The sequence below is a fragment of the Streptomyces sp. RLA012 genome, assembly GCF_056270325.1.
In genome coordinates this window covers 6,064,340-6,122,010 of sequence record NZ_JBWDPA010000002.1, presented here as the reverse complement: position 1 = coordinate 6,122,010, position 57,671 = coordinate 6,064,340, and the positions used below count along the sequence as shown (strand labels likewise).

The window sequence follows — 57,671 nt, the reverse complement described above, 5'->3', positions numbered from 1 at the left end:
CGATGTCGATCTTCGACAACGTGGCGGCGGGCCTGAAGCTCAACGGCTCCTACAAGAAGTCCGAGCTCAGCGACGTCGTCGAGAAGTCCCTCAAGGGCGCGAACCTCTGGAACGAGGTCAAGGACCGCCTCAACAAGCCCGGCTCGGGCCTGTCCGGTGGTCAGCAGCAGCGCCTGTGCATCGCGCGGGCGATCGCGGTGGAGCCGCAGGTCCTCCTCATGGACGAGCCCTGCTCGGCCCTGGACCCGATCTCGACCCTCGCGATCGAGGACCTGATCGGCGAGCTGAAGGAGCGCTTCACGATCGTCATCGTGACGCACAACATGCAGCAGGCCGCGCGCGTCTCGGACCGTACCGCGTTCTTCAACCTGGCCGCGGTGGGCCAGCCCGGCCGACTCATCGAGATCGACGACACGGAGCGCATCTTCTCCAACCCGTCGGTCCAGGCCACCGAGGACTACATCTCCGGCCGCTTCGGCTGAGCCGTCCCGCACAAGAACCCCTCGCGGTGCTGCATGGCGGTGCCACCGCGAGGACGAGAAGGGCCCGCCCCTGGCTCCCGGGGGCGGGCCCGCTCGTCTTCCCCGACACACACAGGGGATACGTCCTTCGCCACCGCCCCACCCCCGACCCGGGGGCGACCCGGCGCCGGAGGCTTTCAGTGGCACGGGGCGATCGGGGCGCAGCCCCACCCCGAGAGGCACGGGGGGATCGGGGCGCAGCCCCACCCCGAGAGGCACGGGGCGATCGGGGCGCAGCCCCACCCCGAGGGGCGCGGGGAACTGCGCGACCAGCCCCCACCGGCCCGCAGCCGAACGAACCACCCGACGACGAGCCACCCGCAGCAAAGGAATCCTCAGACTCAGAGGAGGATCCAAGGCCGGGCGAATCGGTTCCTCAGGCGAATCGGTTCCTCAGAGCATTCAGGCCCACAGGAAGGCCTACAGGAACGCCAGGTTCACGATCCAGAAGCTGGCCGCAGCCACCAACGCCGCCGCCGGCATCGTGATGAACCACCCCAGCACGATGTTCTTGGCAACACCCCAGCGAACCGCGTTCACCCGCTTCGTCGCCCCCACCCCCATGATCGCGGAGGTGATGACATGCGTGGTCGAGATCGGCGCCTTGAAAAGGAACGCCGTGGCGAACATGATCGACGCCCCCGTCGTCTCCGCGGCGAACCCCTGCGGCGGATCAAGCTCGATGATCTTCCGTCCCAGCGTGCGCATGATGCGCCACCCACCGGCGTACGTCCCCAGCGAGAGCATCACCGCACAGACGATCTTCACCCACACCGGAATCGGATCGTCCGCTCCCTGCACATCACCGATGACGAGTGCCATCACCACGATGCCCATGGTCTTCTGGGCGTCCTGAAGACCATGCCCCAGCGCCATCCCCGCCGCGGACACCGTCTGCGCTATACGGAACCCCCGCTTGGCCTTGTGCGGGTTGGCGCGCCGGAACATCCACATGATCGCGCACATCACCAGATAGCCGACGATCAGGCCGACGAGCGGTGACAGGAACATGGGAATGACGACCTTGTCGAGCACTCCGGACCAGAGCACCGTCGTACCGCCCGCGAGCGCCGCGCCCACCAGCCCGCCGAACAACGCGTGCGAGGAGGACGACGGAAGCCCGAAGTACCAGGTGACGAGGTTCCAGACGATCGCCCCGATGAGCGCCGCGAAGAGGATCCCCATCCCCTTGCCGCCCTCGGGCGTCTCGATCAGCCCCGTACTGACGGTGTGCGCGACCCCGCTGCCGAGGAACGCACCCGCGAGGTTCATCACCGCGGCCATGGCGAGCGCGGCCCGCGGAGTCAGTGCCCGGGTGGACACCGACGTGGCGATGGCGTTCGCCGAATCGTGGAAGCCGTTCGTGTACGTGAATCCGAGCGCGACCAGAATGGTCACGACCAGGGCAAAGGTGTCCACGAAGCCTCAGGACTCCTTGACGGCGATGGTCTCCACCGTGTTCGCCACGTGCTCGAACGCGTCGGCCGCTTCCTCCAGCACATCCACGATCTGCTTGAGCTTCAGCACCTCGATGGCGTCGTACTTGCCGCTGAAGAGATGAGCGAGCAGCTTGCGGTGGATCTGGTCGGCCTGGTTCTCCAGCCGGTTGACCTCGATCCAGTACTCGGTGAGGTTGTCCATGGTGCGCAGGTTCGGCATGGCCTCGGCGGTCAGCTCGGCGGCCCGGGCCAGCACCTCGATCTGCTGTTCCACACCCTTGGGGAGTTCCTCGACCTGATACAGCACGACCAGGTCGACGGCCTCCTCCATGAAGTCCATGATGTCGTCGAGGGACGAGGCCAGGTTGTAGATGTCCTCGCGGTCGAACGGCGTGATGAAGGAGGAGTTCAACTGGTGGAAGATCGCGTGAGTGGCGTCGTCACCGGCGTGTTCGGCGGCCCGCATGCGCTCTGCGATCTCGGCCCGGGCGGAGGCGTCCGCCCCGAGCAGTTCCATCAGGAGTTTCGAGCCCGTGACGATGTTGTCCGCGGAGGCGGAAAACATGTCATAGAAGCTCGTCTCCCTGGGGGTCAGACGAAAGCGCACTTGGGGTCCTCGGAGTCCTTTTGTTCGGTCAGGCTGATGCTAGGCGCATCATCCGGCCACAGCTAACCGGCCGTCTTCCAGTGTCGCCCATCAGGCACAGTGATCAGCACAGGGACCGGTCGCGGCATCGGGCAAGGGCCCTATACCCAGCAAAGTTCGTTACCATATACCCACCAGGGGTATATAAACCGTACCAGCGGGAGGACGCGATGACGACCACCGAGGCCGGCGCGACGGCGCCCTCCGGCAAGGCCAAAACAGCCCAGGAGATCCCGGAGATCCAGGACATTCAGAAGATCCCGGAGAACCAGAAGAAGCAGGAGAAGCAGGAGAACCGAGGGGCCTCGAAGGCCGAAGGGACCCAGGGCACCCAGGGCACCCAGGGGGTACAGGGGACCCGGGAGACCCAGGACGTCGTGACCGACCACGACCGCGGCATCCACGGCTACCACAAGCAGAAGGACGAACACCTCAAGCGCCTGCGCCGCATCGAGGGCCAGATCCGCGGTCTGCAGCGGATGGTCGACGAGGACGTCTACTGCATCGACATACTCACCCAGGTCTCCGCCTCCACGAAGGCCCTGCAGTCCTTCGCCCTCCAGCTCCTTGAGGAGCACCTGCGCCACTGCGTCGCGGACGCGGCCCTCAAGGGCGGCGAGGAGATCGACGCGAAGGTCGAGGAGGCGACAAAGGCGATCGGCCGGCTGCTGCGCACCTGACGCGGCACGCGAGCAGGGCCCCTACTTCCCCGTGCCGCTCCCCCGCGCCCCACGCTCTTCGGCCACTTTCAGCACCTCGTCGATGCTCTCAAGGCTGAGCCGGTCCTCGTGGGCGGCCGAGGCCGCGATGATCAGGTCGCCGCACAGTTCGATCTCGGCGAGGGCCACGTGGTCCTGAACTGCCGTACCGCCGACCGGAGCCACGTGCATCACCTCTTCCTGCCGTCACCGGCTTCCTAGAGTAGGGAGCGGCCTACACACGGCGCATGGCACGGAAGGGCCATTTCCAGCCCCCACCTCCTGCCCATACACGGACCGGGCCCGGACCGCCGCACGGACGGACACGCGGACCGCCGCACGGACGAACTACGGCTCCACGATCTTCCCGGCGAAGATCTCACCGGCCTCCGGAAGCCGTACGTGGGCGGGGACCCCGAAGTCGTACAGCAAGGTCGTCGAGGCGACCGCGACGATGCCCTGGTGCTGGCCGTTGACGAAACTGAACCGGTTGCGCAGCTTGCGGACACGCCCCTGGTCGTCGAGGTAGGCGTCGAACGGGACTTCGGCCGTGGCGAACCCCTTCGCCGCCGCCGCGAGCGCCTTCCGGTTCCCCTTCGAGGCGCTCTTCGCGGCGATCTCCAGGTCGGCGGTCCCGCGAAAGTGCCGCACCGGCGTCCCGGCCACCTCCGTCCTGCCCACATACGTGGCCGTCCGCGCCCCCCGCAACAGCTCGGCCGCGGCGAACGGGTCGGTGGCACCACCGGTCACCAGATTCCCGTCCGAGAGGGTGGCCGTGTCGACGCGCACCCACTTGTCGGCGGGGACACCCGCGCCACGGTTCTTCATGAACAGGGCACCCGGAGCGAGGAGTTCGGTGATCGGCCGGTGCTCGACGGCGCCCGCCGGATCCTGCGGCAGCAGCACCTTCAACCGTCCCAGCTGCTTCCTGAAGTCGTAGACGCCCTGGCCTCGGATGGTCACCCGGGTCCCCCCGGTGGCCATCTCCATCGACGTACGGGCCTTCGCGCTGCCGGCCCGCTCCAGCGTGGCGGCGGCCCGGCGCACCACCTCGACCGGGGTGGCGCCGGCCCGCGCGTCCTCGGCGCCGGCCCGGTCGACGGAACACCCGCCGACGCAGACCATGACCCCCGTCACCGCGACCGCGACGACGCCCACACCTCGCTGCCTCCGTTGCTGCGCCACCATCGTCTGCCGACCCCCAGCCGGTCCGTCCCGGGCCTCCTGTCGTTCCGGTTAACGACGGGTAGGGACGCCCGTCACGCGGTGGCGATTCATTTACTTGCCTTGGGTAACGTTCTTGGTGTGGCGCAATCGGAAGACACCCACCGCACCCCGGAACACCGCACGACAACGGTCGAACAGGGGCACTTCTGTGTAGCCCGCTGCACCTGCGGCTGGCGCGGCCCGGCCCGCCGCGCCCGCAGCCTGGCCCGCGCGGACGCGAAAGGTCACACGGTGAGCACGCTCACCTAGGCCGGGGCGAAACGGGAGGGAACGGGATGGGACGGATGGGCGGGTAGGGACGGCCGGGGCGCCATCCGCGTGTGATCACGGTCATGTCCCGGTTCCGTCCCGCAGTCGTACGCTGTGGAACTCCTGGCAACGGACGCCCGTCTCGTCTCACGCACAGGGAAGCAAACGGAGGCGCACATGCAACGGCGTACGTTCATAGGTGGCGGCGCGGCCGCACTCGCGGTGGCGGTCACGTCCGCCTGCAACGGCAAGGCCGGCGCCGACAAGGCCTCGGCCGCCACGGACACGGGCGACACCTCGCTGCGCACGGCCACGGCCACCGCCACAAGCACCGGCACCGCCGTGCGCGCCGCCGCGAACTGGACCGCGCTCGCCAAGGACCTGGACGGTCCCCTGGTCCGCCCGGGTGACCGCAGCTGGTCGACGGCCCACCAGCTCTACAACACCCGCTTCGACTCCCTGAAGCCCACCGCCGTCGCGTACGTCGCCCATGCCGACGACATCCGTACGACCATGGCCTACGCCCGCGCCCACAACATCCCGCTGTCGATCCGCAACGGCGGCCACTCCTACGCGGGCTGGTCCTCCGGAAACGGCCGGCTGATCCTGGACGTGTCCAAGCTGAACACGATCCGGGCGTCCGCGAACGAGGCGGTGGTCGGCGCCGGCTCCAAGCTGATCGACGTCTACCGGGCGCTCGCCGCGAAGGGCGTCACGATCCCGGCCGGGTCCTGCCCGACCGTCGGCGTCTCCGGCCTGACCCTCGGCGGCGGCCACGGCGTCGTGTCACGGGCGTACGGCCTGACCTGCGACAGCCTCACCCAGGCGACGCTGATCACCGCGGACGGCAAGCAGCTCGTCGCCAACGCGAGCGAGAACAAGGACCTCTTCTGGGCGCTGCGCGGCGCCGGCAACGGCAACTTCGGCGTCGTCACCGAGCTCCGCTTCAAGACCCACCCCGCCCCGCAGGCCGTGTCGGCGTACCTGACCTGGCCCTGGACGAAGGCCGCCGCCGTGGTGAAGGCCTGGCAGGAGTGGGGCCCCAGCCAGCCGGACGAGATCTGGTCCTCGCTCCACCTGGAGAACGGCAACGGCACCCCCACCGTCGCCGTCGCCGCCTTCTCCCTGGGCACCTACGGCGAACTCCAGAACGCCGTGGACCGCCTCGCCACCAAGGTCGGCGCCCCCGCGCGCAGTGTCTCACTCAAGAAGCACTCCTACGAGGAGTCGATGGAGGCGTACGCGGGCTGCTCGTCCTTCGCCGCCGACGCCCAGTGCCACCTGCCGGGCTCGACGCCGGGCCGCTCCCCGCAGGGTGCCCTCGGCCGCGAGACGTACGCGGCCCGCTCGGACTTCTTCGACCGCTCGATCTCCGCGGCCGGCATCCAGACCCTGCTGAACCAGGTCTCCTCGGTCCGCGGCGGCGCCGGCAGCATCGCGCTCACCGCGCTGGGCGGCGCCGTCAACCGGGTCTCGCCCACCGCGACGGCCTTCGTGCACCGCCGCTCCCGGATGCTCGCCCAGTACATCGCCTCCTGGGGTGCGGGCGCCTCCGGCACCACGGTCCAGTCCTGGCTGACCTCGGCCCACGCGGCGATGGCCCGCCACGCCTCCGGCGCCGCCTACCAGAACTACACGGACCCGACCCTCACCAACTGGCGCAAGGCGTACTACGGCGACGCCGCCACCCGCCTGACGGCCCTGAAGAAGCAGTACGACCCGAACCGCTTCTTCACCTTCCCCCAGGCGCTGTAGGAACAGGCGCGGCCACAAGGGGAAACGGCGGCGCGCGCCTACGCCGCGAGGTCCGGCTCCTCGGGCCGCTCCGCCCGAGCTCCCGGAATGATCGTCTCCTGCCCCGCAGGCCCCGTACGCCGGGCCTGAATCAGCCGGCCGCCCCGCTGCGACAGCTCCACGGCCTTCATCACCGGGGTCAGCAGCGCCATGGCGAGCGGGGACAGCAGCAGTACGACGGCGGTGCCGAGGGCGAAGCCGCCGACGACGTCCGTCGGGTAATGCACACCCATGTAGACCTGGCAGAACCCTTCGAGCAGCGCGATCCCTATCCCGACCAGCCCGAACTTCCGGTTCGCGACGAACAGCCCGACCCCCATCGCCATGGTGAGCGTCGCGTGGTCGCTCACGAAGGAGAAGCCGGTCTTGTCGGCGGTCAGGACGTCGAGTCCTTGGTGGTCGGCGAAGGGGCGGGGCCGCTCCACGAAGCCTCGTATCGGCATGTTCACCAGCACCGCGATCCCGGCGGCGAGCGGCGCCCAGACCAGCGCGGCCACCGACGAGGCGGCGCTCTCGGCGTTCGCGGCGTTCGCGGCGTTTCCCCCGCCCCGGCGCCGCACGGTCCACCAGCACCACAGCACCAGCAGGACCATGGCGAGCGGCAGTCCGTACTCGCCGACGAACTCCATGCCACGGTCGAACCAGTGCGGTGCGTCCTTGGCGAGGCCATTGATGTCGTACAGCAGATCGACGTCGGGGTTCGAACCGGATTCGGCGAGTCCAGCCATGGTGCTGCGGCCCCTTCGTCGTCTTTCCTACGGGCGCACCCTTTCGTGCGCCGCCCGATCCACCCCCGTGGTCGTAGATCCGCTCTATGCCAACGTTCTACGCCAACAGGAACGCACAGTCCCCGTCAGTACGTTCCACACTCCACCAAATGATCACGCAGACGTTATCGAAGAGAGATACATCGCCGCAGCTCAGGGGTGGGATCAAACCGTCGTCGGCAATGCTTTCGCGCCATCTTCGGTCACGCGCGTGGCACCGAAGTAGTCGGGGGTGTCGATGCGGTCGAAGCGAATGACGGCACCGGTCCGCGGTGCGTCGATCATGTACCCGCCACCCACATAGATACCGACATGCCGGATGGCCCGGGAGTTGGTGAGGTCGTCGGAGAAGAAGACCAGATCGCCCGGGAGCAGTTCCTCGCGCGCGGGGTGCGGGCCGGCGTTGTACTGGTCGTTGGCGACCCGCGGCAGGGTGACCCCCACACTCTCGTACGCGGCCTTCGTGAGCCCCGAGCAGTCGAAGCGTCCACCCTGGTCAGCGGTGCCGTTGCCGCCCCACAGGTAGGGCGTGCCGAGCTTCTTCTGCGCGTAGTAGATCGCCGCGGCGGCCTGCTGCGAGGGATCCACCCGGCTCACCGGACGCGCGAAGCTCTTCTCCAGGGTGGTGATCGTCCTGACGTAGTTCTGGGTCTCCTTGTACGGCGGCACGCCCCCGTACTTGATGACCGCATAGGCCCCCGCGTTGTAAGCGGCGAGCATGTTCTCGGTGATGTTCCCCGGGGCGTCCTTCACATAGGACGCGAGCTTGCAGTCGTACGAGGCAGCCGAAGGAATCGCGTCATTCGGGTCCCATACGTCGCGCTTGCCGTCCCCATTGCCGTCGATTCCGTGCGTGGCCCAGGTCCCCGGGATGAATTGCGCTATCCCTTCCGCCTTCGCCGGACTCTGGGCGTTCGGATTGAATCCACTCTCCTGATAGAGCTGGGCCGCGAGCAGCGCCGGATTGATCGCGCTGCACAGATTGCCCCACTGCTGTACGAGTGTCTGGTACGCGGCCGGCACGGCGCCCTTGGCGAGCCCGACCGATCCTCCGCCGACCCCGTTGGCGAGGTTCCCCGCGACGACGTAGACACCGATGACGAGCACCATCACGAAGGCGAGCCCGGTGCCGGCCACGGCGGTAGCCACGATCCACGCCTTACGCACCGTCAACCGCCCCTCGCCGCCCGGGAGTCCGCCGGACGTCAGTCTAGAGGCGACTCCGGTACGAGGAAACGATCACACACGAGAAGAAACCGGGCGCCAAGTGCGCCCCTCACCAACTCCGCACGCCGTCGCCCCACCCCGCGCGCCGTCAACCCGCCTCACGCGCCGCCAACCCGCCCCGCGCGCCCCAAACCCGCCCCGCGCGCCCCAAATCCGCCCCGCGCGCTCCTAATCCGCCCTGCGCGCCGCCTTGTAGAGCGTCGCGACCTCGCTTCCGAGGACGACGCTGTACGAGATGTCGTCGGTGTCGCCGCCCGCCTCGTGGCCGCCGAGGACTCCGACGACCTCCTTGTCCCCGTTCACCCAGGGGCTCCCGCTCGTGCCGCCGGCGAAGGCGGGGCAGTCGATGCGCTGTTGGGTACGGCTGTGGGCGGTGGGTTTGTTCGTACAGGTGATCGGCGCGTCGAGGGTGGCGGGATACCCGGTGACCGTGACGGCGGTGGCCCCCGTCTCGCGCCCGGTGGCGAGGGCGTTCCCGCCGACGACGTCCTCGACGCCCTTGCCGCCCTGCCTGCCGACCTCGGCGAAGGCGACGTCGCTGTCCTCGTCCTGACCGCCGGCCCACTCGTTGCCGACGTATGTCTTCTTGACGTCCCAGATCCCGTACGGCGCCCTGGCGTCCCGGTAACCGGGCACGAACCGGAACTTCCCGCCCCCGTCCAGGCAGTGCGCGGCGGTCACGATCAGATCCCGCCCCTCGCTGTGCACGACGGAGGCGGTGCAGAAGTGCCCGCTCAGGCTGTCGCCACCGCCGAACAGGGCGCCCACGCGGGCACTCGCCTTCGTCGCGTCGGCCTGCACGGTCACACCGAGCGGCCCGGGGCCGTCATCGGCGGACGCCACCGACGCGGACGTGACGGCGAGCATCACGACCACGACGAACAAAGCGTTCCGCCGGTTGTCAGGGGGACGAGTGGTGCGCTTCATCGGTTCACACTCTGGCTCACGGAATTAAGAAAAATCCTGGAACCACACTGAGAATCTCCTATGAGTCACCGGTGGGAGCCAACAGGGTCACAGCGCCGGGTCCACCGTACGGCCCATCCCCGGACCCCGCACCCGGTCGACTGTCCACAGCCTGTGGACAACAAACGCCTTCACGCGAGGCTTCGTCCACAGGTCGATCCGCGATCTGTGAAAGGGGCCAGAATGTTCCAGCACCCGCCCCGATCCTCACCCTGGAGGAAGACCCCCGTGGCCGACATCCCCCCGGACCTCGACTGGATCCGCGCCGCCCCCGACGACGCGACCGGACCCGGCCCCTGGATCGAACTCGCCTTCGGCGCCGACGACCTGGTCTACATCCGCGAAACCAGCGACCCCACGAACATCGTCACTACCACTCAGAAGAAGTGGGACGCATTCGTCCTGGGCGTACAGGCGGGCGAGTTCGACCACTTCGTGGAAGGACTGGAGGACGAGAGATCTTAGGCACCACGACAACACGCCGCACCCTGCTCACCGCGGCCACCGCTGCCACCGCCGCGGCCACCGCACTCGCGCTCGGCGAGGGACCGGCGTACGCGGACACCCGCCACCGGGACACCCACGCCCGGCTGCGAGAACTTGAGGCGGCACACGGGGCGAGAGTCGGCGCGTTCGCGTACAACCTGAGGACGAAGGCGACCGTGCGCCACCGTGAGGCGGAACGGTTCCCCATGTGCTCGGTGTTCAAGACGCTCGCGGTGGCGGCCGTGCTGCGGGACCTGGACCGGCACGGGGAGACCCTGGCCCGGCGCATCCACTACACGGCGGCGGACGTACGGACCGCGGGCGGCGGCACGGTCACCAGCAAGCCGGAGAACCTGGCCGCCGGCCTGACCGTCGCGGAACTGTCCGACGCGGCGATCCGCTACAGCGACAACACCGCGGGCAACCTGCTGCTCCGCGAACTGGGCGGCCCCACGGCGATCACGCGCTTCTGCCGCTCGCTCGGGGACCCGAAAACCCGCCTGGACCGCTGGGAGCCGCAGCTGAACACGGCGGAGCCCTGGCGGGTGGAGGACACGACCACCCCTCGGGCCATCGCCCGCACCTACGCCCGGCTCGTCCTCGGCGACGCGCTGCACTACCGGGACCGCGACCGGCTGACGACCTGGCTGCTGGGCAACACCACCAGCACGGAGCGTTTCCGCAGGGGCCTGCCCGAGAACTGGACGATCGCCGACAAGACCGGCACCGGCGAACACGGCACCGCCAACGACGTGGGCATCGCCTGGACCCCGGACGGAGCCCCGGTGGTGCTGGCCGTCCTCACCACCAAGCCCGCGCCGGACGCCGCCGCCGACAACCCGCTCGTCGCCGCCACGGCTTCGGTCCTGGCCGCGGCCGTGGGCTGACGCGAGGCACCCGAGGCCCGCCGGGGTGACTCGGCGTCACTCGGCCGGTGCCGCCCCCGTGTACGCCGCGGTCGTCCGATCCGCGGCCGCACGGGCGGCGGCCTGCGGTGTCCCCGCCGCGACGCTCGCCTCGTACCACCCCTCGCTGCTCGGCGTCACGTACCGGCGCCCCTCCTCGGAGCCCAGCCACGCCATGCTCTCCTTCGGGTCGAGGGATCCGCCCGAGGACAGATGACGGGCGAGGCCCATGAGCCCGAGGTCCCGGCCGACGCCCACCGCGCCCGGCCCGAACTCCGCCCAGCGTTCGTCGTCGACGTACGCGATGTGTTCGAGCTCGAAGCGGGTCGTCTCCTCCGTCACCGCCGTCAGCCGGACCTCGATCCAGCTGACCTCGCCGCCGTACTCCCAGGTCGCGGCGAAACTCTCGGGCGGCTCGCAGCGCTCGACCGTGCCGCCCGCGTTGCCCTCCAGCTGGTACCGGCCGCCGAGGCGCAGCTCCCCGGAGACGGGCAGGAACCAGCGCGGGATCCGCTCGGCATGGCCAACCTCGGCACCGCGGTGAACGAGGCGGTCAAGCTCGGCGCGAAGTACGTCTCCAACAGCTACGGCGGCTCGGAGTCCTCCTCCGACACCTCCTACGACAGCTCGTACTTCAACCACCCGGGCGTCGCCATCACGGTCAGCGCGGGCGACGAGGGCTACGGCGCCGAGTACCCGGCCGCCTCCAAGTACGTCACCTCGGTCGGCGGCACCGCCCTGTCCACCGGCTCCACCAGCCGCGGCTGGACCGAGAAGGTGTGGAAGACCAGCAGCACCGAGGGCACCGGCTCCGGCTGCTCCGCCTACGACGCGAAGCCGACCTGGCAGACGGACGCCTCCTGCTCGAAGCGCATGATCGCGGATGTCTCGGCGGTCGCCGACCCGGCCACCGGCGTCTCGGTCTACGACACCTACGGCGACGGCACCGGCTGGGTCACCTACGGCGGCACCAGCGCCTCCTCGCCGATCATCGCGGGTGTGTACGCCCTCGCCGGCACCCCGACCAGCACCTCCTACCCGGCGAAGTTCCCGTACACCGCGGCCGGCACCTCGGCCCTCAACGACGTGACCTCCGGCAACAACGGCACCTGCACCACCAGCTACTACTGCACCGCGAAGGCGGGCTACGACGGCCCGACCGGCTGGGGCACCCCGGAGGGAGTCACGGCCTTCACCGGCTGACCTGCGAAGAAGCGGAAGCGGGGGGAGCTGCCCAGGAGAGGACGTGGGGATTCTCCGGCAGCGCGGGGGAACGGGCCGCGGCAACCAGCCGCGGCCCGTTTCCGCGTGCCCCGGCGACGGGGGATAGCCTTCGGGGGAGCGGCCACGCGTCCACATCGGGCGGACGCGCGGCCCGGAGAACATCGGCTCGACAGCCCGTCAGAAACAGGACAGGCGCGCAGGGATGCTACGAGGAGCGGCAGGGCGACCGCCCCGCACACTTCGTAGAAGGGGTTAACGACGGAACCACACGACAGGTTCCGCTTCAACTTCATTGCCCGGCGTGACCAGCCGTGATACACAGAGTGACCATACGACTCTCTGCATACCGTCGCACGCCTCCCGCAAGAGGCCCGCGTACGCCGGTGACAAGGGATTCGTACGAAAACCGCCAATCAATGACGCCAAGTCGACATACGACAGCGACATTGTCGGCGAGAATGGGCCCGACCTCTGCGCACAGTGGCAGGGGGTGCAGAACTACCCACTAGGGGCGGTGACTTACATGCTTTTCGCAGCCGACAAGGGCGACATCACCACAATCATCGGCGGAATCGCCCCGGACTGGGGTCCCTTCGGCAGCCTGGGCAACGAGGCCAAGACGATGATCCAGGTCGTGATGGCGGTCGCCATCCTGCTCTGCCTCGGGATCGCGATCTGGGGAGCGGCGAAGCAACGCATCGGAGCAACGGCGCTCCGCGACACGTTCAGCGCCGAACAGGGCAAGGGCCTGATCATCGCCGGCCTCACCGGAGTCTTCATCATCGGCTCCCTGGGCACGCTGTTCACGATTGTGTACGGCATGGCCGTCTAGCCCCGGCCGGGCGCCCGGCAGCTCTCCCTTCCCCTCCCCGTCCGACCCACCCGTCCGTCGTGCCCACCGGCTGAGGTTGCGTTTCCCTGATGTCGAGTCACCACACCGCGCCCGCGCGGAAACCAGCACGGCTACCGTCGTACTACGCGGTTCAGCAAGAGGTTGAGGGGGCGTACGCGGCATGAGTCTCGGTGACGAACCCGGGTACGGGGACGGCTCCCGCGGCGACGACGGGGGGTACGGGGGCACGGGCCAGACCCGGACCCGGCTCCCCGACCGCCCCGGCGACGTCTACGGCGGCGCCCGCCGCGGCCGCTCGTCCTCACGGAGCCTGGTCACGGTGGTCGGCGTGGTCGTCCTCCTCATCGCGGCGATCGCCATCGCGAACCGCGGAGGAGACGATTCCTCTTCCACCTCCGGAACCGCCGGCAACGAAGCCGGCAACACCTCCAAAACCTCCCCCACAGCCCCGTCGGGCGAACGCCCGGTCGAGTCGAAGACGGGCGGGATCCCCTCGGGGTTCGCGCACAGCGAGCAGGGGGCGCAGAGCGCGGCGGCGAACTACGCGGTGGCCCTTGGCTCGACGGGCATGTTCCAGAAGGCCGGTCGGCACAGCATGATCGACACTCTCTACACCTCCGCGGCGGCCGGCCGCCTCCAGGGCCCGATGGACGACGCCTACTCGACGAGCTTCCTCAACAAGCTGGGGCTCGACGCGGACGGCAAGGCGCCGCAGGGCAGCACCTTCGTCTCCCGCACGATCCCCGTGGGCAGCAAGGTCGAGCAGTACAGCGCCACCGACGCCAAGGTGTCGGTCTGGTACCTGGGGCTCATCGGCATGTCCGCGCAGAACTCGACCGACCCCGTCACCTCGACATGGAAGACGTGGACCTTCGAGCTGCAATGGGCCGACGGAGACTGGAAGATCGTCACGGACTCGCAGAAGGACGGCCCCGCCCCGGTCCCCGGCGACGACAAGGCCGCCGCCTCGGACGAGATCAGCAAGGTCATCGAGGAGTACGGAGGGTTCACTTATGCCCGGTAGCCCACGCCGTGTACTCAAGCTCACCGGCGCCGTCGCGGCCGTACAGACCGCCGTCGTTCTGCTGGCGTCCCATGCCTACGCGGATCCGTCGCCGAGTACGAGCCCGGCCACGAGCCCGAGTCCCAGCGCGAGTGCGAGCGCCTCCACCGACTCATGCAGGCTCATCGTCGGCGAGGCCAAGAAGTACTGCGAAAAAGGCAACCCGAACAGTGGCACCGGCACCACCGACCCCGGCACCACCTCCACCCTCGACCCCCTCTCCTCCCTGGCCAAGGGCTGCGCCGAAGCCGCTGCCTGGACCATCGACAAGCTCTCCGCCGCGGTCAACGACACGGCGAACGTCGACTTCACCAACGCCAAGTTCCTCCAGCAGTACGCCGTCGTCTTCGCGGCGTCGACCATCCTCACCCTCCTCCTGTGGCTGCTGGCCGTCGCGAAGCGCGCGGTGCGAGGCGTCCCCCTCGGCACCGCGCTCTCCGAGGCGATCGGCTTCCTCTGGCTCACGGTGCTCGCGTCGGCGTTCACCCCGCTGATCCTCTACACCGTCGTATCGGCCGCGGACGGCGTCACCGACGTCCTCGCCAAGACCACCGGCAACCAGACCGACACCTTCTTCGGCACCTTCTCCGGCGCCCTCGCCAAGGGCGAGAACATCGGCGGCGGCCCGATCATGCTGATCGTCGTGTCCCTGGTCTCGATCCTCGCCGCGGGCGTCCTGTGGCTGGAGCTCGTCATCCGCGCCGCCCTGCTGTACGTCGGCGCGCTCCTCGGCACCGTCGTCTACGCCGGGCTCGTCGACAAGAACCTGTGGAGCCACGTCCGCCGCTGGGCCGGCATCATGATCGCCGTCATCCTGGTCAAACCGGTCATCGTGATCGTGCTGGGCCTGGCCGGCGCCCTGTCGACCAAGGACGGCCCGGACTCCTTCTCCGCCGTCGTCTCCGGCCTCGCCATCATCCTGCTCGCCATCTTCGCCAGCGCGATGATCTACCGCTTCGTCCCCGGCTTCGGCGACGAGATCGCCAACGGACGCAACAACCGCATCATGCAGGGCGCCGAAAGCAAGGCCGCGGCCGTGATCAGCTCCCCGGCCACCCTGGTCGCCCAGGGCATCAAGACCCACAGCACCCGCGCCGACAACAACGGCGGAGGCGGTGGCGGTGGCGGCAACAGCCAGGCCCGCCCCGCCAACCCGGTCTCCGGCGGCGTCGCGGCCCACAGCACCCGGACGCCGAACGGAGGCAGCGGATCTGTCCCCTCCGCCGCACCCCCACCGCGTACCGGCGGCAACACCCGCAACAGCAGCAGCTCCAACCGCACGGGAGGTGAAGGGCGTTGACGACCGAGTCCCACGTGTCCCATCCGGTCACGCCCCGCCGTACATATCTGATGGGCCGCGCCCGGCCGAACGCGATCGTCGGCCGGAACCGTGAGTCCGGCGAGATCGCGCTCATCATCGCGGGCGCGTTCCTGGGCATGATGTGCGGCTTGCTCGTCCCGGTCCTCTCCCTGCGCATCGTGCTGCTGATGGGCTTCCCGCTGGTGGCCATCGCCGCGGTGTACGTCCCGTACAAGCGCCGCACGTTCTACAAGTGGTTCGAGATCAACCGCAGTTACAAGCGCAACCTGCGCCGCGGCACCGCGTACCGCAGCACCGTCCAGGAGGCCGGCACACACCTGGACGGCAAGGAGATCGAGATCGGGCCGCCGCCCGGCATCGGCCGGATCTCCTGGCTCGCGGCCCCCTTCGGCCCCGACGAGATCGCCGTACTCCTGCACGCCGACCGCCGCACCGTCACCGCCGCGATCGAGATCGAGGGCCCGGGCGTCGGCCTGCGCGACAGCGAGGACCAGGAGGCCCTCGTCGACCGCTTCGGCACACTGCTCAAGCACGTGGCGAACGGCGACGGCTTCGTCACCCGCCTCCAGATGCTCGCCCGCACCCTCCCCGCCGACCCGGACGCCCACGCCAAGGACGTCGCCCAGCGCGGGGAGGAGAAGGCCCCCGCCTGGCTGCAGCAGTCGTACGACCAGCTCCAGTCCATGGTGTCCACGAGCAGCGAGCAGCACCGGGCCTACCTCGTCGCGTGCATGCACTACACCCGCGAACTCGCCGCCGAGGCCCAGGCCATGGCGCGCGCCGCCCGTCCCCAGGGCGGCAAGAAGCTGGACCGCGACGCCGGACTCGCCGTCGTCATGGCCCGCGAGCTGACCGACATCTGCTCCCGGCTCCAGGAAGCCGACATCCGCGTACGGCAGCCGCTCGGCCAGGGGCGACTGGCCTCCCTCGTGCACTCCATGTACGACCCCGACCACCCGATCGACCACATCCAGGCGATGACGAAACGTAATGCCTGGCCCGCCGAGCTCGACGCCATGGAACCCACCTACCTCCAGGCGAAGACCCGCGAGTCCTCCACCCGTGCCCCCTGGTGCCACGCCACGGCCTGGGTGAAGGAGTGGCCGATGACCCCGGTCGGCGTCAACTTCCTGGCGCCCCTGCTGGTCCACACCCCGGACGTCATCCGTACGGTCGCCGTCACGATGGACCTCGAACCCACCGAGGTCGCCATCGAACGCATGCTCACCGAGAAGACGAACGACGACGCCGAGGCCAGCCGCCAGTTGAAGATGAACCGCACGGTCGACCCCCGCGACGTCGCCTCCCACAACCGCCTCGACCAGCGCGGCGAGGACCTCGCCAGCGGCGCGGCGGGCGTGAACCTCGTCGGCTACATCACGGTCAGCTCCCGCTCACCGGAGGCCCTCGCGCGCGACAAGCGCACGATCCGCGCCTCCGCCGGAAAGTCGTATCTGAAGCTGGAGTGGTGCGACCGCGAGCACCACCGCGCCTTCGTCAACACACTGCCGTTCGCCACCGGAATCCGCAGGTAGGAGCTGATGTTCTGATGCGGGATCCGCTGTCCTCCGCGACAGACGCCTTCACGTCCTTCCTCTTCGGCAAGATCGAGACCACCCGCCTCCCGGTACGCACCTCCACGGGCCAGGCCCAGGCGGTCTACCTCCCGACCGCCGCCCCCGGCCTCGGCGACTCGGGCGTCATCATCGGACGCGAGGTGTACTCCGGCAAGGGCTACATCTACGACCCCTTCCAGCTGTACGGTCAGCAGCTCCCGGCGCCGCACTGGCTGGTCCTCGGCGAGTCCGGCAACGGCAAGTCGGCACTTGAGAAGACGTACGTCCTCAGGCAGTTGCGCTTCCGCGACCGGCAGGTCGTCGTGCTCGACGCACAGGGCGAGGACGGCGTCGGCGAGTGGAACCTCATCGCGGAAGAGCTGGGGATAACCCCTATCCGTCTGGACCCCACAGCGGCCCTGGACATGGGGATCCGGCTCAACCCGCTCGACCCGGCGATCACCACGACCGGCCAGCTGGCCCTGCTGCGCACCATCATCGAGGTCGCGATGGGCCATGGCCTCGACGAGCGGTCCGGCTTCGCCCTCAAGGTCGCGCACGCCTACGTCAACGAGACGATCGTCGAACGCCAGCCCGTCCTGATGGACATCGTCGAGCAGCTGCGCCACCCCGAGCCGGAGTCGGCCGAGGCGATGAACGTCGCCATAGACGACGTACGGGCGTGGGGTCTGGACGTCGCCCTGGTCCTCGACCGCCTGGTCGACGGTGACCTCAGGGGCATGTTCGACGGCCCCACAACGGTGGGCATCGACCTCGACGCACCCCTGATCGTCTTCGACCTGTCCCACATCGACCGCAACTCCATCGCCATGCCGATCCTGATGGCGATCGTCGGCGTGTGGCTGGAGCACACCTGGATCCGCCCCGACCGCAAGAAGCGCATCTTCCTGGTGGAGGAGGCGTGGCACATCATCAACAGCCCCTTCGTGGCCCAGCTCTTCCAGCGCCTGCTGAAGTTCGGCCGACGCCTGGGTCTGTCCTTCGTGGCAGTCGTCCACCACCTGTCCGACGTGGTGGACGGCGCGGCCGCCAAGGAGGCGGCCGCGATCCTGAAAATGGCGTCCACCCGCACCATCTACGCCCAGAAGGCGGACGAGGCACGGGCGACGGGCCGGGTGATCGGTCTGCCCAGGTGGGCGGTCGAGATCATCCCGACCCTCACCCCCGGTATCGCCGTCTGGGACGTCAACGGCAATGTGCAGGTGGTCAAACACCTGATCACCGAGACGGAGCGTCCGCTGGTCTTCACCGACCGCGCCATGACCGAGTCCTCCGCCGACCACCTCGCCGACGACGCACTGCGCGCCGCGGAACTGGAGGCCGAGGAACGCGCGGCGGCCTTCGTGGAGCAGCATCTCGCCGATCTCGACGGTTCGTCCGAGTCCACGGTGGCCTGAGATGAGAACGGTGGCGTGAGATGAGAGGGGACAGGCGGGAGCAGCGCAAGGCGGAGGGCGGCATCCCGGACGGGCTGCTGGTCTCGATCCTGGCCTTCCTGCTCGGCATGACGTTCCTGGTCTGGTCGGCGACCGGGCTCGCCGGCTGGTTCGCCCACGGAGCCTGGCCGCACGCGGTCACCTTCGCCCGTACGCCACTGGCTCTGCGGCACCTGATCGGACAACCGCACGACGTGCCGGGCGCCTGGCCGGACACCCCCGCGGACCAGCTCTCGGGATACGGGCTCTTCTGGGGCCTGTTCATCGGCCAGCTGATGGTCCTCCTCGTGATGACCATCTTCGTGATGGGCACGTGGGCACGGTGGCGTGCGGTACGGGCGAGACGCAGAGCGGGGGTGTACGCGAAGCCGGCACCGGCGCCGATCCCCGCTCCGGTACCTGAACCGACCCCGGCGCAACTTGAGGTTCCGGTGCAGCGCCCAGCGCCGGAACCGACGGAGCTGCTACCCGCAGAGGCGGAAGCAGAGCAGCCCGTGTCGGCCGCCTTGGCGGCGGACGGTAAACGGTTGGGTGGGTGGGAAACAAATCGCGCCGCAGGCGCGCTGATTCTCGCCCCCGCCGAAACCCGCCACCCCACCGCGACCCAGGCCGTACGGGACGCGGAGGGCCCCGCCCTGGTCGTCACCTCCAACCCCACCATCTGGTCGGAGACCAAGGACGCCAGAGCCAAACTCGGCCCCGTCCTCCTCTACGACCCCTCGCACCTCTGCGACACCCCGGCCCGCCTCCACTGGTCCCCCTCCACCGGCTGCGAGGACAAGGCGACGGCGGCGTCAAGAGCCGTCGCCCTGCTGAGCCCCGTACGCCCCACCGCCAAGGTCGACCAGGCCATGGCCGATGTCGCCGAAACGCTCCTGAGGAGCTATCTGCACGCCGCCGCCGTGGAGGGCAAGGCCTTCCGTCACGTCCACCGCTGGGCCCAGGGCAGCCAGGTACAGGACGCCGTACGAGCCCTCCGTACGAACCCCAAGGCCGCGTCCGGCGCGGCGGGCGAACTTGAGGCCGCCCTCACCTCGCACCCGGAACGCCGCGACATAGCGCAGGAGTTGACGGCCCGGGCGCTGTCCTCCCTCTTCACGGTCAACGTCCGCGAATCCTGCACTCCGAACCGAAGTGACGCCCTCACCCTGGATTCCTTCGTGAACGAAGGGGGCACGCTCTATGTGGTCGGTGAACCCATCGAGGACCCCAAGGCGAACCCCGGCGCGATGCCGCTCCTGACGGCCCTCGCCTCAAGCGTGGTCGAGCGCGGCCGGCGCATGGCCGAACGGTCATCCTCCGGTCGCCTCGACCCACCACTTACGCTCGTCCTGGACGACGTCGCCGCGGTGGCCCCGCTCCCCCAGCTCCCGGAACTGCTCGCCACCGGAGCCGACCAGGGCCTGCCCACCCTGGCCCTGCTCCGCTCCCAGGAACAGGCCAGGGCCCGCTGGCCCCAGCACGAACTACCGGTCTGAAGACACCTGGAGCTGAAGACACCTGAGGCTGAAGACACCTGAGGCTGAAGACATCCGGAGCTGACGGCACCCAGGGCGGACGGCGTCTAGGGCCTGGCGATCACGAACTCCAGATCCCTGGCCCCCTCGTTCCCCTCGGATGCCACGGATCCCCCGGTCGGCACGAACCCCGCCTTGCGATAGAAGGCCCCGGCCCGTCCGTTCTTCTCGTGCACGAACAGCCGTACACGCTCAAGCCCTCTCTCCCAGGCCCAGGCGAGCGCCGCGTCGACGAGCCCGTCCGTCACACCGCTCCCCCGGTGCTCTGCCCGTACGAAGACACCCACCAGGTGCCCCTGGTCCTGTTCGATCACGGCATCGAAGAAGTCCCGCCGCCCGGCCTTCTCCACCAGCATGGCCACGGAGCCGCCCCACACACCGTCCGGACCGACCGCGACGAACTGCCGCGCGCCGTCCCCCTCGGCCGCTCCCGCCGCCCGCTCCTGCCAGAACGCGTCGGGCCGGGCCGCCGCCTCCTCGTACGTCTCCAGGAACGCGAGATGCGCGACAGGGTCCCGCAGCGCGGCGAGCCGGAACTCCTTGGCCGCGGGCCACTCGTCGGTGCGTATGGAACGAATTACGTGGTTCATGAAGCCCACCGTAGCCTCCACGTCGGACATCGCTCACCTGAATTCCACCCTGCCGATCACCGCTGTCCAGGGCCCCGTCATGCTCTTCCCTGTACGCACATTGATCCAAGGGGAGAAAGCCGCATGACCAAGGTCCAACTAGAGGAACTCCGCGAGGTCATCCACCCCGCGGGCAAGCTGGAGAGCAGGGCGGAGCACTGGGCCGGCCGCCTCTACATGCGCACGCTCTCCCTGCGCGTGACCCGGCTGATGCTGGGCACGCGCGTCTCGCCGAACCAGATCACGACGGTCATGGTCTTCGCGGGCGTACTCTCCGGAGTCGCCCTGATCGTCCCCGGCCTGGGCGGCGCCGTCCTCTCCGTCCTCTTCATGCAGCTGTATCTGCTGCTGGACTGCGTGGACGGCGAAGTCGCCCGCTGGCGGCGCCAGTTCAGCCCGCTCGGTGTCTACCTGGACCGCCTCGGGGCCTATCTCGCCGACGCCGCCGTCATGGTCGGCATGGGCATCCGTGCCTCCGAACTCGGCCTGGACCCCTATCTGGTGGCCGGCCTGACGGCCGCCATCGGCGTGCTGCTGCTGAAGTCGTCCTCCGACCTCGTGCACGTGGCCCGCTCCGACAGCGGCATGGAGAAGGCGACCGACCAGTCCGTCGTCCCGCGCTCCAGCGGCCTGGCCCGGGTCCGCCGCCTCGCCTCCGCCGTCGGCCTCCACCGCCTGGTCAACGGCATCGAGTGCACCATCCTGCTGCTCGTGACGGCGATCGTCGACCTGGCGCTCGGCGACCTCACGGCGACGAAGATCGCGACCGTGGCCGTGACGGCCATCGTCTGGCTCCTCGTCCCCGCGCACATCGTCTCGATCGTCGCGTCGTCCCGCCTGAAGTAACCGCTCACGTCACTCGCATCATGTCGAGGGCACGCGGGGCCATTGTTCGGCCCCGCGTGCCCTCGACATGATCAGGTCCGTGGACCGCACAACGCAAAAAAGCCCCAACTTCGGGTACCTACCCGAAGTTGGGGCTTTTCTCAAAATTTGTTCGGCGGCGTCCTACTCTCCCACAGGGTCCCCCCTGCAGTACCATCGGCGCTGTAAGGCTTAGCTTCCGGGTTCGGAATGTAACCGGGCGTTTCCCTCACGCTATGACCACCGAAACACTATGAAACTGTAACTACCGCACCATACCCAGTGGCCCCGGGCATGGGGTTGTTCGTGGTTTCAGAACCAACACAGTGGACGCGAGCAACTGAGGACAAGCCCTCGGCCTATTAGTACCAGTCACCTCCACACCTTACGGTGCTTCCAGATCTGGCCTATCAACCCAGTCGTCTACTGGGAGCCTTAACCCCTCAAAGGGGGTGGGAATACTCATCTCGAAGCAGGCTTCCCGCTTAGATGCTTTCAGCGGTTATCCCTCCCGAACGTAGCCAACCAGCCATGCCCTTGGCAGGACAACTGGCACACCAGAGGTTCGTCCGTCCCGGTCCTCTCGTACTAGGGACAGCCCTTCTCAATATTCCTACGCGCACAGCGGATAGGGACCGAACTGTCTCACGACGTTCTAAACCCAGCTCGCGTACCGCTTTAATGGGCGAACAGCCCAACCCTTGGGACCGACTCCAGCCCCAGGATGCGACGAGCCGACATCGAGGTGCCAAACCATCCCGTCGATATGGACTCTTGGGGAAGATCAGCCTGTTATCCCCGGGGTACCTTTTATCCGTTGAGCGACGGCGCTTCCACAAGCCACCGCCGGATCACTAGTCCCGACTTTCGTCCCTGCTCGACCCGTCGGTCTCACAGTCAAGCTCCCTTGTGCACTTACACTCAACACCTGATTACCAACCAGGCTGAGGGAACCTTTGGGCGCCTCCGTTACTCTTTAGGAGGCAACCGCCCCAGTTAAACTACCCATCAGACACTGTCCCTGATCCGGATCACGGACCCAGGTTAGACATCCAGCACGACCAGAGTGGTATTTCAACGACGACTCCCACACGGCTGGCGCCGCGCTTTCAAAGTCTCCCACCTATCCTACACAAGCCGAACCGAACACCAATATCAAACTGTAGTAAAGGTCCCGGGGTCTTTCCGTCCTGCTGCGCGAAACGAGCATCTTTACTCGTAGTGCAATTTCACCGGGCCTATGGTTGAGACAGTCGAGAAGTCGTTACGCCATTCGTGCAGGTCGGAACTTACCCGACAAGGAATTTCGCTACCTTAGGATGGTTATAGTTACCACCGCCGTTTACTGGCGCTTAAGTTCTCAGCTTCGCCAAGACGAATCTTGACTAACCGGTCCCCTTAACGTTCCAGCACCGGGCAGGCGTCAGTCCGTATACATCGCCTTACGGCTTCGCACGGACCTGTGTTTTTAGTAAACAGTCGCTTCTCGCTGGTCTCTGCGGCCACCCCCAGCTCAAGGAGTAAATCCTCTCACCAGTGATGGCCCCCCTTCTCCCGAAGTTACGGGGGCATTTTGCCGAGTTCCTTAACCATAGTTCACCCGAACGCCTCGGTATTCTCTACCTGACCACCTGAGTCGGTTTAGGGTACGGGCCGCCATGAAACTCGCTAGAGGCTTTTCTCGACAGCATAGGATCATCCACTTCACCACAATCGGCTCGGCATCAGGTCTCAGCCTCAATGTGCAACGGATTTACCTATCACACGGCCTACACCCTTACCCCGGGACAACCACCGCCCGGGATGGACTACCTTCCTGCGTCACCCCATCACTCACCTACTACAGGTCTGGACCGTCGGCTCCACCACTTTCCATTCCCCGAAGGGTCCGGAACGGCTTCACGGACTTAGCATCGCCTGGTTCAATGTTTGACGCTTCACAGCGGGTACCGGAATATCAACCGGTTATCCATCGACTACGCCTGTCGGCCTCGCCTTAGGTCCCGACTTACCCTGGGCAGATCAGCTTGACCCAGGAACCCTTAGTCAATCGGCGCACACGTTTCTCACGTGTGTATCGCTACTCATGCCTGCATTCTCACTCGTGAACCGTCCACCACTGCCTTCCGGCGCGGCTTCACCCGGCACACGACGCTCCCCTACCCATCCATACAGGCGTTGGCCCTATTGTATGAATGACACGACTTCGGCGGTACGCTTGAGCCCCGCTACATTGTCGGCGCGGAATCACTAGACCAGTGAGCTATTACGCACTCTTTCAAGGGTGGCTGCTTCTAAGCCAACCTCCTGGTTGTCTCTGCGACTCCACATCCTTTCCCACTTAGCGTACGCTTAGGGGCCTTAGTCGATGCTCTGGGCTGTTTCCCTCTCGACCATGGAGCTTATCCCCCACAGTCTCACTGCCGCGCTCTCACTTACCGGCATTCGGAGTTTGGCTAAGGTCAGTAACCCGGTAGGGCCCATCGCCTATCCAGTGCTCTACCTCCGGCAAGAAACACACGACGCTGCACCTAAATGCATTTCGGGGAGAACCAGCTATCACGGAGTTTGATTGGCCTTTCACCCCTAACCACAGGTCATCCCCCAGGTTTTCAACCCTGGTGGGTTCGGTCCTCCACGACCTCTTACAGCCGCTTCAACCTGCCCATGGCTAGATCACTCCGCTTCGGGTCTTGAGCGCGCTACTAAAACGCCCTATTCGGACTCGCTTTCGCTACGGCTTCCCCACACGGGTTAACCTCGCAACACACCGCAAACTCGCAGGCTCATTCTTCAAAAGGCACGCAGTCACGACGCACCGAGTAAACTCGATGCGCGACGCTCCCACGGCTTGTAGGCACACGGTTTCAGGTACTATTTCACTCCGCTCCCGCGGTACTTTTCACCATTCCCTCACGGTACTATCCGCTATCGGTCACCAGGGAATATTTAGGCTTAGCGGGTGGTCCCGCCAGATTCACACGGGATTTCTCGGGCCCCGTGCTACTTGGGTGTTTCTCAAACGAGCCGTTGACATTTCGACTACGGGGGTCTTACCCTCTACGCCGGACCTTTCGCATGTCCTTCGCCTACATCAACGGTTTCTGACTCGTCTCACGGCCGGCAGACCGTAAAAGAGAAATCCCACAACCCCACATACGCAACCCCTGCCGGGTCTCACACGCATATGGTTTAGCCTCATCCAGTTTCGCTCGCCACTACTCCCGGAATCACGGTTGTTTTCTCTTCCTGCGGGTACTGAGATGTTTCACTTCCCCGCGTTCCCTCCACATACCCTATGTGTTCAGGTATGGGTGACAGCCCATGACGACTGCCGGGTTTCCCCATTCGGAAACCCCCGGATCAAAGCCTGGTTGACGACTCCCCGGGGACTATCGTGGCCTCCCACGTCCTTCATCGGTTCCTGGTACCAAGGCATCCACCGTGCGCCCTTAAAAACTTGGCCACAGATGCTCGCGTCCACTGTGCAGTTCTCAAACAACGACCAACCACCCACCACCCTGCCGCACACGGCAAGTTCACTGGGGCCGCACTGAAGGCAGCCATGATCGGCCGAACCCTCAGACACCCAACAGCGTGCCCGGCACCCCTGCCGCTTCCCTCATTCGTTCCACGCCCCGAAGAGCAGTACTGGAAGGAGAAGACAGTCAAGTGCACCGAATAATCAACGTTCCACCCATGAGCAACCACCGTCGAACATCTGCCGACGTAATGGCCCTGGACCACCGGGCAAGCCCGGCAGCCTAGATGCTCCTTAGAAAGGAGGTGATCCAGCCGCACCTTCCGGTACGGCTACCTTGTTACGACTTCGTCCCAATCGCCAGTCCCACCTTCGACAGCTCCCTCCCACAAGGGGTTGGGCCACCGGCTTCGGGTGTTACCGACTTTCGTGACGTGACGGGCGGTGTGTACAAGGCCCGGGAACGTATTCACCGCAGCAATGCTGATCTGCGATTACTAGCAACTCCGACTTCATGGGGTCGAGTTGCAGACCCCAATCCGAACTGAGACAGGCTTTTTGAGATTCGCTCCGCCTCACGGCTTCGCAGCTCATTGTACCTGCCATTGTAGCACGTGTGCAGCCCAAGACATAAGGGGCATGATGACTTGACGTCGTCCCCACCTTCCTCCGAGTTGACCCCGGCAGTCTCCTGTGAGTCCCCATCACCCCGAAGGGCATGCTGGCAACACAGAACAAGGGTTGCGCTCGTTGCGGGACTTAACCCAACATCTCACGACACGAGCTGACGACAGCCATGCACCACCTGTACACCGACCACAAGGGGGCGACCATCTCTGGCCGTTTCCGGTGTATGTCAAGCCTTGGTAAGGTTCTTCGCGTTGCGTCGAATTAAGCCACATGCTCCGCTGCTTGTGCGGGCCCCCGTCAATTCCTTTGAGTTTTAGCCTTGCGGCCGTACTCCCCAGGCGGGGAACTTAATGCGTTAGCTGCGGCACCGACGACGTGGAATGTCGCCAACACCTAGTTCCCACCGTTTACGGCGTGGACTACCAGGGTATCTAATCCTGTTCGCTCCCCACGCTTTCGCTCCTCAGCGTCAGTAATGGCCCAGAGATCCGCCTTCGCCACCGGTGTTCCTCCTGATATCTGCGCATTTCACCGCTACACCAGGAATTCCGATCTCCCCTACCACACTCTAGCCTGCCCGTATCGACTGCAGACCCGGGGTTAAGCCCCGGGCTTTCACAACCGACGCGACAAGCCGCCTACGAGCTCTTTACGCCCAATAATTCCGGACAACGCTTGCGCCCTACGTATTACCGCGGCTGCTGGCACGTAGTTAGCCGGCGCTTCTTCTGCAGGTACCGTCACTTGCGCTTCTTCCCTGCTGAAAGAGGTTTACAACCCGAAGGCCGTCATCCCTCACGCGGCGTCGCTGCATCAGGCTTTCGCCCATTGTGCAATATTCCCCACTGCTGCCTCCCGTAGGAGTCTGGGCCGTGTCTCAGTCCCAGTGTGGCCGGTCGCCCTCTCAGGCCGGCTACCCGTCGTCGCCTTGGTGAGCCACTACCTCACCAACAAGCTGATAGGCCGCGGGCTCATCCTTCACCGCCGGAGCTTTCAACCCACCCAGATGCCCAGGCAGGTATTATCCGGTATTAGACCCCGTTTCCAGGGCTTGTCCCAGAGTGAAGGGCAGATTGCCCACGTGTTACTCACCCGTTCGCCACTAATCCACCCCGAAAGGCTTCATCGTTCGACTTGCATGTGTTAAGCACGCCGCCAGCGTTCGTCCTGAGCCAGGATCAAACTCTCCGTGAATGTTTTCCCGTAATCGGGACGACACCACGAGAGCGGAACCCCCCGAGGAATAATCGGAAGGTTCACAGCGTCCTCGCTGTGCGCCTACCGGACAATGCCCGGCAGGACTTTTTCAAAGGAACCACGCCCCAGCCGATCGGCCGGAGACGGGGTATCAACATATCTGGCGTTGATTTTTGGCACGCTGTTGAGTTCTCAAGGAACGGACGCTTCCTTTGTACTCACCCGAGACACTCTCTCAGGCTTTCCTCCGGGCGCTTCCCTTCGGTCTTACTGTCTTGCTTTGTTCTTGCGTTTCCGACTCTATCAGACCGTTTCCCGACCCGATTTCCTCGGTGCTTTCCAGGTTCCCGCTTTCGCGTTTCCCTTTCCGGCGGTTCCGACTCTATCAGATCCTTTCGGACCCGATTCCCTGCCGGTGGGGCTTGTCTTCGCGGCCGTTGGGCCGTTCCGACGTCCAAACTTTAGCGGATCCCCCTCGGCAGTTCCTAATCGGGCCGCCGAGCCCAAATCGAATTGAATTCGGGCACGCCGAATTCACCCGTTTGGGAGATCGTGCTGATGGTTTGGGTGCCGCTTCTGCGGCGGAGGTGCTGCCGAAGAACCGTTACGGCTCCGTGGCAACTCGAAGAACTTTACGGATCCAGCAGGGGCGTGTCAACCACCTCTGTCAAGATCTTTTAATCGAGGTCGCTGAGCCGACCGCCCGCATCCGGCTGCGCGTGCTCCACACGCCGTAGAAGACGCGTCAGGACCTCACCCAGGACGCCGCGCTCGGCGGCGGACAGGTCCTGGAGCAGGTCCTCCTCGAAGACCGTGGCGAGGCGCATGGCCTCCAGCCACTTCTCGCGCCCCTCGTCCGTCAGCTCCACGATCACACGGACACGGTTCGACTCGTCGCGCTCCCGGGTGACCAGACCCTCCGCGACCATCCGGTCGATCCGGTGGGTCATGGCGGCCGGGGTCAGGCCCAATCGCTTGGCGAGCTCACTGGGGCCCAGGCGGTAGGGCGCGCCGGCGAGGACGAGGGCCTTGAGGACCTCCCACTCGGCGTTGCTGATCCCGAGGATGGCGGTCTGCCGGCCGTAGGCGACGTTCATCCGGCGGTTGAGGCGGCCGAGCGCCGACACGATCTTCTCGACCTGGGGGTCCAGGTCCTGGAACTCGCGCTGGTAGGCGGCGATCTGCTCGTCAAGTGTCGGCTCGGTTGTCGGCCTGACCGTCGGCCTCGTTGTCGGCTCGGTGACGCCGGGGGTGTCGCCCATCCCCGAAGTATCGCACGGGCTCGCTTGGTATTGAAGTCCTTCGATGTGTATAGTTCAATATCGAACTTTAGCTTCGAAGTCTTCATGTCTGCATCCATGCAAGGTGAAGCTTCACGACCAAGGCAGGTGAAAAGTGACCAGGGCGATGGGCACAGCGATGCGCCGGATCCACGTGGGCAACGCACTCGGAGCGTTCGGGCTCGGCTTTACCGTCCCCTTCCTCTACGTCTATGTGGCGCAGGTACGGGGACTCGGCTCCATGACGGCGGGTCTCGTGCTCGCCGTCTTCGCCGTGGCCGCGCTCGCAGTGCTGCCGTTCGCCGGGCGGGCCATCGTCCGGCGCGGCCCGCTGCCGGTTCTACTCACCGCCCTGGTCACCGCCGCCGTCGGAGCGCTGAGTCTGGGGCTCGCGAACAACGCCACGACCGTGCTGCTGTCGGCGGCCGCGCTCGGTGCCGGACAGGCGGTCATGCAGCCGGCGCTCGCGACCATGATCGTGGACTGCTCGACGGCGGACACACGGTCGCGTGCCTTCGCGACACAGTTCTTCCTGCAGAACCTGGGGCTCGGCGTGGGTGGGCTGATCGGCGGCCACATCGTCGACACGACCCGCGCGGGCTCCTTCACGCTGCTGTTCGCGATCGAGGCGGCGATGTTCCTGGTGCTGGTCGTGATCATGGCGACCGTACGGGTGCCGCACGCGCCGCGGATCAAGGGTGACGCGCCGCAGGCCGCGGGTGGCAGCTGGAAGCAGTTGCTCGGCAACCGGGCCATGGTGCAGCTGTCCGTGCTGGGCTTCGTCCTGTTCTTCGCGTGCTACGGGCAGTTCGAGTCGGGGCTGTCCGCGTACGGCGTCGAGGCGGCCGGGATCTCCACGTCCGCGCTCGGTACGGCGATGGCGGCGAACACCGCGATGATCGTGGTGGCGCAGTTCGCGGTGCTCAAGTTCGTCGAGCGTCGGAAGCGGTCGCGGGTGATCGCGGCGGTGGGCCTGATCTGGGCCGTGGCATGGCTTACGGCGGGCTACGCCGGGCTCGGGCACGGCAGCCAGACGATGGCCACGGCGGCGTTCGTCTCGACGTACGCGCTGTTCGGGCTCGGCGAGGCGATGCTGTCGCCGACCGTCGCGCCACTGGTCGCGGATCTCGCGCCGACGGGTCTGGCGGGGCAGTACAACTCCGCCTTCGCCCTGGTGAAGCAGCTCGCGCTGGCCGTCGGGCCGGCGGTGGGCGGCCCGATGGGTGCCTCGCTGCACGGGCCGTACGTCGTGACGTTTCTGCTCTTCTCCCTCGGCATCACGTTCCTGGCGCTGCGGCTGGGGCGGCAGCTCAGCCCCGTACAGAACCAGCCGTGGCTGGCGACGAGCCGGGTGGTGGCCCAGGGCGGGGCTTCGGCGGAGCCCGTGCGGGTGAGCGCCTGAGGGACGGCTGTACGGCGGCTGGTGTTTCACCCGTGTTCCTCGCCCCCGCCGCCCCTACCCGTCCCATCCCTGGGGGCTGCGCGCCCAACCCCCACCGGCAGCCAGCCGAACGTCTCCGGGTGGGTGGGGGATCCGGGGCGCAGCCCCGGCCTCAGGGGCGCGGGGAACTGCGCGACCAGCCCCCACGCGCCCGCACCCGGCAAACGCACTCGGGGGTCAGCCGGCGGTCCGTGGTAGGGCGAACTCGCACCACACGGCCTTGCCGCCGCCGGGCGTACGACGCGACCCCCAGCCGGAGGCAATCGTCGCGACGATCGCGATACCGCGCCCGGCCTCATCGGCGGGCTCCGCCCGACGTCGCCGCGGCAGATGGTCGTCGCCGTCGGTGACCTCGATGATGAGGCGGCGGTCGGTACGGCGCAGCCGAAGGCGCATCGGCGGGGTGCCGTGCTGGAGGGAGTTGGCGACGAGTTCGCTGGTGGCGAGGACGCCGAGGTCATGGAGGTCGGACGGGAACCGCCAACTCGTCAGAACGCCGGAGGCGAAGGCACGCGCGCGTGGGGCCGCCTCCACCCCGCCCAGCAGCTCCAGGGCCGCGTTGCGGAAGAGCTCGCCGTCGGGGCCCGTACGGGCGGGGTGCTGCAGGACGAGGACGGCCACGTCGTCGTCGTGGTCGGCGGTGACGCCCGCGGAGCGGACCAGGCGGTCGCAGACGACCTGGGGCGTGCCCGTCGCCCCCGCGAGGGCGCGCTCCAGGGACGCGATGCCCTCGTCGAGGTCCTCGTTGCGGCGCTCGACCAGGCCGTCGGTGTAGAGGACGGCCGTGGAGCCGGGGCCCAGCGGGACCGAGCCCGAGGCGTGCATCCAGCCGCCGGTGCCGAGCGGCGGGCCGGTGGGTTCGTCGGCGCGGACGACGGTGCCGTTCTCGTCGCGGACCAGGATCGGGAGGTGGCCCGCGGAGGCGTACACGAGGCGCCCCTCGTTGGGGTCGTGGACGGCGTACGCGCAGGTGGCGATCTGGTTGGCGTCGATCTCGGTGGCGAGGCCGTCGAGGAGCTGGAGCACCTCGTGCGGGGGCAGGTCGAGGCGGGCGTACGCGCGGACGGCGGTGCGCAGTTGGCCCATGACGGCCGCGGCCCGGACCCCGCGCCCCATGACGTCGCCGATGACGAGCGCCGTACGGCCGCCGCCGAGGGTGATCACGTCGTACCAGTCGCCGCCGACCGCGGCCTCGGTGCCGCCGGGCTGGTAGGTGGCGGCGACACGCAGGTCGTCGGGTTCCTCCAGCTCCTGCGGGAGCAGGGAGCGCTGGAGGGTGACGGCGGTCTCGCGCTGACGGCGCTCGCTGGCGCGCAGCCGCTCGGCGGCCTCGGCGTGGTCGGTGACGTCGGTGGCGAAGACGAGGACGCCACCGTCCCGGCCCTCCGGGGCGGCGTCGACGGGCGTGCAGGTGAACGTGTACGAGCGGCCGCCGGGCGCCTTGCGGGACTTGACCGTGCGCGGCTTGGCGCTGCGCAGCACCTGGTCGAGGAGCGGGAGCAGACCGATCTCCGCGAGCTCGGGCAGGGCCTCGCGCGCGGGTTCGCCGACCGGGCGGGCGCCGAAGGCCGCGACATAGGCCTCGTTGACGTACGCGAGGCGGTGCTCGGGGCCGTGCACGAGGGCGACGAGGGCCGGGACGCGGTCGAGGATCTCGCGCACGGGCAGGTCGTCGACGGCGGGGACGGCCGGCGCGGCGTCGCTCAGCTGCTCGGCGCGGGCCGCGGGCACGGAGCCTTCACCCCGCCGGTCCGGGGAGGCCGTGTGTTCGGTCCGCGCTGCGGCGCGGCGCTGCGTTCCGGGGAGCCGGGCGCTCCAGCGGGTGAAATTCACCGAATCCTTGCCTCGTGATTGTCGTCTCCGGTCGGCTCCGGATCCGGCCGGGGGGCCGGCCCGCGGCCGGAGCCGCTGGGGCGCCGCGTCCCCCCGGAGGAACCCGGAAGGAGTCCCCGAGGAGGAGTCTTGGGAATCCGGTAGGACTCCGATGGGACTCCAGTAGGACTCCGGGGAATGCGGCGCTTGGGAAGAAGCCTGTGGGTGCGAAGAGCGAGCGGTCGGCCCGCCCAAGGTCGGGGACCAGTCTGGCCGACCGGACCGACATCCGTCAGACGTCGGCCCGATCGAGGGAGTTCCTGAGTCTGGTCAGGACGACCCCTTCGGGTCGAGCTTCGGGTCGAGAGGATGCTTTCCACCGGCCGCGAGTTCGAACTCCGCACGGGGGTGTTCGAGCGAACCGAGGGACACGATCTCCCTCTTGAAGAGCCCTGCCAAGGTCCATTCGGCGAGTACGCGGGCCTTGCGGTTGAAGGTCGGGACCCTGCTCAGGTGGTAGACGCGGTGCATGAACCAGGCAGGATAGCCCTTCAGCTTGCGCCCGTAGACGTGTGCGACGCCCTTGTGCAGCCCCAGGGAGGCGACCGAGCCGACGTACTTGTGGGAGTACGTCTCCAGGGGCTCGCCGCGCAAGGAGTGCGCGATGTTGTCACCGAGGACCCTGGCCTGGCGCACCGCGTGCTGGGCGTTGGGCGCGGTCTCCTTGCCGGGCTCCTCGACGCTGACATCGGGAACGGCGGCGGCGTCCCCCGCGGCCCACGCGTGCGTGGCGCCGTCCACGGTGAGCTGGGGGGTGCACTTGAGGCGGCCGCGCTCGTTCAGGGAGAGGTCGGTGGCGGCGAGGACCGGGTGCGGTTTCACGCCGGCGGTCCACACGACCGTACGCGTGGGGAAGCGGGCACCGTCGCTGAGGACGGCGATCCGGTCCGCGCAGGAGTCGAGACGGGTTTCGAGGCGTACGTCGATGTTGCGTCGGCGCAGCTGGGTGACCGTGTACTTGCCCATCTCCTCGCCGACCTCGGGGAGGATCCGGTTCGACGCCTCCACGAGGATCCACTTCATGTCCTCGGGCTTGACGTTGTGGTAGTAGCGGGAGGCGTAGCGGGCCATGTCCTCCAGCTCGCCGAGCGCCTCGACGCCGGCGTAACCGCCTCCTACGAAGACGAAGGTCAGGGCGGCGTCGCGGATCGCGGGGTCGCGGGTGGAGGAGGCGATGTCCATCTGCTCGATGACGTGGTTGCGCAGCCCGATGGCTTCCTCGACGGTCTTGAAGCCGATGGCGTAGTCGGCGAGTCCGGGGATCGGGAGGGCGCGCGAGATCGAGCCGGGGGCGAGGACCAGTTCGTCGTACGTGATCTGTTGTGCGCCCGCGCCCTCCTCGGCGGTGGCGAGCGTGCTGAGCGTCGCGGTGCGTTTGGCGTGGTCGATCGTGTGGGCCTCGCCGATGACGATCCGGCACCGGTCGAGCACCCGGCGCAGCGGGACGACCACGTGGCGCGGCGAGATCGAGCCCGCGGCGGCCTCGGGAAGGAACGGCTGATACGTCATGTAGGGGTCGGGGGAGACGACCGTGATCTCGACCTCGCCCCGATTCAGTTCCGGCTTCAACTTTCGTTGGAGGCGCAGGGCGGTGTACATCCCGACGTATCCGCCGCCGACGATGAGAATGCGCACAGGTTCCTTCACCATCCCATGACGCACCCCGCTCTCGAGTTTGTCCACAGGCCCGACAATTTGTGTGACCGGCCGTCGCGGGCCCGGCGGGTTGCCCGAATTGCCGGAGGGCGAGGAAAGTTCGCAGGTCAGCGAGGGTGAGCGAGGGGTTCGGAGGGGGTGCAATCGGGAGGTAACCGACCCGTACTCCGATCGGGGGGCGCTCCGTGCGGAACCTGCCCCTTCTGAATTGACCCCCACTCAACTATGTTCGTGTGTCGACGGGGTGTAGGGGGATGCGCTCGACGGGTCCGCGCGACGGGCTCGTGAATCATGCTTGTTCCCGCACGCTCCGGCTACCAATGGCGGGGAGAGTCTCCGGGGGGAGACGTCATTACCGGGGGAACGCTTATGCACATTCAGGGCTCTCATTGGTCTTCCGCGTCTGCCATCGCGCCCGGTGGCGCGGTCGGCGCGGCAGCGGGCGGCAATGGCCGCGGTCCGGGGGACGGATCGCGGACGACGCCGTTGCGGGTGGACGCACAGCGCAATCTGGAGCATGTACTGCGCGCGGCGCGCGAGGTCTTCGGCGAGCTGGGGTACGGCGCGCCGATGGAGGACGTGGCGCGGCGCGCCCGGGTCGGTGTCGGCACGGTGTACCGGCGCTTCCCGAGCAAGGACGTCCTGGTCCGGCGGATAGCCGAGGAGGAGACCTCCCGGCTGACCGACCAGGCGCGCGCGGCGCTCGGTCAGGAGGACGAGCCGTGGTCGGCGCTCTCACGCTTCCTGCGTACGTCGGTGGCCTCGGGCGCCGGGCGGCTGCTGCCGCCGCAGGTGCTGCGGGTCGGCGTCGCGGAGGAGAGGTCCGCGGCGGACGAGGCGCGGGTGCCGCAGCAGCGGTCCCAGCTCGCCCCCGAGCTCAGGCTCGTGGAGCAGCGTTCGGCGCCCGCGGAGGAGGCGGTGACCGCGCTGACCGACGACGCCGGTGCGGCCGCGCTGCTCGACGTGGTGGGCCGGCTCGTGGACCGGGCGCGCGCGGCGGGCCAGCTGCGGGCGGACGTGACCGTGGCGGACGTACTGCTGGTGATAGCCACGGCGGCGCCTTCGCTGCCGGATGCCGCCCAGCAGGCCGCGGCCTCGGCCCGGTTGCTGGACATCCTGCTGGAGGGGCTGCGCTCACGTCCGGCGTGACGGTGGTGGGGACGGCGTGGTCGGGACGGCGTCGGCCGGGATGGCGGCAACGTCCGTACGGGGAGCGTTTATTGACTATTCCCCAAACGAGTGACCGATAGTGCTGTCGTGCGGCAGGTCCCCACGGACGAGTGGTTGGTCCGTGGGGTGGAGGCCCGTCCCTCAAGCGTGTGGCACTCTGTCCCGGTATTCGGGTCCGAGTGTGCAGGCGGGGGCTTTCCGCGATGAGCGTTGACGGGCGGGACGAGTCACTCGGTGACGGTGGCGCGGAGGCCGGTGGGCCGTCCTCGCGGCAAGTCCCGAGCCAGGGCGGACCACCGAAAGGCGTTCCCGGCCCCTCGGGCATCCCCGGACTCTCAGGGATCCCTGGGCCCTCAGGGATCCCTGGGCCCTCAGGGATCCCCGGACCCTCAGGTCCTCCGGGAGCCCCGGGCATCCCGGGACCCTCAGGTCCCCCGGGCGTATCGGGTATCCCGGGCGCATCGGGGGAACCCAGCGTTCCGGCGCAGCGCGACCGGTTCGACCGGCGGGACGGCGGCGGTGTCCTGCCACCCCCGATCGAACTGCCGCCCTCCGACGCCGATCTGATCGAGCGGATGCGCGCGGGCGACGACACGGCGTACGAAGTGCTCTACCGCCGCCACGCGGAAGCCGTCCGCCGCTACGCCCGCACCTGCTGCCGGGACGCCCACACCGCGGACGACCTCACCGCCGAGGTGTTCGCCCGGATGCTCCAGGCGGTGCGCCGCGGCCACGGCCCCGAACACGCCGTACGCGCGTATCTGCTCACGACGGTCCGCCGTGTCGCCGCGAGCTGGACGAAATCTGCGAAGCGGGAACAACTGGTCGACGACTTCGCGGTGTTCGCCGCACAGGCCACCCGCACCTCCGAAGTCTCCGACGACGACACACTGGACCTGGGCGCCGACGTACGGGCGATGCACGAGGCCGAGCAGTCGATGGCCATGCAGGCGTTCCGCTCGCTGCCGGAGCGCTGGCAGGCCGTGCTGTGGCACACGGAGATCGAGGACGAGTCGCCGAGCGAAGTCGCCACGCTCTTCGGGCTGGATGCGAACGGCACCCGCGTCCTGGCCAGTCGCGCCCGCGAGGGACTCAAGCAGGCCTACCTCCAGGCACACGTCAGCGCCACCCTCACCATGGACGAGGAGTGCGCGCGCTATGCCGACCGGCTCGGCGCCTACGCCCGCGGTGGTCTGCGCACCCGGGCCGAGCGCGGGCTGCGCAAGCACCTGGAGGAGTGCGCCAAGTGCCGGCTGGCCGCGGGCCAGATCAAGGAAGTCGCCAGCGGGATCCCCGCGGTCGTGCCGGTCGCGGTCATCGGTTGGTTCGGTGCCGCCGGGTACGCGAAGGCCGTCGCGCTCATCGCCGGTGGCGCCGGAGCGGGCGCGGCCGGGGCGGCGGGCGCGACAGCCGCGGCGAGCGGCGGCTCGGGCGGGGCGAGCGCCGGCGGCGGCGCGGCGGCCTCGGAGGGGCTCGGGGCGCCGGTCAAGGCAGGTATCGCGGCGGGAGTCGTCGCGGTGGCCGTCACCGCGGCGGCGCTCGCCCTCGTCGGCAACGGCAGCCCCGCCGAGAAGCCCGAGGCCAGGCCACCGGCCACCTCGCCGGTCGTGGAAGCTCCGCAGCCGGCGCCGCCCGCGTCGAAGAAGCCCGCCCCGCAGCCGGCGGTGGCGGCTCCCGCGTCCGTCCCCACCCCGGCCCCGACACCCAGGCCCAGTCCGAAGCCCACGCCCGAACCGTCCCCCACCCCCACGAAGGCGCAGCCGAAGCCCGCCCCCAGGCCGACCCCTGCCCCCACCCCGCCCCCGACTCCCACTCCCGCGCCCACTCCCACTCCGACTCCCGCGCCGACGCCACCGCCGCCCGCGCCGGTCGTCTACCAGTGGAACGAGCTGAAGTACGGCGTCACCGGCGACCACACCAAGCCCGAGATGCGGCTGCGCGAGAGCAGTTGGGTCTGGCAGCGGTGGGGGATGTCGATCGCGGACCAGCAGTACGCGAACGGCGTGACCGTGCACGGCCAGTCCTCCGTCACCATCGACCTCAACCGCAGTTGCTCGGCGTACGACGCACTGGTCGGGGTCGACGACCTGACCATGGGCCTCGGCCAGGTGGTCTTCTCCGTGTACGCCGACGGATCGCGCCTGTGGCAGTCACCGCTGGTCAAGGGCGGCGAGCAGGCGATCCCCGTCCATGTGAACCTCACCGGCCACAAAACGATTCGCCTCGTCGTCGAACCGCACACGACATTCGACGCGGCGGCGCTGTCGGACTGGGCGGACTCGAAGTTCCGATGCCAGTGAGCTCCCTGGCGTCCCGGTCCCTGGCGTCCCGGCCCTATGCCGTCCCCGCCCTATGCCGCCCCCGCCCTGACATGTGCCGCCGCTAGTCGGTGCTAGTCAGTGCTGGTCGGTGGCAGTGGGGTGCGGGCGTGGGCGTTCCTTCAGTGCCTCCCCAGTGCCTCCCCAGTGCCTCCGCCAGGTCGCGCAGGGCGTCGTCCTGGGTGAAGGCCGTCCCCGCCGTCCGCTCGGACTCGTAACGGCGCGGGCCGAGGGCCGCGAGTGCGGCGGCCTGTGTGCGCTCGGCGTCGCCGCGCTCAGGAGCAGGCCGGGGGTACCCCCCGCGCCACCCCGTACCCGCGGCGACCAGACGGGCCGCCCGGGGGTGGTCGCCGAGCTCGGACAGCAGCCGCGCCGCGCTCTCGACGAGGCCCGCCGTCACCACGTCGGCGCACCGCCCCGTCACCGCCGCCGCCAGGGCGGCGGCCATCTCCTCCAGGCCGGGCCCCGGGCCGGACTCGGCGGCCGTGACGAGCGCCCCGACCCAGTTGAGCGCCGCCAGGAACTGCGGGGGTGGGGTGGCTTGGGCAGTCATCTCGCATGCCTGCTCCCACAGTTCGCGCGCGTAGGCGACCTCGCGGTCGTCCAGGGCCAGCTGGGCGCGCAGCAGCCGGACGAACGCGCGCGAGTCCGTCACCCCGTACCGGTCGGCCGCGGCGCTCGCCTCGTCCAGGGCGGTCAGCGCCCGCGCACGCTCGCCCTCGCGGTAGGCGAGCTCGGCCAGCCGTGCCATGAGGAAGGGCGTCTCGGCGTACGCCCCCACTTCGAAGGCGAGCCGCAACGCCTCCTCATACTCGCCCTTCGCCTCGATGTAGAGACCGCGCGCCATGGCCGCCTCGCCGGCCGCGCTGCACACCTGGGCCCGCATCCAGCGGTCGCCCACCCGTCGGCTGAGCACCCGCAGCTCCGCCAGGTCGTCGTCCACGCCGGGCATGCCGCCCGGGGCGTCGACGACCACGTGCGTACGGAACATCAGGGTGACACCGATCTCCCACTCGCCGCCGTACCTACGGCAGTTGGCGACCGCCGCGTCCATCGCCGGACGCACGTCGTGGGAACCGCTCAGGAAGAAGGCGGTCAGCGGCCAGATGATGCCCGGCATGGTCGCCGCGTTCGGGCCGCCCTTCCCGAAGACGTCCCGTACCCGCGCGATGTACTCGCGGAACCGCGGATGCTCCCCTCCGCCCAGCGGCTCCGTCTCCACCAGCATGAACAGGTGCGACATGCGCAGCCGCATCCGCATGTCGTGCAGCGGATGGGAATCCTTCTGGTCGGGGGCGTCGAGGTAGGCCGTGAGCGGGTCGAAGCGGTCCAGGTCCGTGAACGGGGCGCCGCCCTCGGCGCCGTGCGGCACGTTCGCCCCGGAGACGGCACCCGTCGCGTCGAGCGCCACGCCCAGCCGCAGCACGAGACCCGTCCATTCCGCGCCCTCGCGGCGGAAGTTGCGCAGCCACCAGAACCAGCCCATGGCGAGGGCGAGGGCACCGGCCTCCTCTTCGTCCCCGGCGACGACCGCACGGTGGAGGGCCGCCCGGATGTTGTCGAACTCGGTCTCCAGACGGCGGATCCAGGGCAGTTGCGCGGCGGAGCGCAGCAGCGGCTCGGCCTCCTCGACGAGGTCGCGCACCCACGCGCGGTGGCGCCGCTCGGCCGCGGCGCGCAGCCCGGGGACCTCGGCGGCGCGCTCGGTGGCGTATTCGTGGATCGTCTCCAGCATGCGGTACCGCATGCCCCCGCTGCCGCCCTCGGCGTACGGGGCATCCGGGCCATCCGGGACGTACGGCATATCCGGCGTGTACGGCGTGTCCGGGGCGTACGGGTTCGCGACGATCAGGGACTTGTCGACGAGCGCGCCGACGAGGTCGGCGACCTGGCCCGCGGAAAGACCGGTGCCGGGGCCGGTGCAGACGGCCTCCGCGGCCGCGAGGTCCCAGCCGCCGGCGAAGACGGACACCTCGCGCAGCACGGTCCGCTCCCGCTCGTCGAGCAGGTCCCAGGACCAGTCGACGACGGCGCGCAGGGTCTGCTGGCGGGGCAGCGCCGTGCGGCTTCCGGAGGTGAGCAGCCGGAAGCGGTCGTCGAGCCGGTCGGCGATCTGGCGGGGCGTCAGCAGCCGTAGGCGGGCGGCTGCCAGCTCGATGGCCAGGGGCAGACCGTCGAGCCGCCGGCAGATCTCGTCCACCGCCGCCGAGTCGCGGAACACGGCGTCGGCGCCGGCGTGGGCGTTGGTTTCGGGACGCACGGCCGCCGCCCGCTCCGTGAACAGCCGGCGCGCCGGATCGGGCGGCAGGGGCTCGACCGGGCGCACCAACTCGCCCGGAACGCCGAGCGGTTCGCGGCTGGTGGCGAGGATCGTGAGGCCCGGGCAGCGGGTGAGCAGGGTCTCGGCGAGCTCGGCCGCCGCGCCGATGACATGTTCGCAATTGTCAAGGATCAAAAGCTGGCTGCGCGGGGCGCAGTACTCGATGAGCAGCGCGAGCGGGTCGTCCTGGCCGACCATCGCCATCTCGCTGCTGATCAGCACGGTCTCGCGCAGACCGAGGGCACTGATCACCGCACCCGGGACCGCCTCGGGCCGGTCGAGCGGGGCCAGCTCGACCAGCCACGCCTGCGGAAGCCCGGCGGCGGCTTCCTCGGCGAGGCGGGTCTTTCCCGAACCGCCCGGTCCGGTCAGGGTGACCAGGCGTGCCCTCCGCATATCCGAACGGATCGCGTCGAGCTCGGGTTCCCGGCCGACGAAGGAGTTCAGCCGGGGGCGGAGGTTGCCGATGCGTTCACGAGGACCGGGGCCGTCGGTCTCACCGCCACCGGGTTCGGCCGTGGCACCGTGGGGGCCGGTGCGTACGGGGACGAGTCGTGGGTCGGCGCCGGGCCGAAGGGATCCGTGCCCACTCGGGCGCGGAATCGGTTCACCGCCGGAAGCCCCACTGCCGACACGCCGACCGCCGCGAGAAGACACCGCCGCCCCATCCACCACCCGCCGTACACGACGACTGTCATCACGTGAGGATGCAGACATGGCTATGGCTATGGATGTGGATGTGGATGTGGATGTGGATCCCGGCCCGCCGTCCGCCGCCGGGGTCAGCAACTCCGCGTGCAGACTCCGCAGCTCCCGGCCGGGATCCGCGCCCAGGCGCTCCTGAAGGGCGCGACGCACGCCCTCGTACGCGGCCAGGGCGTCCGCGCCGCGGCCCGCGTCGCGCAGGGCGCGGATGAACAGGGCATGCAGCGCCTCGTCGTACGGGTGGTCCCTCGTCAGCTCCTGCAACTCCGGTACGACGTCGGCGGCGCGGCCCAGTCGCAGGTCCGCCTCGATACGGGTGCGGGTCGCCTCCAGGCGGAGGGCGTCCGGGCGGGTCGCGGCGCTGCGGTCGGGGAGGTCGGCGAGGGCGGGGCCGCGCCACAGCGCGAGGGCTGCGCGCAGGCTGTGAGCGGCGGTTGTGGCGTCGCCGTGTTCGAGGGCCTCCTTGCCCTCGCGTACCAGGCGCTCGAAGACGAACAGGTCCACGTCGTCCCTGGTGGCCCGCAGACGGTAGCCGCCCGTCTCCGAGGAGACCGCGTCCTTGCCGATCGCCCGGCGCAGGCGGCCCACCAGGGCCTGGAGTGCCGCCAGGGCGTCCAGTGGGGGGTCGTCCGCCCATACGTCGTCGATCAGGGTCTGGGGGGTGGTGGTGCGGTCTGCCCGTTGGGCGAGGGCTGTGAGCAGGGCGCGTACGCGGGGGCCGCCCACCGTGACCGGGGTCCCTCGCGCATCCTCCGCCTGGGCGACCCCCAGGATCCTGTACCGCACCCACCCATTCTCACCTGGGCCGGTGGGTGGGGTGGCCGGTTTCACCGGCGGGGCGCGGCGCCACCGCCGGGCTCCGCCCGTTTCCTCGCCCCCGCCGCCCCTACCCCTCCCATCCCCAGGGGCTCCGCCCCTTCAACCCCACCGGGGGCTGGACTCCCGTACCCCACTCGCCCCACTCGCCCCACTCACCCAGCTCACCGGATGCTCGACAGGCCCGCCCCTCACCCGCACCCGGCCCACCCACGGAAGGGGCCGTGCCGGTGCGTCGAAAGCCCGTCGCGTACGTTCGGATTTGGCAGCGGCTCGCTTGTGCACCTCACGTCTGATCCGGCGGCGACGGGCTCGACGTACCGGCACGGCCCCGACCCACCCCCGGGCAGGTGCTACCCCCGCCCCCCGGCCCCCGCCCCCAACGCCCGCCCCTGCGGCACAATCCCCGCCGGTACCGCCCGCTGCCGCGCAGGCGTCCCCGTCCAGCACGTCCCCCGGCGCGCCAGCAGCCGCCGCAGCCACAGCTCCAGGGAGACCAGATCCGCCAGCCCGTCCAGGGGCAACGCCTCCCCCGCCGCAGCCGCCCGCAGGGCCTTGCGCACGACCCGCGCCTCCACCAGCCCCGCCTGCGCCAGCAGAGGAGTGTCGAACAGCGCGATCAGGGAGTCCGCGGCCACCCGCAACCCCATCCGCGCGGCCGCCGCCGAGGACGCGTGCGACGGCGCGCCCCACCCGGGCGGCAGGTCGGTCACCCCGGCACCCTCCAGCACCGTACGGAGGATCGCGGCACGCGCCCCGGGCTGAACCCGCAACGCCTCCGGCAACGCCCGGCACGCACGGACGACCTGGTTGTCCAGGAACGGCGCGTGCAGCCGCTGGAAGCGGATCTCGGCGGCCTGCTCCAGGACCCGCAGATCGGCGGCGTGCCGCGCCAGCGCCGCCCGTGCGCGGAAGTCCCCGGGCCGCTGTCCGGGACCGCCCCCGACCCCCACCCGACCTGTGGTTCCTTGCAGGCGAACCGATACTTCAGCCAACGCCTCACCGGTCAGCCAACGCGCCGCGGGGCCGGGCCTGGCCCAGGTGAGCGCGGCGAGTGAGGCACCCACCGCACCCCCCGGTTCCTCGAAGCTCCGGCGCAGCAGCCGGTCGGCGAGGACGTCGACACCGGTCCGGTACGGCGTACGGGCGAGCTTGCGCGCCGCGCCGTACACGCGCGCGGGGACCATGACGGAGCCGTCCGCCCTCGCCAGGGCGGCGACGGGACGCACGAGATGGCGTCTCTTGCGGTCCATCAGCAGATCGGCCAGCCGGGCCGGGTGGGCGTCCAGGACCTGCCGGGCGCCGTATCCCGTGAAGTGGTCCGCGCTCCCGGAGGAGAGCCGGGCGCGGTGCCGGGCCGCCGTCACGAGCGACGGTCCGGGCTCGTCGGTCAGCGGGCCCTCCAGGTCGGCGTACGGAAGCACCTCTTCGCCCCCGGCGACGACCACATGGTGCAGCCGGGGATTCGCGGCGAGCGTCCCGGCACGCTCCACCTCGGCCTCCCGCCCGCGCACGGCGAGGTCGTTGAACGTCACCGCGAGAAGCCGCTCCCCGGCCCCCGTGCCGTGCCCCAGGACCGTGCCGGGCGCCCCCGGCAACCCGGCCGCGAGCAGGGCCAGCGTCCCCGACGCGGGTCCTCCGGAGAGGTCGGCCCCGATCCCGGGCACGGGCATCCCGCGCGCCGCGCGCCGCTCCGCGGGCCCCATCCCGGGTACGGGCCCGGGGTCGATGTCGGTCCCGGGGACGTGCCGGGGAGCCGCGAGACGCGCGCGTACGGCCTCCACGAGGGCGTCCCGGACGCCGTCCACCGCGCTGTCGGGGTCCGCGATGGGCGCGGCGACGGCGAGGGAGGCGACGGGCTCGTACCCGGCGATCTCACGGGCACCCGCGCGCAGGATCAGCGCATGCCCCGGCGGAATGCGCCGCACGCCGTCGTACGGGGTCGATTCATGGACCGCGGCCGGTACGTCGGGGGCGGCGAGCAGGGCCGCCAGGTGCCCGAAGTCGAGGTTCGCCTCGATGAGGTCGGCGAGGGGCAGCGCGGCGGTCGCGTAGGCCGTACCGCCCGCCCAGGGGGTGTGGAAGACGGGCCTGGCGCCCGCGAGGTCACCCGCGACGGTGGTGCGCCGGCCGACCTGGACGACGGCGGTGTAGCTGCCGGACCAGGCGGTGAGATGGCGCAGTGCCCCGCCGCGCGCGGCGAAGAGGCCGAGCTTGAGTTCCTCGTCGCTCGCCCCGCAGATGCCGAGGACGGCGATCCGGTTCTGCGCGTCGGCCTTGATGACGCGCACCTCGTCGGGGCGCCAGTCGCCGACCGCCCAGAGCGGATCGGGGTCGCCCCACAGGAGTTGGGAACCCACCGGGTGCACGGTCTCGCCGTCGCTTCCGGTGGCGCCCGCCGAGCCGATCTCGGGCGCTCTGGCGGCGGTACTGCTCCACCCCACCAACCATCGCATCGCCGCCTCCACAGGCTGTGGACAACCAGTGCACCGTACGAACTCGGCACCATGCTGTCACGAAGAATGCGCTCCGGAGGGTTCCTACGGCGGCTCGCGCCCCCTGGAGTGCGCCCCTGCGAAGGCGTTCGCGCCGCCACGGGGGCAGTGCAAAGCCGATCCGAAGCAGATGCGAACACCCGCCCGAGGCAAGCGGATCGCGAGAGAATCACTGGGAACGACGAATCGGCGGGGGCGGTTCGGCGACGCGAATGCGCCCCCGATACGCTCCCCGAAAGCACCTCACGCGCCCTCAAGTGACGTGGTAGAAGCGCTAATTGCCTGCAAAGACCACCGTCGATTTTCGGCCAAATCGCCTGCGGGCGGACAGCCGCGCACACGCTCCGTACAGGCCCTGCGCACCGCTTTGGCAACGCACAGTCCGGGAGGCGGAGTTCGCCTCCCGGACCGGTCCGCCGCCCGCGGGGATGTAGGCGGCGGTGTCCCCCAGCCCACTGGATCCAGTACAGCGGGCCGACCCACGCACGATCCATGGAAGCGCTCCCCCGGTGGCCGGAGAAGAGCGCACGGAGAGGCGCACGGCCACACAGCGGGAGCACGCCGCGACCGTCCGTACTTCCGTACGGACCACAATCCCGCCATCCGGAACGACGCCCCTTAACGCTTGGGATGCGGCGAACTACGCTGGGTTTACGAATGCCGCATGGTTATGCCAGCGCGGCAGCCGTCTGTGTCGAGGGGTGGCGCATGTCCAGGGAGCAACGCGGGCCGAACGAAAAACTCGGCGCCGTTCTCGCCCTCGCGGGAATCAGCAACGCAGGACTCGCGCGGCGCGTCAACGATCTTGGCGCTCAACGCGGGTTGACTCTTCGCTACGACAAGACGTCCGTGGCGCGCTGGGTGTCGAAGGGAATGGTGCCGCAAGGTGCCGCTCCGCACCTCATCGCGGCCGCCATCGGACAGAAGCTCGGCCGCCCGGTGCCGCTCCACGAGATCGGTCTGGCGGACGCGGATCCCGCGCCCGAGGTGGGCCTCGCCTTCCCCCGTGACGTCGGACAGGCGGTGAGGTCGGCCACCGAGCTGTACCGCCTCGACCTCGCCGGCCGCCGGGCCGGCGGCGGCGGTATCTGGCAGTCGCTGGCGGGATCCTTCGCAGTGAGCGCTTACGCGACTCCCGCTTCACGGTGGCTGATAACCCCGGCCGACAGTTCGGTGGCGCGGGACGCGAACCCTTCCGAGGGCTCCGGGGCACCACTGAAAGTCGGCCACAGCGATGTGCAGAAGCTCCGCGAGGCAGCAGAGGACGCCAGGCGCTGGGACTCCAAGTACGGAGGCGGCGACTGGCGTTCGTCGATGGTGCCGGAATGTCTGCGGGTCGAGGCGGCGCCGCTGCTGCTCGGCTCGTACTCGGACGAGGTCGGAAGGGCCCTCTTCGGAGCGTCGGCCGAACTCACCCGCCTGGCGGGCTGGATGGCCTTCGACACGGGACAGCAGGAGGCCGCCCAGCGCTACTACATCCAGGCCCTGCGCCTGGCCCGAGCGGCCGCCGACGTCCCCCTGGGGGGCTATGTACTGGCCTCCATGTCGCTCCAGGCGACCTACCGCGGCTTCGGCGACGAGGGCGTCGATCTCGCCCAGGCCGCTCTGGAGCGCAACCGCGGCCTCGCCACCGCCCGCACGATGAGCTTCTTCCGCCTCGTCGAGGCACGTGCCCACGCGCGTGCGGGTGACGCCCAGGCGGCCGGCGGAGCCCTGCGGGCCGCGGAGGGCTGGCTGGAGCGGGCCAGGGACGGCGATCACGACCCGTCCTGGCTCGGCTTCTACTCGTACGACCGTTTCGCCGCGGACGCGGCCGAGTGCTACCGCGACCTCAAGGCGCCGCGCCAGGTCCGCCGCTTCACCGAGCAGGCACTGTCGAAGCCGACGGAGGAGTTCGTACGCTCGCACGGCCTTCGGCTGGTGGTGTCGGCGGTCGCCGAGCTCGAGTCGGGCAATCTGGACGCGGCATGCGAACAGGGCGTACGGGCGGTGGAGGTCGCCGGGCGGATCTCCTCCGCGCGCACGACCGAGTACGTGAAGGACCTCCTGCACCGCCTGGAGCCGTACGGCGACGAACCGCGCGTGGTGGAGCTGCGGGAGCGCGCACGGCCGCTGCTGATGGCTCCCGCGTAGTCGCTCCGCCGGAGGACCGGTACGACCCCGGGTGGTTCTCGGCTGCGGGTCGCTTGTGGCTGGCCGCGCCCACGCGGCGCAGCCGCACCATGTCGCAGCCCCGCGCCCCTGCGGGGCTCGGTAGGGCGCCGCTTCCGGCGCTTCGCGGGTTTGAGGGCGTTGTCAGTGGCGCAGTGCACTCTTGAAGCCGGGAGGTGGAGCAGGTGCGGATCGTTTACGACTGCGATGTGCTGGTGATCGGCGGCGGGATCGTCGGTCTGTCGACGGCGTATGCGATCACACGCGCCGCGCCGGGCACGCGGGTGACGGTGCTGGAGAAGGAACAGGGCCCCGCCCACCATCAGACGGGGCACAACAGCGGAGTGATCCACAGCGGGATCTACTACCGCCCGGGCTCGCTGAAGGCGCGGTACGCGGTGCGGGGCGCCGCCGAGATGGTCAAGTTCTGCGCCGAGTACGACATCGCGCACGCCGTCACCGGCAAGCTGATCGTCGCCACCGACAAGGCGGAGCTGCCCCGCCTGCACGGACTCGTGCAGCGCGGGCGGGAGAACGGGATTCCGGTGCGGGAGCTGGGCCCCGCCCAGTTGGCGGAGTACGAGCCGGAGGTCCACGGCCTCGCCGCGATCCACGTCGGCACGACGGGGGTGTGCGACTTCGTCGCCGTGACCCGGCAGCTCGCCGAGGCCTCCGGGGCGGAGATCCGGTACGGGGCGGAGGTCGTCCGGGTCGACCGGCGGGCCGCCCTCGGCGTCGCCGTCCGCACCCGGGACGGGGCGGTCGTGCGGGGACGTGTGCTGGTCAACTGCGCGGGCCTGCACTGCGACGAGATCGCGCGCCTGGTCGGGGACGAGCCCGGGATGCGGATCATCCCGTTCCGCGGTGAGTACTACTCACTGGCGCGTCCCGAGCTGGTGCGCGGCCTGGTCTATCCGGTGCCGGACCCCGCCTTCCCCTTCCTGGGCGTGCATCTCACCCGGGGGATCGACGGAGGCGTGCACATCGGGCCCAACGCGGTGCCCGCGCTCGCCCGGGAGGGATACGGGTGGGGGGTCGTCCGGCCCCGCGAGGTGGGCGCGAGCCTGGCCTGGCCCGGGTCCTGGCGGATCGCTCGGCGGCACTGGCGGTACGGGGCGGGGGAGCTGCGGCGGTCGGTGTCCAAGGCGGCGTTCACCGAGGCCGTGCGGCGGCTGCTGCCGGCGGTGACGCCGGACGATCTGATACCGGCCGCGGCGGGTGTCCGGGCGCAGGCGGTGCTCCGGGACGGGACGCTGGTGGACGACTTCCTGATCGAGGAGGGGGCGCGCACGGTGCATGTGCTGAACGCGCCGTCTCCGGCCGCGACGGCCTCGCTGCCGATCGGGAGAGAGGTTGCCCGGAGGGCACTGAGGGCGTTGGGGACATCGACGGGGGTCTGACGGAGCCCACCCCGGCTTTCTCCGCCCCCGCCGCCCCCGCCGCCCCGGACGGGCCGAGTGGTGCGGGCCTGCGCCCAAGGCTTTCAGGGGCGCGGGAAACTGCGCGACCAGCCCCCGCTCACCCGCACCCGCACTCGCACCCGACAAACCCACCCCGGGTGGTCTGGGGGGCGCAGCCCCCCAGGGGCGAAGGACCGCTCCCGGTCGCGCCGTAAAATCGACCCCACTGTGTCTGACTCTCCTGACTTCCCCGAAGAGCCCCGGTCCACCCCCACCGGCGGCGGCGACCCTCACCGGCATCCCCGTGCCAAGGGAGAGCCCAGGTTCCCCGACGGGCCGAAGGCCGACCCCGCCGGGTCGCACTTCGAGCGGCGGATCCGGAGTTTCCAGCCGCGCCGCAGCCGGGTGACGACCGGGCAGGCGGACGCGCTGCAGCGGCTGTGGCCCAAGTGGGGGCTCGACATCGACGGGCAGCGGGTGATCGACCTCGCGGAGCTGTTCGGGGGCGACCGTCCCGTCGTACTCGAAATCGGGTTCGGCATGGGCGAGGCCACCGCGCAGATGGCGGCGGAGGACCCGCGGACGGGGATCCTGGCCGTCGACGTGCACACACCGGGGCAGGGCAACCTGCTCAATCTCGCGGACCAGAACGGGCTCACCAACATCCGGGTCGGGAACGGTGACGCGATCATCCTGCTCAGGGAGATGCTCGCACCGGATTCACTGAGCGGGCTGCGCGTGTACTTTCCCGACCCCTGGCCCAAGAAGCGCCACCACAAACGGCGGCTGATCCAGCCGGAGTTCCTCACCCTCGCCGCGAGCCGCCTCAAGCCGGGCGCACTGGTGCACTGCGCGACCGACTGGGAGCCGTACGCCGAACAGATGCTGGAAGTACTCGGCGCGCACCCGGACTTCGAGAACACCCGGCCCGACGGCGGTTACGCGCCACGTCCGGACTTCCGGCCGCTGACCCGTTTCGAGGGCCAGGGACTGGACAAAGGTCATGTGGTGAACGACCTTCTGTTCCGGCGCGTACAGCACCGAGACCAGCACACATCCGGCGACTGAAACGCCTCGCGCGCCACACCGGGCACCGTCGCGGGCAGCGCCCCTCCCTCGTTAGGGTCAATGCCGTGGCCACCTTTCCCGCCTACCCGACGCATCCCGGCGGTCCCACCGGCGGGCCGGCCGACGGTGCCCTGCGGCACGCGCACTGGTGGCAGAGATGGGGGTACCTCCCTGCTCGAGCGCAGTCGAGAGCTTGGGGGAGGGTGCGCTACAGCGCGCTGGTCACCCTGCTCGCGCTCTCGGGTCTCGTCATCCTGGCCCTGGTCCGCCGGCAGACCGGCACCGAGGGCTTCCTGGTCGGGCTCGGCCTGGCCGTCCTGCCCGTCCCGCTCCTGGTGGCCGCGTTCCGCTGGCTGGACCGGGTGGAGCCCGGCCCCTGGCGCAACCTGCTCTTCGCCTTCGCCTGGGGGGCCTGCGCGGCGGCGCTCATAGCGATCGTCGCCAACAGCTTCGCGACCAGATGGATAGCGACCGCCACCGCCGACCCGTCCAGCGCCGACACCCTCGGCGCGACGGTCATAGCGCCCATCGTGGAGGAGTCCGCGAAGGCGGCGGCCGTGCTGCTGATCTTCCTCTTCCGTCGCCGGGACTTCACCGGGATCGTCGACGGGGTCGTCATAGCCGGGGTCACCGCCACCGGCTTCGCCTTCACCGAGAACATCCTCTACCTCGGCACCGCGTTCGGCACGGACCAGCTCAGCGGTGACCGCGGACTGACCTCCGTCACCGCCGCGACCTTCTTCGTCCGGGTGGTGATGTCGCCGTTCGCGCACCCGCTGTTCACCGTGCTCACCGGCATCGGCTTCGGCATCGCGGCGCTGTCGGCCGAGCGCCAGCACCTGCGCCGCGCCCTGCTTCCCCTGACCGGCCTGCTGCTCGCGATGGGCATGCACTCCGTGTGGAACGGCTCGTCGAACTTCGGCGAGTACGGGTTCTACGCGGTGTACGGCGCGTTCATGGTGCCCGCGTTCGGGCTGCTCACCTTCCTCGTCATCTGGACGCGGCAGCGCGAGCTGAAGATCGTACAGACCGAACTGCCGGCGTACTCCGCCGCCGGGTGGCTGACCGCGCCCGAGCCGTACGCCCTCGGTTCGATGCGGGCACGGCGGCTGGCCCGCGACTACGCCGCCCACCACTTCGGCAGGGCCGCGGCACGCTCGGTCGCGCAGTACGAGGCGTACGCGACCTCGCTCGCCTTCCTGCGGCACCGGGGGCGGCGTGGCCGCGCGGACGCCGACTTCGTCGTACGGGAGCGGGAGTTGCTGCACGAGTTGTGGCGCCGCCGGGAGGTCGCCCGCCCGTCCCTCGCGTACGCGGCTCAGGCGACGGCCCCGGCCGTCCCGGTGCCGGTGCCGCCGCCCCGGTCCGGGTACGGCTACGGGCCGCTGCCCGAGCAGCCGTACGCCACCACCGTGACGCCGTATCCCGCCACCACGACACCCCGTCCCGCGCCGGCGGCGCCGTATCCCACGTACAACCCCTACCAGTCCTAGACCTCAGGCCCTACCAGTCCTAGACCTCAGGCCCTGCCGGTCTCGGGCCTCAGACGGATGCCGTCGTCAGCTTCGCCAGTTCCGCGTCCGTGAGGGTCAGGTCCGCCACCGCCAGCAGCGCCGGAAGCTGCTCGACCGTCCGTGCCGAGGCGATGGGCGCCGCGACCGTCGGCCGGGCGGCGAGCCAGGCCAGGGCGACCGTGGCGACCTCGGCGTCGTGGGCCCCGGCGACCTCGTCGAGGGCGGCCAGGACGCGGATGCCGCGCTCGGATTCGAGGTGCTTGCCGGCGCCCGCGGCCCGCGCGGAGTCGACCGTCGTACCCGGGCGGTACTTGCCGGTGAGGAAGCCGGACGCGAGCGCGTAGTACGGGACGGCGGCCAGGCCGGTCCGGGAGGCGACCTCCTGGAGCGGGCCCTCGTAGGTGTCGCGCGAGACGAGGTTGTAGTGCGGCTGGAGGGCGACGTAGCGCGCGAGGCCCTCGCGGTCGGAGAACTCCACGGACTCCGCGAGCCGCTCGGCGGAGATGTTGGAGGCGGCGATCTCCCGGACCTTGCCGGCCCGGACCAGCTCGTCGAGCGCGCCGATGATCTCCTCGACCGGCACCGAGGTGTCGTCGAAGTGGGTGTAGTAGAGGTCGATGTAGTCCGTGCCGAGGCGGCGCAGCGAGGCGTCGGCAGCGGCCTTGATGTTCGCCGGGGACAGGCCCTTGTACTCGGGGTGGCTGGCGACCTTGGTCGCCAGGACGACATCGGAGCGGTTGCCGCGCGCGGCGAACCACTTGCCGATGATCGTCTCCGATTCGCCGCCCGAGTTGCCGGGAACCCAGGCCGAGTAGCCGTCGGCGGTGTCGACGAAGTTGCCGCCCCCGGCCGTGTACGCGTCGAGCACGGCGAAGGACTGCGCCTCGTCCGCGGTCCAGCCGAAGACGTTGCCGCCGAGGGCGAGCGGGAAGACCTCCAGGCCGGAGGAACCGAGCTTGCGAAGAGAAGTCATGCCTCAATTCAACACCCGTACCGGACTGACGTATTCCGCACTCAGGCCTGCCGCCGCACCACTGGCGTCAGGGGTTCAGGCCCTTGCTCTGCAGCCACGCCATCGGGTCGATCGCGCTGCCGGCGCCGGGGTGGACCTCCAGGTGCAGGTGCGGCCCGGTCACGTTGCCGGTCGCGCCCACGCGCCCGATGACCTCACCGGTGGCCACCTTCTGCCCCACGCCGACACTGATGGAGGACTGGTGACAGAACCACAGCTCCGTGCCGTCGTCGAGGGTGAGGATCGTGCGGTAGCCGTACGAGCCGGCCCAGCCCGCCTCGGTGACGGTGCCGCTGTGGATCGCCTTGATCAGCGTGCCGGTGGGGGCCGCGAAGTCGAGGCCGGTGTGGTAGCCGGAGGACCACATGGAGCCGGCGTCGCCGAAGCGGGAGGTCAGGGTGTACGAGGAGGTCGGCAGCGTGTAGCTCTTGGCGAGCTCGGCGAGGCGCGCGGCCTCGGCCTTCTGCTTGGCCTCGTCGGCCGCCTTCTGCTTCGCGGCGGCGGCCTTGGCCTTGGCGTCGTCCTGCTGCTGGGCGGCCAGCGCGACCGCCTTCTTCGTGGCGGCGGCCTCGGCGGCGGCCTGGGCCGCGTTGTCGACCTGGTCCTGCTGCGCCTCGGCCTGCTGGATGATGCGGGCGCGCAGCGCCTCGCCCGCGTCCTTGTTGCCCTGCGCGGCGTCGGCAGTCGTCACACCGGCGCTGGTGAGCGGGGTGGCGGAGCCCTTCGGCGTGCTGGAGCCGCCGTCGGAGATCAACGCCTTGGCGGACTGGGTGACCGAGGCCAGGTCGGGCAGCGAGATGGACACCGGGGGCTTGCCGGGCGCCGCGGTGGCCATGCCACCCGCGCCGACGGCGGCTATGACGCCGACGCCCAGAACCGTGGAGCTACGGGCGAGTCCGCCCCCGCGCTGCTTGGAGACGCGGTGCCGGCCGCGGACGGGACGGACGGAATCCGCGGTGGGATTCCACTCCTCCCAGGGGCCCTCGTCCTTGCCGTCCTTGCCGTAGGCGTAGCCAAAAGTCTGAGTGTCGCTCGGCGCGAACGAAGTGGGCTGGGCGGGCCGGTTGGACGCCACGTGGGCGTGCTCCTTTCCTTCCTTCTCGCCTACCGGGTTAGCTGACGGGTTCGGAGCAGGAAGGTCTCCTACGCGCGTCAACCCACGGTGTCTCCACCGTGAAAGACGCTCGATTCACCCCAAGTTGGTGGTTCCCCGGTTCCCTTGCGGGATTCGGCGCGTGCGCACGGAGCCGACTCTTGTGACGGCTGGGACGACCGCGCTGCGTTATCGAACGTTAATAGACTCGGGTACCGGATTCCAAGCCGTTCGTGCTGATCATTAACGACTCTTGGCCAGGACTTACAGGTCACGACCGGCGAAAATCGGGGCGAGTTGGCCGCGCGCCCCCACTTCCGGGTTGCTTGACGGTGCGTCACCTGTTACGCGGAGGGACATCGCCCGATCACCCCTCGTGACAATGATCAAGAAGGCCTCCGTGGCGGGCACGGCCGCCGTACGGCGAGCAGCGCCATGTCGTCCGTCAGGGCGCCGCCCGTGTACCGGCGGACCTCCTCCGCGAGCGTGGTCAGCAGGGCGTCGGGACCCGGGAAGGTCCGGCCGGCCAGGCGCGCGGCCGGGTCGTAGAAGCGCCCGTGCGCGTCGCGCGCCTCGGACAGGCCGTCCGTGTGGAGCAGGAACATGGCACCGTGCGGGAAGTGCGTCTCCTGCGCGCGGTCCGGCCAGGTGCCCAACTCGCCCATCCCGAGCGGCAGTGCGGGGTTCACGGCGGCGAGCGTGTCCAGCGTTCCGTCCGCGTGCAGGAGCAGCGGGGACGGATGGCCGCGGTTGACGATCCGTACGACATCGCCCTCGTGCGGGATCTCCGCGAGGACGGCGGTGGTGAACCCCTCGGAGGCGTCGAGGTCGTCGCGCCGGGTACCCCCGCGGGTCAGCGCCCGCTCCAGCCGCTGTGCGACCGCCTCCAGGGTCGTCTCCTGCTCGGCCGCCTCCCGGAACGCCCCGATGACCACCGCCACGACGGCCACCGCGCCCATGCCCTTCCCGCGTACGTCGCCCACGATCAGCCGTACACCGTGCGGGGAGTCCTGCACCGCGTACAGGTCACCGCCGATGGACGCGCCCGCCTGCGCGGCCTCGTAGCGCGCCGCGACCTCCAGCCCGCCGATGCGTTCGTCGGGTTCCGGCAGTACGGCGCGCTGGGCCGCCTCGGCGATCTGGTGGGCCGAGGCGAGCCGTTCACCGGTGCGGCGCACGAGGATGTTGATGAGCACGGCCAGCGCGGCGACGGTCGCCACCGTGACGGCCTCCGTGATCGCGCCCACCCCGAGGGCGATACCGAGCTTGATATGGACCGCGAGCACCCCGGCGAGCGCCGCGACGCCGGTGAGCAGTGTGCCGCGCAGCGAGAAGAACGGGGCGGCCACGAGGGGCGCGGCCGTGAAGAGGGGGCCGGCGGTGAAGGCCGACGGGGTGTAGTAGTCGTAGACCATCCCTGCGACGATCAGCAGCGCGGGCAGCGCCCGTGCGACGGTCCGCGCGTCCGAGATCCCTCTCCGGTCCGCTCCGCCCGGTCCGGGCGTCGGTTCGTCCCCCGGCCCCGGATCGGGCACGGGGTCGCCGGGCGGCCGTCCACCTGACCGGTCGCTCGGCTCTCCGCGCGCCCCGTCATGCGGCTCGTCGGCCTGCTGCGCACCTCCTCGCTGCCCCACCCGTCCAGGTTTCCCGGAGCGGGGGCGGAGGGCGAATCCGGTGGCCCGACCGAGGGACGCACCGGGGTGGCGCCGATCAGGCGGGACACCTCTCGGTACCGCCGCATCCGTGGTGGTACCCGGCCGGGGCGATGACGGTCCCGCCGTGCGGCAGGAAGTCGCGGCCGCCGTGGCAGGCCCCGAGGAACAACGCGCACGCGGCGAGCAGCAGCGCGAGCGCCGATCCCTGCCGCATCAGCCACCGAAGACGACTCATAGTGATCGGAAGACTACAGAAAGTCGGCTCGGCAGGGAAAACTCGGCAAGGGAAACTCGGCAGGGAAGACTCAGCAGAGGGAACTCGACAGGGAGAGCTCGACGGGAGGCCTCGACGGGAGACTCCGACGGGAGACTTCGACGGGAGACTTCGACGGGAGAGGAAAAACCAAGGGCCGGAACTCGTTTCCGAGTTCCGGCCCTTGGCCTTCAGTAGCGGGGACAGGATTTGAACCTGCGACCTCTGGGTTATGAGCCCAGCGAGCTACCGAGCTGCTCCACCCCGCGTCGTTGAAATCAGTGTACGCCATCCGCGGGACCCGATTCACCAGGGTTTTCACGGGCGGCCACGCAGGCGACGCGGGGGGGCCGATCCGGGGGCTTCCGAAGGGTGCCCGGGGTGCTGTCCGGCAGAAAGAACCGGGGTGCTATCCGGCAGCAAGAAGGTGACGGTTGGGCGCCATGGCCCGCTCCTCGAATTCCGGCAGTACGACGACGTCCGCCCCCGCGGCCGTCAGCAGCCCACTCCCGTCGGCCGCCGCCACGAAGGTGTCGGGCTCGCGCCAGGCGGTGACCACCCGCCGTACGCCCGCGTCGAGGATCAGCCGCGCACAGGGCGCGGGCCGGGACGCGCGCCGGGCGCAGGGCTCCAGGCTGCTGTAGACGGTGGCGGAGCCGAGGCGCGGATCCGCGGGGTCGATCTTCGCGAGCGCCGCCTCCTCGGCGTGCACGACGGGGTCGTCGCCCTCCCGCGAGTGGCCGCGCGCCAGCTCGGTCCCGTCGGCCGCCACCACCACCGCCCCCACGCTGAACGCGGTCTCCGACGGCGGACACAGCCCCGCGAGCTCGCATGCGATGCCCAGCCAGTGCCGGTCCGCCGCGGCGGCGAGCCCGCCGGTCCCGGGCGCGGTGGGAACGTACCGGATGAGGACGACGTCCCCGACCGGCCGCGTCTCCACCAGCCGCAGCCGCCCGGGCGGATACCCACCGGGTCCGAACAGCCGTGGCGCGTCCGGCTCCCCCACGAAGAGCGGGGCGACGGCGAGCTGCAGCTCATCGGCGAGCCCCTGTCCCATCAGCTGGGTGTGCACCCGCCCGCCGCCCTCGACCATGAGGCGCCGCACCCCTCGTACGTCGTGAAGGTGTTCGAGTACGACGCGCCAGTCCAGCTCGGCCCCGGTCGGGACCACGTCGACAGCCAGTCCGCGCAGGGCGTCGGCGGCCCGTCCGGCGCCCTTGTCGGTCGTGTAAAGGACCTTCTCGCCGCCCGTGTGCCAGAACTGCGCGGCCGGATCGAGGTCGCCGGACCCGCTGACGGTGACCTTGAGCGGGTACTCCGGGCGCCCGGCGGCGACCCGTGCCGCCCGCCGCTCGGCGGAGTTGACGAGGAGCCGGGGGTTGTCCGCGCGGATGGTGCCGGCGCCGATCAGGATCGCGTCGCTGGACGCCCGCACCTCGTCGACCCGGTCGAAGTCGGCCGGACCCGAGAGCAGCAGCCGTTCGGGGCCGGTGTCGTCCAGGAAGCCGTCGAGGGAGACGGCGGCGGACAACAGGACATAGGGGTGGGGCATGGGACGCACCCTCCAGCTCCGAGCTCTGGGCTCCTAGTGGTTCAAGTTTTAAACAATACCTAGACTGGCGGCATGACGACCCGCTGGCTCTCCCCCGCCGAGCAACGCGCCTGGCGTGCGTACACCGCCGCCACCTCGCTCCTGGAGGACACGATCGACCGGCAGCTCCAGGCGGAGGCCGGCATGCCGCACCTTTACTACTCCATCCTGGCCATGCTGTCCGAGGCGCCGGACCGGCGGCTGCGGATGACCGAGCTCGCCGAGATCCTGAAGATCACCCGCAGTCGGCTGACGTACGGCGTGACCCGGCTGGCGAACGACGGGCTGGTGCGCCGGGAGGGCTGTCGCGACGACAAGCGCGGACAGGTCGCGGTCCTCACGGACGAGGGCCTGGCCACCCTGGAGCGGGCGGCACCCGGCCATGTGGAACAGGTACGGACGGCGGTCTTCGACCGTCTGACCCCGGAACAGGTGGGGCAGTTGGAGGAGATCTGTGGGGTCATCACACGCGGCATCCAGGGGGACAAAACCCGGGCTCACGGGGAAGACCTGCCGTGGCGGCGACGTTCTTCCTGACAATGACCCGGCAATGACCTCAACTCCGTTGCTTGAACTTTAAAGCATCGTGTACTGTCTGCCTCCGAGGTAGTGCTTCAAATCTGAAACACAACCGGCAACTGGCACCCGACCCGCTGGACCGGAGAGACAACATGCGCGACTTCCCCACCGCCACGGTGCGCACCCGCGTCGCCGTGCCCCTGCGTTTCGGCGACGGCTACTCGGTCGACGCGGAGTTGGTCACCTTCCACGGCCTGGCCGACGACAAGGAACACCTCGCCGTCGTACTCGGCAAGCCCGGCGCGACCCCGCTGGTGCGGCTGCACTCCGAGTGCCTGACCGGCGATGTCTTCGGCTCGGCCCGCTGCGACTGCGGCCCGCAGTTGCGCGAGGCGGTGCAACAGATCGCGGAGCGGGGCGGGGTGCTCCTGTACCTCCGTCAGGAAGGCCGCGGCATCGGCCTCTACAACAAGCTCGACGCGTACGCCCTCCAGGACCAGGGCCTCGACACGTACGCCGCCAACGCGGCCCTCGGCCTGCCCGAGGACGGCCGCGACTACACGGCGGCCGCCCAGATGCTCCAGGCCCTCGGCATCGACGAACTGGACCTGCTCTCCAACAACCCGGACAAGGCCGAGCAACTCCGCGACCTCGGCATCACGGTCTCCCACCGTGTCCCGACCGGCGTCTTCACCACGGCCCACAACGTGCGCTACCTCCGCGCGAAGGTCCTGCAGACCCAGCACACGCTCCCGCTGCCGGAACTCACGGCCGGCTGAGCCCACGTCGCCACACACCGAAGCCCCAGGACAGATGCACTCTGGCCTGGGGCTTCTTGGTAGACCCTGTGGGACTCGAACCCACAACCAATGGATTAAAAGTCCACTGCTCTGCCAATTGAGCTAAGGGTCCACGCACCGGCCCGTACGGATCCCGTGCCGATGCATCCCCGAGCATAGCCGGACACGGCCGGGACTCCGATCGGGTATCGGCGACCCGGCCACGCCAAACACGCGGACGGCTGTGGACCAACGGCGTACAACGCTACGGATCGACCCGTTCGGGCGCGCCCTTGCGGGCCGTCTCGCGGGCGATCGTGCGGGCGTGGTCGGGGTTGAGGAACCAGTGCCGGGCCGAGGCCAGCCACCAGGTCGCGGCGAAGCCGAGGACGACGAGGACCGCGATCGGGGCGTAGTTGAAGGTCTCCCAGGTGATCGGCGAAACCTGGGGCAGCATGAACAGGACGGTGATGACGGCGACCCAGCCCACCGAGACGACGCCGATCGCGCGCGACCAGCGGCCCAGATGCCACGGCCCCCGTTCGAACGCCTCCCCCTTGCGCAGCCGCAGCAGTGTCGGGATGACGTAGGCGATGTAGAGCCCGATCACGGCGATCGACGTCACGGCCGCGTACGCGGTGACATTGATGAGGTACGGCAGCCCCAGCACCAGGGCCGCCAGCGCCGCCAGCCACACCGCCGCGACCGGTGTCCGCGTACGTGGGCTCACCGTGTGCCAGACGTGTGAGAACGGCAGCGCGCCGTCCCGCGAAAAGGCGTAGATCATGCGGCTGTTGGCGGTCACGGACGCCATTCCGCAGAAGAGCTGTGCGCCGATCACGACCAGGAGGAGGAGTTTCCCGGCCGTGGCGCCCAGCGCGTCGAGCAGGATCTGCGCCGGGGGCGCGCCCGTCGCCGAGCCCAGTTCCTTGTCGTACGACTGGATGGCGAAGGTGAAGCCGAGGAGGAGGACGAAGCCCGCTATCCACGAGGTCCAGATGGACTGGACGATGCCCTTCGGGCCGGCCGTCGAGGCGTCGTGCGTCTCCTCTGTCATATGAGCGGAGGCGTCGTAGCCGGTGAAGGTGTACTGCGCCATCAGCAGGCCGAGTAGGACGACGTACACCCCGCTGCCCCAGCCGGTGTTGTTCACGAAGTGGGTGAAGACGAAGCTCGCGGACTGGTGGTGATCCGGTACGAAGGCCAGCGCGCCCACGATCACCGCGACGCCCAGGACGTGCCACCACACGCTGATGTCGTTGAGGAGGGCGACGATCCGGACCCCGAAGGTGTTCAGCAGCCCGTGCAGGACGAGAATGCCGGCGAAGAGCAGGATCGTACGGCCCGGCGTGATCGTGAAGTCGAACTGCAGGTTCAGGTACGCGCCCAGGAAGGACGCCGCGCCGAAGTCGATCCCGGCGGTCACCGCGACCTGCCCGAGGACGTTGAACCACCCCGTGAACCAGGCCCAGGCCGCCGCGGACCGCTCCGGGGCGAGCCGGTGGGCCCAGAAGTACAGCCCGGCCGAGGTCGGATAAGCCGAACAGATCTCGGCCATCGACAGTCCCACGAACAGCGTCATCAGTCCGACCGCGCCCCATCCCCAGGTGATCACGGCGGGGCCGCCGGTGTTCATGCCGAACAGATACAGCGTCAGACAGCCCGACAGGACCGAGATGATCGTGAACGAGACCGCGTAGTTGGAGAACGCCGACATGCGGCGGGCGAGAACCTGTGTATAGCCGAGCTGGGCAAGCCGTTCTTCGTCCGACAGCCCATTTGCCTTGGCGTCATCTGTCATGCCCCCAGCGATTCCCTCGCCGGGGGATCGACATGCACCGATCAA

At 69.5% G+C, this 57,671-nt stretch carries 42 protein-coding genes, 2 tRNA genes, 3 rRNA genes, 1 pseudogene and 1 riboswitch (1 of these 49 cut by a window edge); of the genes and pseudogenes, 23 read left to right on the top strand and 25 right to left on the bottom strand.

The window, feature by feature from the left end; genetic code table 11:
- Positions 1-482, top strand: partial view of a phosphate ABC transporter ATP-binding protein PstB gene (gene pstB, locus RV986_RS28015; protein ID WP_475920027.1) — the 3' portion only. It extends 295 nt beyond the left edge of the window; the window shows 482 of its 777 coding nt (coding positions 296-777); the start codon falls outside the window, past its left edge; the stop codon is at positions 480-482.
- A 459-nt stretch (positions 483-941) separates the two neighbouring features.
- Here the strand turns inward: pstB and RV986_RS28010 are convergent, their stop codons facing one another.
- The gene (locus tag RV986_RS28010; RefSeq protein ID WP_475920026.1) at positions 942-1,940 is read right to left on the bottom strand and encodes an inorganic phosphate transporter; all 999 of its coding nucleotides are present in this window, start codon (positions 1,938-1,940) and stop codon (positions 942-944) included.
- Positions 1,941-1,946: 6 nt separating this feature from the next.
- Entirely contained in the window at positions 1,947-2,567 is a 621-nt protein-coding gene (locus RV986_RS28005; protein WP_475920025.1) for a DUF47 domain-containing protein, read from the bottom strand.
- A gap of 296 nt (positions 2,568-2,863) precedes the next feature.
- Between RV986_RS28005 and RV986_RS28000 the strand changes: the two genes are divergently transcribed.
- Positions 2,864-3,286, top strand: coding sequence for a metal-sensitive transcriptional regulator (locus tag RV986_RS28000; RefSeq protein ID WP_475924457.1), 423 nt, complete (start codon positions 2,864-2,866; stop codon positions 3,284-3,286).
- A 21-nt stretch (positions 3,287-3,307) separates the two neighbouring features.
- On the opposite strand, the gene RV986_RS27995 is transcribed toward RV986_RS28000, so the two are convergent.
- Together RV986_RS27995 and RV986_RS27990 are read right to left on the bottom strand one after the other, a co-directional pair.
- On the bottom strand, positions 3,308-3,496 hold the full coding sequence (locus tag RV986_RS27995) for a hypothetical protein (RefSeq protein ID WP_475920024.1): 189 nt from the start codon (positions 3,494-3,496) through the stop codon (positions 3,308-3,310).
- Between the two features lie 156 nt (positions 3,497-3,652).
- Entirely contained in the window at positions 3,653-4,492 is an 840-nt protein-coding gene (locus RV986_RS27990; protein ID WP_475920023.1) for an SCO4651 family lipoprotein, read from the bottom strand.
- A gap of 117 nt (positions 4,493-4,609) precedes the next feature.
- Here RV986_RS27990 and RV986_RS27985 point away from each other — a divergent pair, with 117 nt between their 5' ends.
- Entirely contained in the window at positions 4,610-4,780 is a 171-nt protein-coding gene (locus RV986_RS27985; protein ID WP_475920022.1) for a hypothetical protein, read from the top strand.
- A gap of 177 nt (positions 4,781-4,957) precedes the next feature.
- Positions 4,958-6,535 (top strand): FAD-binding oxidoreductase, encoded by a 1,578-nt coding sequence (locus RV986_RS27980; RefSeq protein WP_475920021.1) that lies wholly within the window; start codon positions 4,958-4,960, stop codon positions 6,533-6,535.
- Positions 6,536-6,573: 38 nt separating this feature from the next.
- On the opposite strand, the gene RV986_RS27975 is transcribed toward RV986_RS27980, so the two are convergent.
- The 3 genes from RV986_RS27975 to RV986_RS27965 all read right to left on the bottom strand — a co-directional run bounded on the left by RV986_RS27975 (position 6,574) and on the right by RV986_RS27965 (position 9,495).
- Entirely contained in the window at positions 6,574-7,302 is a 729-nt protein-coding gene (locus RV986_RS27975; protein ID WP_475920020.1) for a phosphatase PAP2 family protein, read from the bottom strand.
- Positions 7,303-7,506: 204 nt separating this feature from the next.
- The gene (locus tag RV986_RS27970) at positions 7,507-8,514 is read right to left on the bottom strand and encodes a C40 family peptidase (protein WP_475920019.1); all 1,008 of its coding nucleotides are present in this window, start codon (positions 8,512-8,514) and stop codon (positions 7,507-7,509) included.
- 222 nt (positions 8,515-8,736) lie between these two features.
- Positions 8,737-9,495 carry a trypsin-like serine peptidase gene (locus RV986_RS27965; protein WP_475920018.1) on the bottom strand — a complete coding sequence of 253 codons (759 nt, stop codon included), beginning with the start codon at positions 9,493-9,495 and terminating at the stop codon, positions 8,737-8,739.
- Positions 9,496-9,762: 267 nt separating this feature from the next.
- Here RV986_RS27965 and RV986_RS27960 point away from each other — a divergent pair, with 267 nt between their 5' ends.
- On the top strand, positions 9,763-9,999 hold the full coding sequence (locus RV986_RS27960) for a DUF397 domain-containing protein (protein WP_475920017.1): 237 nt from the start codon (positions 9,763-9,765) through the stop codon (positions 9,997-9,999).
- Positions 9,921-10,907 carry a class A beta-lactamase gene (gene bla, locus RV986_RS27955; protein WP_475920016.1) on the top strand — a complete coding sequence of 329 codons (987 nt, stop codon included), beginning with the start codon at positions 9,921-9,923 and terminating at the stop codon, positions 10,905-10,907. The genes RV986_RS27960 and bla overlap by 79 nt, the downstream gene beginning before the upstream one ends.
- Positions 10,908-10,943: 36 nt before the next feature.
- On the opposite strand, the gene RV986_RS27950 is transcribed toward bla, so the two are convergent.
- A complete protein-coding gene (locus RV986_RS27950; RefSeq protein WP_475920015.1) occupies positions 10,944-11,267 on the bottom strand; it encodes a hypothetical protein in 324 nt (107 codons plus the stop codon).
- A gap of 177 nt (positions 11,268-11,444) precedes the next feature.
- Between RV986_RS27950 and RV986_RS27945 the strand changes: the two are divergent.
- The 7 genes and pseudogenes from RV986_RS27945 to RV986_RS27915 form a co-directional block, all read left to right on the top strand.
- Positions 11,445-12,128: pseudogene (locus RV986_RS27945) on the top strand (S8/S53 family peptidase); the annotation flags it as partial.
- Between the two features lie 544 nt (positions 12,129-12,672).
- Positions 12,673-12,981 carry a hypothetical protein gene (locus RV986_RS27940; RefSeq protein ID WP_054232206.1) on the top strand — a complete coding sequence of 103 codons (309 nt, stop codon included), beginning with the start codon at positions 12,673-12,675 and terminating at the stop codon, positions 12,979-12,981.
- Positions 12,982-13,162: 181 nt separating this feature from the next.
- A complete protein-coding gene (locus tag RV986_RS27935) occupies positions 13,163-14,026 on the top strand; it encodes a DUF8175 domain-containg protein (RefSeq protein WP_475920014.1) in 864 nt (287 codons plus the stop codon).
- Positions 14,016-15,365: a hypothetical protein gene (locus tag RV986_RS27930; RefSeq protein WP_475920013.1), complete on the top strand. Its 1,350-nt coding sequence runs from the start codon at positions 14,016-14,018 to the stop codon at positions 15,363-15,365. The genes RV986_RS27935 and RV986_RS27930 overlap by 11 nt, the downstream gene beginning before the upstream one ends.
- A gap of 50 nt (positions 15,366-15,415) precedes the next feature.
- Positions 15,416-16,921: an SCO6880 family protein gene (locus tag RV986_RS27925; protein ID WP_475924456.1), complete on the top strand. Its 1,506-nt coding sequence runs from the start codon at positions 15,416-15,418 to the stop codon at positions 16,919-16,921.
- Between the two features lie 14 nt (positions 16,922-16,935).
- Positions 16,936-18,360, top strand: coding sequence for an ATP-binding protein (locus RV986_RS27920; protein ID WP_475920012.1), 1,425 nt, complete (start codon positions 16,936-16,938; stop codon positions 18,358-18,360).
- Positions 18,361-18,380: 20 nt separating this feature from the next.
- Complete coding sequence (locus RV986_RS27915) at positions 18,381-19,877, top strand: type IV secretory system conjugative DNA transfer family protein (protein ID WP_475920011.1); 1,497 nt, start codon at positions 18,381-18,383, stop codon at positions 19,875-19,877.
- Positions 19,878-19,963: 86 nt separating this feature from the next.
- Here the strand turns inward: RV986_RS27915 and RV986_RS27910 are convergent, their stop codons facing one another.
- On the bottom strand, positions 19,964-20,506 hold the full coding sequence (locus RV986_RS27910) for a GNAT family N-acetyltransferase (RefSeq protein WP_475920010.1): 543 nt from the start codon (positions 20,504-20,506) through the stop codon (positions 19,964-19,966).
- Positions 20,507-20,629: 123 nt separating this feature from the next.
- Here RV986_RS27910 and RV986_RS27905 point away from each other — a divergent pair, with 123 nt between their 5' ends.
- Positions 20,630-21,391 carry a CDP-alcohol phosphatidyltransferase family protein gene (locus tag RV986_RS27905; protein WP_475920009.1) on the top strand — a complete coding sequence of 254 codons (762 nt, stop codon included), beginning with the start codon at positions 20,630-20,632 and terminating at the stop codon, positions 21,389-21,391.
- 149 nt (positions 21,392-21,540) lie between these two features.
- Here the strand turns inward: RV986_RS27905 and rrf are convergent.
- The 4 genes from rrf to RV986_RS27885 form a co-directional block, all read right to left on the bottom strand.
- A 5S ribosomal RNA gene (gene rrf, locus RV986_RS27900) occupies positions 21,541-21,657 on the bottom strand.
- 94 nt (positions 21,658-21,751) lie between these two features.
- Positions 21,752-24,875, bottom strand: a 23S ribosomal RNA gene (locus RV986_RS27895).
- A 313-nt stretch (positions 24,876-25,188) separates the two neighbouring features.
- A 16S ribosomal RNA gene (locus RV986_RS27890) occupies positions 25,189-26,714 on the bottom strand.
- Together the 16S, 23S and 5S rRNA genes form the textbook arrangement of a ribosomal RNA operon.
- Positions 26,715-27,394: 680 nt before the next feature.
- Positions 27,395-27,979 carry a MarR family winged helix-turn-helix transcriptional regulator gene (locus tag RV986_RS27885; RefSeq protein ID WP_475920008.1) on the bottom strand — a complete coding sequence of 195 codons (585 nt, stop codon included), beginning with the start codon at positions 27,977-27,979 and terminating at the stop codon, positions 27,395-27,397.
- A gap of 145 nt (positions 27,980-28,124) precedes the next feature.
- Here RV986_RS27885 and RV986_RS27880 point away from each other — a divergent pair, with 145 nt between their 5' ends.
- Positions 28,125-29,399, top strand: coding sequence for an MFS transporter (locus tag RV986_RS27880; RefSeq protein ID WP_475920007.1), 1,275 nt, complete (start codon positions 28,125-28,127; stop codon positions 29,397-29,399).
- 216 nt (positions 29,400-29,615) lie between these two features.
- On the opposite strand, the gene RV986_RS27875 is transcribed toward RV986_RS27880, so the two are convergent.
- Entirely contained in the window at positions 29,616-31,271 is a 1,656-nt protein-coding gene (locus tag RV986_RS27875; protein WP_475920006.1) for an ATP-binding SpoIIE family protein phosphatase, read from the bottom strand.
- A gap of 309 nt (positions 31,272-31,580) precedes the next feature.
- Positions 31,581-32,960, bottom strand: coding sequence for an NAD(P)/FAD-dependent oxidoreductase (locus RV986_RS27870; protein WP_475920005.1), 1,380 nt, complete (start codon positions 32,958-32,960; stop codon positions 31,581-31,583).
- Between the two features lie 375 nt (positions 32,961-33,335).
- Between RV986_RS27870 and RV986_RS27865 the strand changes: the two genes are divergently transcribed.
- Entirely contained in the window at positions 33,336-34,115 is a 780-nt protein-coding gene (locus tag RV986_RS27865) for a TetR/AcrR family transcriptional regulator (RefSeq protein WP_475920004.1), read from the top strand.
- Positions 34,116-34,339: 224 nt separating this feature from the next.
- On the top strand, positions 34,340-36,436 hold the full coding sequence (locus tag RV986_RS27860; RefSeq protein ID WP_475920003.1) for a sigma-70 family RNA polymerase sigma factor: 2,097 nt from the start codon (positions 34,340-34,342) through the stop codon (positions 36,434-36,436).
- Positions 36,437-36,518: 82 nt separating this feature from the next.
- Here the strand turns inward: RV986_RS27860 and RV986_RS27855 are convergent, their stop codons facing one another.
- Positions 36,519-40,265: an AfsR/SARP family transcriptional regulator gene (locus tag RV986_RS27855; protein ID WP_475920002.1), complete on the bottom strand. Its 3,747-nt coding sequence runs from the start codon at positions 40,263-40,265 to the stop codon at positions 36,519-36,521.
- Between the two features lie 383 nt (positions 40,266-40,648).
- Positions 40,649-42,751 (bottom strand): asparagine synthase-related protein, encoded by a 2,103-nt coding sequence (locus RV986_RS27850; protein WP_475920001.1) that lies wholly within the window; start codon positions 42,749-42,751, stop codon positions 40,649-40,651.
- Positions 42,752-43,498: 747 nt separating this feature from the next.
- Here RV986_RS27850 and RV986_RS27845 point away from each other — a divergent pair.
- The 4 genes from RV986_RS27845 to RV986_RS27830 all read left to right on the top strand — a co-directional run bounded on the left by RV986_RS27845 (position 43,499) and on the right by RV986_RS27830 (position 48,902).
- Entirely contained in the window at positions 43,499-44,923 is a 1,425-nt protein-coding gene (locus RV986_RS27845) for an MFS transporter (RefSeq protein ID WP_475920000.1), read from the top strand.
- A gap of 203 nt (positions 44,924-45,126) precedes the next feature.
- On the top strand, positions 45,127-46,341 hold the full coding sequence (gene lhgO, locus RV986_RS27840; RefSeq protein WP_475919999.1) for an L-2-hydroxyglutarate oxidase: 1,215 nt from the start codon (positions 45,127-45,129) through the stop codon (positions 46,339-46,341).
- A 228-nt stretch (positions 46,342-46,569) separates the two neighbouring features.
- A complete protein-coding gene (gene trmB / locus RV986_RS27835) occupies positions 46,570-47,409 on the top strand; it encodes a tRNA (guanosine(46)-N7)-methyltransferase TrmB (protein ID WP_475919998.1) in 840 nt (279 codons plus the stop codon).
- A gap of 65 nt (positions 47,410-47,474) precedes the next feature.
- Positions 47,475-48,902: a PrsW family intramembrane metalloprotease gene (locus RV986_RS27830; protein WP_475919997.1), complete on the top strand. Its 1,428-nt coding sequence runs from the start codon at positions 47,475-47,477 to the stop codon at positions 48,900-48,902.
- A 49-nt stretch (positions 48,903-48,951) separates the two neighbouring features.
- On the opposite strand, the gene RV986_RS27825 is transcribed toward RV986_RS27830, so the two are convergent.
- The 6 genes from RV986_RS27825 to RV986_RS27800 form a co-directional block, all read right to left on the bottom strand.
- Positions 48,952-49,896 carry an aldo/keto reductase gene (locus RV986_RS27825; RefSeq protein ID WP_475919996.1) on the bottom strand — a complete coding sequence of 315 codons (945 nt, stop codon included), beginning with the start codon at positions 49,894-49,896 and terminating at the stop codon, positions 48,952-48,954.
- Between the two features lie 67 nt (positions 49,897-49,963).
- Complete coding sequence (locus RV986_RS27820; RefSeq protein WP_475919995.1) at positions 49,964-51,010, bottom strand: M23 family metallopeptidase; 1,047 nt, start codon at positions 51,008-51,010, stop codon at positions 49,964-49,966.
- Positions 51,011-51,021: 11 nt separating this feature from the next.
- Positions 51,022-51,179, bottom strand: a riboswitch (cyclic di-AMP (ydaO/yuaA leader).
- Positions 51,180-51,414: 235 nt separating this feature from the next.
- Positions 51,415-52,662 carry a PP2C family protein-serine/threonine phosphatase gene (locus tag RV986_RS27815; RefSeq protein ID WP_475919994.1) on the bottom strand — a complete coding sequence of 416 codons (1,248 nt, stop codon included), beginning with the start codon at positions 52,660-52,662 and terminating at the stop codon, positions 51,415-51,417.
- Between the two features lie 76 nt (positions 52,663-52,738).
- A complete protein-coding gene (locus RV986_RS27810; RefSeq protein ID WP_475919993.1) occupies positions 52,739-52,918 on the bottom strand; it encodes a hypothetical protein in 180 nt (59 codons plus the stop codon).
- Between the two features lie 213 nt (positions 52,919-53,131).
- Positions 53,132-53,205, bottom strand: a tRNA-Met gene (locus RV986_RS27805).
- A 140-nt stretch (positions 53,206-53,345) separates the two neighbouring features.
- The gene (locus RV986_RS27800; RefSeq protein ID WP_475919992.1) at positions 53,346-54,488 is read right to left on the bottom strand and encodes a dihydrofolate reductase family protein; all 1,143 of its coding nucleotides are present in this window, start codon (positions 54,486-54,488) and stop codon (positions 53,346-53,348) included.
- A gap of 72 nt (positions 54,489-54,560) precedes the next feature.
- Between RV986_RS27800 and RV986_RS27795 the strand changes: the two genes are divergently transcribed.
- Positions 54,561-55,064, top strand: coding sequence for a MarR family winged helix-turn-helix transcriptional regulator (locus tag RV986_RS27795; protein ID WP_475919991.1), 504 nt, complete (start codon positions 54,561-54,563; stop codon positions 55,062-55,064).
- Positions 55,065-55,198: 134 nt separating this feature from the next.
- Entirely contained in the window at positions 55,199-55,825 is a 627-nt protein-coding gene (locus RV986_RS27790; protein ID WP_475919990.1) for a GTP cyclohydrolase II, read from the top strand.
- A 57-nt stretch (positions 55,826-55,882) separates the two neighbouring features.
- Here the strand turns inward: RV986_RS27790 and RV986_RS27785 are convergent.
- Both RV986_RS27785 and RV986_RS27780 read right to left on the bottom strand, forming a co-directional pair.
- Positions 55,883-55,958 (bottom strand) — tRNA-Lys (locus RV986_RS27785).
- Positions 55,959-56,090: 132 nt separating this feature from the next.
- A complete protein-coding gene (locus RV986_RS27780) occupies positions 56,091-57,626 on the bottom strand; it encodes an amino acid permease (RefSeq protein WP_475919989.1) in 1,536 nt (511 codons plus the stop codon).
- Between the last annotated feature and the right edge of the window lie 45 nt (positions 57,627-57,671).

Bases quoted from the DNA above. Each gene is read 5' to 3' on its own strand.
- RV986_RS27995 (WP_475920024.1), bottom strand. From the start codon at position 3,496: ATGCACGTGGCTCCGGTCGGCGGTACGGCAGTTCAGGACCACGTGGCC.
- RV986_RS27990 (WP_475920023.1), bottom strand. From the start codon at position 4,492: ATGGTGGCGCAGCAACGGAGGCAGCGAGGTGTGGGCGTCGTCGCGGTC.
- RV986_RS27980 (WP_475920021.1), top strand. From the start codon at position 4,958: ATGCAACGGCGTACGTTCATAGGTGGCGGCGCGGCCGCACTCGCGGTG.
- RV986_RS27975 (WP_475920020.1), bottom strand. From the start codon at position 7,302: ATGGCTGGACTCGCCGAATCCGGTTCGAACCCCGACGTCGATCTGCTG.
- RV986_RS27965 (WP_475920018.1), bottom strand. From the start codon at position 9,495: ATGAAGCGCACCACTCGTCCCCCTGACAACCGGCGGAACGCTTTGTTC.
- RV986_RS27940 (WP_054232206.1), top strand. From the start codon at position 12,673: ATGCTTTTCGCAGCCGACAAGGGCGACATCACCACAATCATCGGCGGA.
- RV986_RS27935 (WP_475920014.1), top strand. From the start codon at position 13,163: ATGAGTCTCGGTGACGAACCCGGGTACGGGGACGGCTCCCGCGGCGAC.
- RV986_RS27930 (WP_475920013.1), top strand. From the start codon at position 14,016: ATGCCCGGTAGCCCACGCCGTGTACTCAAGCTCACCGGCGCCGTCGCG.
- RV986_RS27925 (WP_475924456.1), top strand. From the start codon at position 15,416: ATGGGCCGCGCCCGGCCGAACGCGATCGTCGGCCGGAACCGTGAGTCC.
- RV986_RS27920 (WP_475920012.1), top strand. From the start codon at position 16,936: ATGCGGGATCCGCTGTCCTCCGCGACAGACGCCTTCACGTCCTTCCTC.
- RV986_RS27915 (WP_475920011.1), top strand. From the start codon at position 18,381: ATGAGAGGGGACAGGCGGGAGCAGCGCAAGGCGGAGGGCGGCATCCCG.
- RV986_RS27910 (WP_475920010.1), bottom strand. From the start codon at position 20,506: ATGAACCACGTAATTCGTTCCATACGCACCGACGAGTGGCCCGCGGCC.
- RV986_RS27905 (WP_475920009.1), top strand. From the start codon at position 20,630: ATGACCAAGGTCCAACTAGAGGAACTCCGCGAGGTCATCCACCCCGCG.
- RV986_RS27885 (WP_475920008.1), bottom strand. From the start codon at position 27,979: ATGGGCGACACCCCCGGCGTCACCGAGCCGACAACGAGGCCGACGGTC.
- RV986_RS27880 (WP_475920007.1), top strand. From the start codon at position 28,125: ATGGGCACAGCGATGCGCCGGATCCACGTGGGCAACGCACTCGGAGCG.
- RV986_RS27870 (WP_475920005.1), bottom strand. From the start codon at position 32,960: ATGGTGAAGGAACCTGTGCGCATTCTCATCGTCGGCGGCGGATACGTC.
- RV986_RS27865 (WP_475920004.1), top strand. From the start codon at position 33,336: ATGCACATTCAGGGCTCTCATTGGTCTTCCGCGTCTGCCATCGCGCCC.
- RV986_RS27860 (WP_475920003.1), top strand. From the start codon at position 34,340: ATGAGCGTTGACGGGCGGGACGAGTCACTCGGTGACGGTGGCGCGGAG.
- RV986_RS27850 (WP_475920001.1), bottom strand. From the start codon at position 42,751: ATGCGATGGTTGGTGGGGTGGAGCAGTACCGCCGCCAGAGCGCCCGAG.
- RV986_RS27845 (WP_475920000.1), top strand. From the start codon at position 43,499: ATGTCCAGGGAGCAACGCGGGCCGAACGAAAAACTCGGCGCCGTTCTC.
- RV986_RS27825 (WP_475919996.1), bottom strand. From the start codon at position 49,896: ATGACTTCTCTTCGCAAGCTCGGTTCCTCCGGCCTGGAGGTCTTCCCG.
- RV986_RS27810 (WP_475919993.1), bottom strand. From the start codon at position 52,918: ATGAGTCGTCTTCGGTGGCTGATGCGGCAGGGATCGGCGCTCGCGCTG.
- RV986_RS27800 (WP_475919992.1), bottom strand. From the start codon at position 54,488: ATGCCCCACCCCTATGTCCTGTTGTCCGCCGCCGTCTCCCTCGACGGC.
- RV986_RS27795 (WP_475919991.1), top strand. From the start codon at position 54,561: ATGACGACCCGCTGGCTCTCCCCCGCCGAGCAACGCGCCTGGCGTGCG.
- RV986_RS27790 (WP_475919990.1), top strand. From the start codon at position 55,199: ATGCGCGACTTCCCCACCGCCACGGTGCGCACCCGCGTCGCCGTGCCC.
- RV986_RS27780 (WP_475919989.1), bottom strand. From the start codon at position 57,626: ATGACAGATGACGCCAAGGCAAATGGGCTGTCGGACGAAGAACGGCTT.